The 57,671-nt window shown below is 35.5% G+C and carries 47 protein-coding genes, 7 tRNA genes and 1 pseudogene (2 of these 55 only partly in view); 23 read left to right on the top strand and 32 right to left on the bottom strand.

Features of this window, described 5'->3' with window-relative positions; translation table 11 throughout:
- Both ACP3T3_RS20600 and ACP3T3_RS20595 read right to left on the bottom strand, forming a co-directional pair.
- Positions 1-712, bottom strand: partial view of an energy transducer TonB gene (locus ACP3T3_RS20600; RefSeq protein ID WP_426477583.1) — the 5' portion only. 131 nt of this gene lie to the left of the window's left edge; 712 of the gene's 843 nt are visible here — the first part of the coding sequence; it begins with the start codon at positions 710-712; its stop codon lies beyond the left edge, outside the window.
- Positions 713-1,127: 415 nt separating this feature from the next.
- Positions 1,128-2,414 carry an adenylosuccinate synthase gene (locus ACP3T3_RS20595; protein ID WP_426477582.1) on the bottom strand — a complete coding sequence of 429 codons (1,287 nt, stop codon included), beginning with the start codon at positions 2,412-2,414 and terminating at the stop codon, positions 1,128-1,130.
- 255 nt (positions 2,415-2,669) lie between these two features.
- Between ACP3T3_RS20595 and ACP3T3_RS20590 the strand changes: the two genes are divergently transcribed.
- From ACP3T3_RS20590 to ACP3T3_RS20575, 4 genes are all read left to right on the top strand, one after another.
- Positions 2,670-3,299: a hypothetical protein gene (locus ACP3T3_RS20590; RefSeq protein ID WP_426477581.1), complete on the top strand. Its 630-nt coding sequence runs from the start codon at positions 2,670-2,672 to the stop codon at positions 3,297-3,299.
- Between the two features lie 84 nt (positions 3,300-3,383).
- Positions 3,384-3,635, top strand: coding sequence for a type II toxin-antitoxin system ParD family antitoxin (locus tag ACP3T3_RS20585; RefSeq protein ID WP_426477580.1), 252 nt, complete (start codon positions 3,384-3,386; stop codon positions 3,633-3,635).
- Positions 3,632-3,931, top strand: coding sequence for a type II toxin-antitoxin system RelE/ParE family toxin (locus ACP3T3_RS20580; RefSeq protein ID WP_426477579.1), 300 nt, complete (start codon positions 3,632-3,634; stop codon positions 3,929-3,931). Before ACP3T3_RS20585 ends, ACP3T3_RS20580 begins: the two co-directional genes overlap by 4 nt.
- A 57-nt stretch (positions 3,932-3,988) precedes the next feature.
- Entirely contained in the window at positions 3,989-4,921 is a 933-nt protein-coding gene (locus tag ACP3T3_RS20575) for an alpha/beta fold hydrolase (protein ID WP_426477578.1), read from the top strand.
- A 189-nt stretch (positions 4,922-5,110) separates the two neighbouring features.
- On the opposite strand, the gene ACP3T3_RS20570 is transcribed toward ACP3T3_RS20575, so the two are convergent.
- Positions 5,111-6,700, bottom strand: coding sequence for an ABC-F family ATP-binding cassette domain-containing protein (locus ACP3T3_RS20570; RefSeq protein ID WP_426477577.1), 1,590 nt, complete (start codon positions 6,698-6,700; stop codon positions 5,111-5,113).
- A 395-nt stretch (positions 6,701-7,095) separates the two neighbouring features.
- Between ACP3T3_RS20570 and ACP3T3_RS20565 the strand changes: the two genes are divergently transcribed.
- The 5 genes from ACP3T3_RS20565 to ACP3T3_RS20545 all read left to right on the top strand — a co-directional run bounded on the left by ACP3T3_RS20565 (position 7,096) and on the right by ACP3T3_RS20545 (position 11,608).
- Positions 7,096-7,650: a phosphoribosyltransferase gene (locus ACP3T3_RS20565; RefSeq protein WP_426477576.1), complete on the top strand. Its 555-nt coding sequence runs from the start codon at positions 7,096-7,098 to the stop codon at positions 7,648-7,650.
- 125 nt (positions 7,651-7,775) lie between these two features.
- Positions 7,776-8,354, top strand: a complete 579-nt coding sequence (locus tag ACP3T3_RS20560; protein WP_426477575.1) for an adenylate kinase — start codon at positions 7,776-7,778, stop codon at positions 8,352-8,354.
- Between the two features lie 63 nt (positions 8,355-8,417).
- On the top strand, positions 8,418-9,401 hold the full coding sequence (gene obgE / locus ACP3T3_RS20555) for a GTPase ObgE (protein WP_426477574.1): 984 nt from the start codon (positions 8,418-8,420) through the stop codon (positions 9,399-9,401).
- 209 nt (positions 9,402-9,610) lie between these two features.
- The gene (locus tag ACP3T3_RS20550; protein ID WP_426477573.1) at positions 9,611-10,099 is read left to right on the top strand and encodes a DUF6438 domain-containing protein; all 489 of its coding nucleotides are present in this window, start codon (positions 9,611-9,613) and stop codon (positions 10,097-10,099) included.
- A 204-nt stretch (positions 10,100-10,303) separates the two neighbouring features.
- Positions 10,304-11,608: a DEAD/DEAH box helicase gene (locus ACP3T3_RS20545; protein WP_426477572.1), complete on the top strand. Its 1,305-nt coding sequence runs from the start codon at positions 10,304-10,306 to the stop codon at positions 11,606-11,608.
- 58 nt (positions 11,609-11,666) lie between these two features.
- Here ACP3T3_RS20545 and ACP3T3_RS20540 read toward each other — a convergent pair whose 3' ends face one another.
- The 8 genes from ACP3T3_RS20540 to ACP3T3_RS20505 form a co-directional block, all read right to left on the bottom strand.
- Positions 11,667-12,428 (bottom strand): TatD family hydrolase, encoded by a 762-nt coding sequence (locus tag ACP3T3_RS20540; RefSeq protein WP_426477571.1) that lies wholly within the window; start codon positions 12,426-12,428, stop codon positions 11,667-11,669.
- A 5-nt stretch (positions 12,429-12,433) separates the two neighbouring features.
- Entirely contained in the window at positions 12,434-12,964 is a 531-nt protein-coding gene (locus ACP3T3_RS20535; RefSeq protein WP_426477570.1) for a DUF4269 domain-containing protein, read from the bottom strand.
- 12 nt (positions 12,965-12,976) lie between these two features.
- A complete protein-coding gene (locus ACP3T3_RS20530; protein WP_426477569.1) occupies positions 12,977-13,318 on the bottom strand; it encodes a hypothetical protein in 342 nt (113 codons plus the stop codon).
- Positions 13,319-13,330: 12 nt separating this feature from the next.
- On the bottom strand, positions 13,331-14,281 hold the full coding sequence (locus ACP3T3_RS20525) for a GSCFA domain-containing protein (protein ID WP_426477568.1): 951 nt from the start codon (positions 14,279-14,281) through the stop codon (positions 13,331-13,333).
- Between the two features lie 74 nt (positions 14,282-14,355).
- Positions 14,356-15,327 carry a polyprenyl synthetase family protein gene (locus ACP3T3_RS20520; protein WP_426477567.1) on the bottom strand — a complete coding sequence of 324 codons (972 nt, stop codon included), beginning with the start codon at positions 15,325-15,327 and terminating at the stop codon, positions 14,356-14,358.
- A 101-nt stretch (positions 15,328-15,428) separates the two neighbouring features.
- Positions 15,429-16,571, bottom strand: coding sequence for an anion permease (locus ACP3T3_RS20515; protein ID WP_426477566.1), 1,143 nt, complete (start codon positions 16,569-16,571; stop codon positions 15,429-15,431).
- Positions 16,572-16,583: 12 nt separating this feature from the next.
- Positions 16,584-17,222, bottom strand: a complete 639-nt coding sequence (locus tag ACP3T3_RS20510; RefSeq protein ID WP_027374906.1) for a DUF47 domain-containing protein — start codon at positions 17,220-17,222, stop codon at positions 16,584-16,586.
- Between the two features lie 153 nt (positions 17,223-17,375).
- A complete protein-coding gene (locus tag ACP3T3_RS20505; RefSeq protein WP_426477565.1) occupies positions 17,376-19,061 on the bottom strand; it encodes a DEAD/DEAH box helicase in 1,686 nt (561 codons plus the stop codon).
- Positions 19,062-19,545: 484 nt separating this feature from the next.
- Between ACP3T3_RS20505 and ACP3T3_RS20500 the strand changes: the two genes are divergently transcribed.
- From ACP3T3_RS20500 to ACP3T3_RS20490, 3 genes are all read left to right on the top strand, one after another.
- Entirely contained in the window at positions 19,546-20,211 is a 666-nt protein-coding gene (locus tag ACP3T3_RS20500; protein WP_426477564.1) for a DUF2461 domain-containing protein, read from the top strand.
- A 283-nt stretch (positions 20,212-20,494) separates the two neighbouring features.
- Positions 20,495-21,289 carry an FkbM family methyltransferase gene (locus ACP3T3_RS20495; RefSeq protein WP_426477563.1) on the top strand — a complete coding sequence of 265 codons (795 nt, stop codon included), beginning with the start codon at positions 20,495-20,497 and terminating at the stop codon, positions 21,287-21,289.
- A gap of 9 nt (positions 21,290-21,298) precedes the next feature.
- Positions 21,299-22,777, top strand: a complete 1,479-nt coding sequence (locus tag ACP3T3_RS20490; protein ID WP_426477562.1) for a lipopolysaccharide biosynthesis protein — start codon at positions 21,299-21,301, stop codon at positions 22,775-22,777.
- Between the two features lie 54 nt (positions 22,778-22,831).
- Here ACP3T3_RS20490 and ACP3T3_RS20485 read toward each other — a convergent pair whose 3' ends face one another.
- The 4 genes from ACP3T3_RS20485 to ACP3T3_RS20470 form a co-directional block, all read right to left on the bottom strand.
- A complete protein-coding gene (locus ACP3T3_RS20485; protein WP_426477561.1) occupies positions 22,832-23,872 on the bottom strand; it encodes a hypothetical protein in 1,041 nt (346 codons plus the stop codon).
- A 114-nt stretch (positions 23,873-23,986) separates the two neighbouring features.
- Positions 23,987-24,841 (bottom strand): glycosyltransferase, encoded by an 855-nt coding sequence (locus ACP3T3_RS20480; RefSeq protein WP_426477560.1) that lies wholly within the window; start codon positions 24,839-24,841, stop codon positions 23,987-23,989.
- 86 nt (positions 24,842-24,927) lie between these two features.
- Positions 24,928-26,328: an aspartate ammonia-lyase gene (aspA, locus tag ACP3T3_RS20475; RefSeq protein WP_426477559.1), complete on the bottom strand. Its 1,401-nt coding sequence runs from the start codon at positions 26,326-26,328 to the stop codon at positions 24,928-24,930.
- Between the two features lie 72 nt (positions 26,329-26,400).
- Positions 26,401-27,426, bottom strand: a complete 1,026-nt coding sequence (locus tag ACP3T3_RS20470; RefSeq protein WP_426477558.1) for an N-acetylmuramoyl-L-alanine amidase — start codon at positions 27,424-27,426, stop codon at positions 26,401-26,403.
- Positions 27,427-27,561: 135 nt separating this feature from the next.
- On the opposite strand from ACP3T3_RS20470, the gene ACP3T3_RS20465 reads away from it, so the two are divergent.
- The 3 genes from ACP3T3_RS20465 (at position 27,562) to ACP3T3_RS20455 (ending at position 27,849) form a co-directional block, all read left to right on the top strand.
- Positions 27,562-27,646 (top strand) — tRNA-Ser (locus ACP3T3_RS20465).
- Between the two features lie 14 nt (positions 27,647-27,660).
- A tRNA-Pro gene (locus tag ACP3T3_RS20460) sits at positions 27,661-27,735 on the top strand.
- 40 nt (positions 27,736-27,775) lie between these two features.
- A tRNA-Arg gene (locus ACP3T3_RS20455) sits at positions 27,776-27,849 on the top strand.
- A 334-nt stretch (positions 27,850-28,183) separates the two neighbouring features.
- Here the strand turns inward: ACP3T3_RS20455 and ACP3T3_RS20450 are convergent.
- The 7 genes from ACP3T3_RS20450 to ACP3T3_RS20420 all read right to left on the bottom strand — a co-directional run bounded on the left by ACP3T3_RS20450 (position 28,184) and on the right by ACP3T3_RS20420 (position 32,275).
- A complete protein-coding gene (locus ACP3T3_RS20450; RefSeq protein ID WP_426477557.1) occupies positions 28,184-28,708 on the bottom strand; it encodes a thermonuclease family protein in 525 nt (174 codons plus the stop codon).
- 146 nt (positions 28,709-28,854) lie between these two features.
- Complete coding sequence (locus tag ACP3T3_RS20445; protein ID WP_426477556.1) at positions 28,855-29,256, bottom strand: hypothetical protein; 402 nt, start codon at positions 29,254-29,256, stop codon at positions 28,855-28,857.
- A gap of 213 nt (positions 29,257-29,469) precedes the next feature.
- Positions 29,470-30,177, bottom strand: a complete 708-nt coding sequence (locus tag ACP3T3_RS20440; protein ID WP_426477555.1) for an RHS repeat-associated core domain-containing protein — start codon at positions 30,175-30,177, stop codon at positions 29,470-29,472.
- A 104-nt stretch (positions 30,178-30,281) separates the two neighbouring features.
- Positions 30,282-30,449 (bottom strand): hypothetical protein, encoded by a 168-nt coding sequence (locus ACP3T3_RS20435; protein ID WP_426477554.1) that lies wholly within the window; start codon positions 30,447-30,449, stop codon positions 30,282-30,284.
- 202 nt (positions 30,450-30,651) lie between these two features.
- Positions 30,652-31,023, bottom strand: a complete 372-nt coding sequence (locus tag ACP3T3_RS20430; protein WP_426477553.1) for a hypothetical protein — start codon at positions 31,021-31,023, stop codon at positions 30,652-30,654.
- Positions 31,020-31,919 carry an RHS repeat-associated core domain-containing protein gene (locus tag ACP3T3_RS20425; protein ID WP_426477552.1) on the bottom strand — a complete coding sequence of 300 codons (900 nt, stop codon included), beginning with the start codon at positions 31,917-31,919 and terminating at the stop codon, positions 31,020-31,022. Before ACP3T3_RS20425 ends, ACP3T3_RS20430 begins: the two co-directional genes overlap by 4 nt.
- 104 nt (positions 31,920-32,023) lie before the next feature.
- Positions 32,024-32,275, bottom strand: coding sequence for a thermonuclease family protein (locus tag ACP3T3_RS20420; protein WP_426477551.1), 252 nt, complete (start codon positions 32,273-32,275; stop codon positions 32,024-32,026).
- Positions 32,276-32,394: 119 nt separating this feature from the next.
- Here ACP3T3_RS20420 and ACP3T3_RS20415 point away from each other — a divergent pair, with 119 nt between their 5' ends.
- On the top strand, positions 32,395-32,829 hold the full coding sequence (locus ACP3T3_RS20415; RefSeq protein WP_426476642.1) for a transposase: 435 nt from the start codon (positions 32,395-32,397) through the stop codon (positions 32,827-32,829).
- A gap of 14 nt (positions 32,830-32,843) precedes the next feature.
- A complete protein-coding gene (locus tag ACP3T3_RS20410; RefSeq protein ID WP_426477442.1) occupies positions 32,844-33,695 on the top strand; it encodes an IS3 family transposase in 852 nt (283 codons plus the stop codon).
- Between the two features lie 116 nt (positions 33,696-33,811).
- Here the strand turns inward: ACP3T3_RS20410 and ACP3T3_RS20405 are convergent, their stop codons facing one another.
- The 5 genes from ACP3T3_RS20405 to ACP3T3_RS20385 all read right to left on the bottom strand — a co-directional run bounded on the left by ACP3T3_RS20405 (position 33,812) and on the right by ACP3T3_RS20385 (position 47,053).
- A complete protein-coding gene (locus ACP3T3_RS20405; protein WP_426477550.1) occupies positions 33,812-34,447 on the bottom strand; it encodes a hypothetical protein in 636 nt (211 codons plus the stop codon).
- Between the two features lie 96 nt (positions 34,448-34,543).
- Entirely contained in the window at positions 34,544-34,609 is a 66-nt protein-coding gene (locus ACP3T3_RS20400) for a hypothetical protein (protein ID WP_426479996.1), read from the bottom strand.
- A gap of 246 nt (positions 34,610-34,855) precedes the next feature.
- Entirely contained in the window at positions 34,856-35,320 is a 465-nt protein-coding gene (locus ACP3T3_RS20395) for a hypothetical protein (RefSeq protein ID WP_047374084.1), read from the bottom strand.
- 4 nt (positions 35,321-35,324) lie between these two features.
- On the bottom strand, positions 35,325-45,653 hold the full coding sequence (locus ACP3T3_RS20390) for a SpvB/TcaC N-terminal domain-containing protein (protein ID WP_426477549.1): 10,329 nt from the start codon (positions 45,651-45,653) through the stop codon (positions 35,325-35,327).
- Positions 45,654-45,661: 8 nt separating this feature from the next.
- Positions 45,662-47,053: a T9SS type A sorting domain-containing protein gene (locus ACP3T3_RS20385; protein WP_426477548.1), complete on the bottom strand. Its 1,392-nt coding sequence runs from the start codon at positions 47,051-47,053 to the stop codon at positions 45,662-45,664.
- A gap of 501 nt (positions 47,054-47,554) precedes the next feature.
- On the opposite strand from ACP3T3_RS20385, the gene ACP3T3_RS20380 reads away from it, so the two are divergent.
- The 4 genes from ACP3T3_RS20380 (at position 47,555) to ACP3T3_RS20365 (ending at position 47,970) form a co-directional block, all read left to right on the top strand.
- A tRNA-Pro gene (locus tag ACP3T3_RS20380) sits at positions 47,555-47,629 on the top strand.
- A gap of 14 nt (positions 47,630-47,643) precedes the next feature.
- Positions 47,644-47,717: transfer RNA gene (locus ACP3T3_RS20375), tRNA-Arg, on the top strand.
- 91 nt (positions 47,718-47,808) lie between these two features.
- Positions 47,809-47,883 (top strand) — tRNA-Pro (locus ACP3T3_RS20370).
- Between the two features lie 13 nt (positions 47,884-47,896).
- Positions 47,897-47,970: transfer RNA gene (locus ACP3T3_RS20365), tRNA-Arg, on the top strand.
- A gap of 607 nt (positions 47,971-48,577) precedes the next feature.
- Here the strand turns inward: ACP3T3_RS20365 and ACP3T3_RS20360 are convergent.
- Positions 48,578-49,507 (bottom strand): annotated as a pseudogene (locus tag ACP3T3_RS20360) (recombinase family protein); the annotation flags it as partial.
- A 116-nt stretch (positions 49,508-49,623) separates the two neighbouring features.
- Complete coding sequence (locus tag ACP3T3_RS20355) at positions 49,624-49,854, bottom strand: hypothetical protein (protein ID WP_426477547.1); 231 nt, start codon at positions 49,852-49,854, stop codon at positions 49,624-49,626.
- 188 nt (positions 49,855-50,042) lie between these two features.
- On the opposite strand from ACP3T3_RS20355, the gene ACP3T3_RS20350 reads away from it, so the two are divergent.
- Both ACP3T3_RS20350 and ACP3T3_RS20345 read left to right on the top strand, forming a co-directional pair.
- Positions 50,043-50,285, top strand: a complete 243-nt coding sequence (locus tag ACP3T3_RS20350) for a hypothetical protein (protein WP_426477546.1) — start codon at positions 50,043-50,045, stop codon at positions 50,283-50,285.
- 4 nt (positions 50,286-50,289) lie between these two features.
- The gene (locus tag ACP3T3_RS20345) at positions 50,290-51,117 is read left to right on the top strand and encodes an SOS response-associated peptidase (RefSeq protein WP_426477545.1); all 828 of its coding nucleotides are present in this window, start codon (positions 50,290-50,292) and stop codon (positions 51,115-51,117) included.
- A gap of 107 nt (positions 51,118-51,224) precedes the next feature.
- Here the strand turns inward: ACP3T3_RS20345 and ACP3T3_RS20340 are convergent, their stop codons facing one another.
- The 3 genes from ACP3T3_RS20340 to ACP3T3_RS20330 form a co-directional block, all read right to left on the bottom strand.
- Positions 51,225-55,562, bottom strand: coding sequence for a hypothetical protein (locus tag ACP3T3_RS20340; RefSeq protein ID WP_426477544.1), 4,338 nt, complete (start codon positions 55,560-55,562; stop codon positions 51,225-51,227).
- 348 nt (positions 55,563-55,910) lie between these two features.
- The gene (locus ACP3T3_RS20335; protein ID WP_426477543.1) at positions 55,911-56,867 is read right to left on the bottom strand and encodes a hypothetical protein; all 957 of its coding nucleotides are present in this window, start codon (positions 56,865-56,867) and stop codon (positions 55,911-55,913) included.
- A gap of 340 nt (positions 56,868-57,207) precedes the next feature.
- Positions 57,208-57,671 carry the end of an AAA family ATPase gene (locus ACP3T3_RS20330; protein WP_426477542.1) on the bottom strand. Its footprint extends 1,861 nt past the window's final position, so only the last 464 of its 2,325 coding nucleotides appear in the window; the start codon falls outside the window, past its right edge; the stop codon is at positions 57,208-57,210.

The raw sequence follows: 57,671 nt of genomic DNA, 5'->3' as shown, positions 1-57,671 counted from the left end.
AATCGGCGTTGGTTCCGTTAGCTTTTACCCCTGATATGGTTCCGTCCATTTCTACAATAAAGGTAACTGTCGTTTTTACTACATCTTCTGATTCAAATCCTGAACCGTCGAAGTTGTTCATTACTTTATTTCTGAAGGAGTCTATTCCTCCTGTGAAATTAGCTTCTACGCTAGGATCTTTATCAATTACTGAAGGATCAGTTTTTTCAACAACCGGATCAGTCTTTACAGCAGGCGGACCGTCACCTCCGATAACACGTGGAGCAATCGGAATATAGGTTGTATTTAGAACTTCTTTACCTTCCGAAGTTTGTGTACTCGCCACTGCATTTGTTTTATCCTCAACTTGCTTTTCATTAGTAACAATTGCTTTAGGCTCTGGCAATCTGTCATCGTATGCTTTTACAGCAGGAGCCGGCGGAGTGGGTTTTACAATCTGCGCAGGAGGATCTTTCGGTTTATCTATCTCATGAATTTCAACTACCCTTGGAAGTTCATATATCGGTTTTATGGATATGTCCGCAGGTTTCAATGCAGAAATCACAAATGGTGTAATGGATACTGCGGCCATTAAACTTGCTCCTATAAAAAGTGCTTTGGTTAATATTCTATCTGATTCGTTTCTTAATACATAGGCACCATATTCTTTGTTGCGGTGCTCAAACAGAACTTCGTTAAAACGAAATTCCTGGTTTTGATTATGTTGTTTCATCACTACTACTATTTAAACTGTTAAAAATTGTGATTATTAGTTTGATTAGTTCTTATCGATAAGCAATGTTGTAATATCAAAACATCTGCCAAAATTTTATCAAAACAACATAATATTAGAAAATTTTATGATAATGTTTAAATTTTAACATTTTTAAATAGAAAATTCACACAGAAAAAAGCAGTATTTTTCATAAAAATAAACAAACATAACTCACAGATTATAAGATGATTAAAAAATTATAAAAGCAACAAAATAAGAGTAAGTAAATATATTAAAATTCAAGATTTGGAATTAAGCATCCTTCTCAAGGCTTAAAACCTTCACAAGGATGTGATAAGCTGGTAAAGTAAATTGTAAACAAAAAAAGAGACCATCGAATGATAGTCTCTCTGTTATTTTATTTTTAAGAATATTAGAATAATTCTTTTCTGATGATGTTCTGACTTCTTTCAGGACCTACAGAAACTAAGTACACGTTGATTCCTAAATATTTTTCAATAAACTCGATGTATTTCTGAGCATTGTCAGGAAGCTCGTCATAGCTTCTTGCTTTTGTAATATCTTCGTTCCAACCCGGTAAATCCTGATAAATTGGTTCGTAGTTATACAATTTCTCTGTTGAAGAAGTGAAATAATCAATGATTTTTCCATCTTCAGTTTTGTAATGCGTAACAATTTTAAGGTTTTCAATTCCTGTAAGAACGTCAAGCTTAGTGATCACCAGGTTGTTGATTCCATTGATCATGCAAGCATGCTTTAAGGAAACAAGGTCTAACCAGCCTGTTCTTCTTGGTCTTCCTGTTGTTGCTCCGAATTCACCACCAATCTGTCTGATTTTTTCGCCCAGTTCGTTATCCAGTTCAGAAGGGAAAGGTCCGTTTCCTACTCTTGTGCAGTAAGCTTTCGCCACTCCGATTAAGTTCTGAAGTGAAGTTGGCGGAACACCAGCTCCTGTACAAACTCCTCCTGTAGACGGAGAAGATGAAGTTACGTATGGATAGGTTCCGAAATCGATATCAAGCATTAACGCCTGTGCCCCTTCAAACAATACATTTTTACCGTCTCTGATGGCTTCGTTGAGCTCTAATTCTGTATCAACAATCCTGTCCTGAAGCTGCTTTCCGATCGCTAGATATTCGTTGTAGATTTCTTCAACGTCTAACGTTGGTTTTCCGTAATATTTTTCAAAAAGAGAATTTTTAACTTTTAAGTTTTTCTCAATTTTATCTCTTAAAATCTCAGGATTTAAAAGATCTACCATTCTGATTCCGATTCTTGCAATTTTATCTTCATAACAAGGTCCGATTCCTTTTTTGGTAGTCCCGATCTGAGTTCCCCCGTGTTCCTCTTCACGGTAAGTATCCAAAAGGATGTGGTAAGGCATGATCACATGCGCTCTTCTGCTGATAAAGATATGGTCTGTTCTCAAGCCTTTGCTTTCGATCTGACCAACTTCTTTAATGAAAGACTTAGGGTTTACCACTACTCCATTAGCAATGATACATTTCCCTTTGCATTGAAGAACTCCTGAAGGAAGAAGGTGTAGAACGAATTTTTCATCCCCCACATAAACCGTGTGACCAGCGTTGTCTCCACCCTGGAAACGTACTACATAGTCCGATTTTGCTGATAAAACATCCGTGATTTTTCCTTTGCCTTCATCTCCGTACTGAAGACCTACAACTACATAAGTTGACATATTTTACTTTTGTTTTTAGATTCGTGCAAAATTACTTTTAAAAAATTGGGTGAGCAAATTTGTGGTGGATTTTATTTTTGAATGCAGGAAATTAGGTATGATTAATATTTATATTTGTTTAAAGAGTAAGTTAATTATATAAATATGGGAAAAGCGAAAGACTATTGGCTAAAAACGCAAGAAACGAGACAAGAGACAAGGGTAGCTGAGAAATTAGGCCTAATTTAGGAAGAACTTAACCAAACCAATTGGCACATGGATGAAGTAGCAAGTAGAGATAGTTTACTTGGCTATACTATTTATCTTGACAATGGTCCGCAGGAAATACTTGATAAAATTGTAGGATTAGATAGTAATAACCAGATTTGGTTTAGTACAGCTGACTTTGACTTTGACTTTGACAACGATGATTATTATTTTTATAGTTATGAAGAACAATTCGAAGCAATAATCACAAATAAACATTATTATGATAACTTTCACAAAGAGATTACTAATCTTAAAAAATTAAATAATATTGAATTAGACGGGGAATTAGATTTAATACTAAAAAGACAACTTTATATTTCAGCAATCGGAACTTTAGAGGCTTTTTTATCTGAAACATTTATTAATCTTACAGACGAAAATACAGATTATTTTAGAAATTTTATTGAAACATTTCCAGATTTTTCAAAACAAAAATTCAATCTAAGCGAGATAATTATTCGGTATGAAAAACTTAAAAATACTGCACGTAAAGAAATGCTTAAAATTATATACCATAATCTTGATAAAGTTCAAAACATGTATAATACTACGTTTAAAATTGAATTTCCCAATATTGAAAGTTTATCAAAAGCCGTTGCAACTCGACACGACTTGGTTCATACATTACAATACTAATTAAAGTTGTTCTTGGATTAAATAATTATAAATATATTTTGAATAAATACCAATAATTGGTACATTTGACCTAAACTTAATCTAATGGCTAAAAACACATCCATACTATTGGGAGATTATTTTGATAATTTCATCAGTGAACAAATAAAATCAGGAAAATACTCTTCTGCCAGTGAGGTGATAAGAAATGCTCTAAGATTATTTGAATATGAAGAATCTAAGAAATCAGAACTAATTAATGAATTAAAAAAAGGAGAAAAATCTGGTTTCGCAGAGGATTTTGATCGCAGGGAATTTTTAAAAAATCTTCATCAAAAACACTCTGCTGATTCATGAATTACAGGATAAGCAAAGAAGCATTAAATGACTTAGAAAAAATCTGGCTATACACTTTCGAAACTTGGTCAGTAAAACAGGCAGGTCATTATTTTGATTTGCTCATGAATGAAATTGAGTATTTATCGGAGAATCCAAAATCCGGAAAAGATTACGGTGAAATCAGAAAAGGATATTTCCGTTCAAGGGTGAAATCTCATTTTATATTTTACAAAATCAATCTTAAAAATGAAGAAATTGAAATCATAAGAATTCTTCATCAACAAATGGATATTTCATCAAGATTAAATGAATAGAAAAATCCTTAATTCTGTATCTTTAATTACCCCTCCAAGCCAAAAGAGAATCCCCACATGAGACCACTACAAAAATCAGGATACCTATCTGCAACCACAAACGATCAAACCCAACTCTTTTACACTTTATTTTATCAGGAAGCAACTTCTGTGAAAGCCACGCTACTCATTGTTCACGGTATGCAGGAACACAGCGGAAGATATGTAGAAATTGCTGAATATTTTGCCAGTCATGGAATTGCTGTATTAACGTATGATCATTTGGGACACGGAAAATCTGTAAAAGAGAAAAAAGATATGGGTTTCTTTCAGCTTGAAAAACCGGATGAAAGGCTTGTTGCAGATGCCCAAATGATGGCAGATCATCTGGCAGAACAGTATCCGGATGTTCCTCATTATATTTTGGGACATTCTATGGGATCTTTTATTACGCGATGTCTTCTTCAAACAGCAAGCAGTAAGTTTGAAGGCGCTATCATTACAGGAACCGGCGGACCTTTACCGGGAATCAATTTATTGAGAGGTTATTTATCATTAGCTAATGCCATTGCCCCTCATCATCGCACTTTTTTGAATTCTGTTTTTACAAGTGTCAACAATAAGCATTTTAAGAAAGATAAAGATTTCAGCGATACCAGCTGGCTCAGTATAAATCCTGAAAACCGAAAAGCCTTTGAACAGGACGAGCTTTGCGGAATTCCGTTCACTCATAATGCTTTTTATACTTTATTTACCATTTATAAAAGAGCTACAGCGAGAAACTGGGCTTCTCCTATTTCAAAGTCATTTCCTTTTTTATTTGTAAGCGGGCAGCGTGATCCGATTGGTGATTTTGGAAAAGGCGTAATGCATACAGTGAATCATTTAAAAGCTGATGGCTTCCAACATGTAGAGGTAAAGATGTATCCGGATATGCGTCATGAGATTTTGAATGAGGAAATCCGGGAAGAGGTTTTGAATGGGATCAGTAATTGGATTTTACAACAGTAAGGAAAACAAAAATCATATTTTTCAGATAAAGTAAAGAAGCTGTCTCCTATGTTGCAAAGTCAAATGTAGGAAACAGCTTCTTTATAATAAGTTTTGGCTAAAGCCGATGGAATTTTATTGGTTTTGAAAGACGGGCTAAAGCCCGCCTCTATTGAATATTTCCTACATTATACATCACACAAACAATCCTTAGCCAAGCATCAGTTCCCGATCAACTGCAATCTCTTCCAGAAAAACTTCATCGTGGGAAATCACCATCAATGTTCCATGATAATCTTTAATGGAATTGGTAAGAATTTCCACATTCTGAAGATCGAGGTTATTGGTAGGTTCATCCAGAATAATCATATCCGGTGCTTTATTACTGATGGAAAGACCGCAAAGAAGCAGCCGTAAGCGCTCTCCTCCGCTCAACACCCCACATTTCTTATCCCAGGTATCTTTCCCAAAGAGAAATCTGGATAACAAAGTCTTTATTTCGGATTCCTGTAATGCATTGTCATTGAAAGTCTGTACAAAATCATAAAGAGTGGATTCATTATCAATCAGAGAATATTCCTGATCCATATAGATGTTGTTGAATTCTGCACTGCTTACTTTTCCTTCCGAAGGCTTCAAATCCCCTAACAGAAGCTTTATCAGTGTCGTTTTTCCGGAACCGTTTGAACCTTTCACGGAGATTCTGTCTCCACTTCGCAGCTCAAGACTGATATTTTCTTTCCAGAGCTTCTCTTTTCCGTAAGTGAAATTAATATCTTTGGCAGCAACAAGAACTTTCCCTGAATGCAGATTGGAATCATTAAAATTAACTTTCATCTGATCAGAATTTCTTAAGGAGGAACGCAAATCTCTCAAATCACCCGAAATTCCACTGATTTTCTCAGCGTGCGCACTTTTCAGTTTGGAACTGTTTTTTTCAGCATTATTCCGAAGGGTATTCATCATAATTCTTGCTACTCCGGATTTTTCCTGTTTTCCTTTACCTCTTGTATCAAGCTTCTGCTTTCGTTCCAGTGTTTCCCGTTCTTTTTCTTTCGCTTTTTTCAGCGCCCGCTCTTTGGAATGAATATCATTATGCAATGCTTCCTCTTCCACGCCTTTCTGTTCTGCATAGAAGTCATAATTTCCGCCATACGTGGCAATTCCCTGATTACTTAATTCGAATATGGTATCAACAAGATTGAGCAAAGTACGGTCGTGGCTTACGATAACCACCGTTGCATTTGTCTTGTCAACCAATTCATACAACAGTTTTCTTCCATCAAGATCCAGATGATTGGTAGGCTCATCCAATATGATGATATCAGGTTGATTGATCTGAATTCCGGCAAGAAAGACCTTGGTCTTCTGACCTCCACTCAAGGCTTCCAGCTTTTGGGTTAATTCAAAATGATCAAGTCCCCAATGTTCCAGTGCCTGCTGGCATCGCTCCTCAATGTCCCAGTCGTCATTGAGCGTTTCAAAATAAATTTCATCTACTTCTCCGGTGGTAATTTTTTGGAGGGCATGCAGCTTCTCATCTATTTTGAGGCATTCTGCGATGGTAAGGTGATTAAAGTTTCCAAACATCTGAGGCACATAAAAGATACTGCCCTGAATATTAATAGTGCCATCTGAGGGTTGTATTTCACCCGCGATTATTTTCAGCAGGGTAGATTTTCCCATGCCGTTACTTCCCACCAAAGCAGATTTGGTTTGAGACTGTATTGTTAAATTGGTATTATGGAACAGAAGATTTCCTCCCGGAAACCCAAAGGATATATTTTGCAGTAAAATCATGATTTCTTTCTTAATAATAGTTGAACAGCAGCAACATCTTTGTTACCGTTTTTATTAAATCTAAAAGAAATTATATCCTACATGTCTGGAATTTTGGGTTGAAAGTGCAAAGATAGTCATTTTCCGGAATATCATTTTTTTATCACGATCAGAACATTTATCATCTTCTTTTTCTTGCTTATTTTAAACACTTTGTTTTTTCATTACTTTTTTAATCATTTTTTTTGAGGCTATATCTTTCTATCTCGTTAAAAAACGTAAACTTATTCTTATTTAAACAGAATAACTCATTCCGATCAATTCCAGTGTTCTGAAACCTTCAAACTTTCAAACTGATAAAAACAGGAAAGTATTTTAATCAAAAATCCGTAACTTTGCCTCCTACTAAAAATTTTATGGAAAGCATTAAAGTTCACGACAAAACTTTCGTTCCTTATTTAAAGGATGCCGAAATTCAGGAAATTGTAAAAGAGACAGCGTTAAGAATTTATGAAGATTACAAGGATGAAGTTCCTGTTTTCATTGGTGTATTAAATGGAGTGGTGATGTTCTTCTCTGATCTTTTAAAATATTATCCGGGGGAATGCGAAATTGCCTTCATTCAAATGAGTTCTTATGTAGGAACTGAATCTACAGGGATTGTATATCAGAAAATGGAACTGACTAAAGATGTAAAAGACCGTCACATCATTATTGTAGAAGATATTGTAGATACAGGAAATACGGTTGAAAGTCTTTTCAAATATTTTACGGAAACACAACGTCCCAAATCTGTAAAACTGGCTAGCTTCTTATTGAAACCAGAAATTTACAAGAAAGATTTCAAACTGGATTATATCGGGAAAGAGATTCCAAATAAATTTGTACTTGGATACGGACTTGATTACGATGAATTGGGAAGAAACCTTCCAAATTTATATCAGCTGGAAGACGGACAAATCAACCATTAATTATTGTCATAGCTATCGGCTATTGGCTGTTAGCTTTAAATTTAATCGAAATAAAAGTAAAATATTAACTTAAAAAAGCTAAAAGCCAACAGTGCACTACTAACGGCTGAAAGCGTATCAACATTATGATAAACATTGTTCTGTTCGGCCCTCCAGGAAGTGGAAAAGGAACACAAGCTCAGAATCTGATCGAGAAATTCAATTTAAAACAGGTTTCAACAGGTGATCTTTTCAGATACAACATGAAAAACGACACTGAACTTGGAAAACTGGCTAAGTCATACATCGATAAGGGAGAATTGGTTCCGGATCAGGTAACAACAGATATGCTGATCGATGAGGTCAAAAAACCTACTGATACCAACGGTTTTATTTTTGACGGATATCCAAGAACAACTGCTCAGACAGAAGCTTTGGAAACGATCGTTAAAGAAGTACTGAATGACGAGATCGATATCTGTCTTTCATTGGTAGTAGAGGACAAAATTCTGGTTGAAAGGCTTCTGAAAAGAGGGGAAACCAGCGGAAGATCAGACGACAGCAATGTAGAGATCATCGAAAACAGAATTAAAGAATATTATACCAAAACAGCAGAAGTTGCCGAGCTTTATAAGCAGCAGGGTAAATATGTAGAGGTAAACGGTGTTGGAGAAATTGATGAGATTTCCCAAAAACTTTTCGCTGAGGTAGAGAAAATTAAATAATCGGGATACGGTGCGGGATAGAAAAATTTCCTCCCGTAGCCTGCAACTCGCAACACAAACTATATGTCTAACTTTGTAGATTACGTAAAGATCCATTGTAAAAGCGGACACGGAGGTGCTGGTTCTGCCCACCTTCGCCGTGAAAAGTATATTCCTAAAGGTGGTCCTGACGGCGGCGACGGAGGTCGTGGCGGACACGTCATTATGAGAGGAAATGCTAATGAATGGACTTTGCTTCCGCTCCGATACACCCGTCACATAAAAGCAGAACGAGGTGAAAACGGAGCTAAAAACCAGCTGACAGGAGCTGACGGTTCTGATATTTATATTGATGTTCCTATCGGGACTATCGCTAAAAATGAAGAAGGTGAAATTATCGGGGAAATCCTTGATGACAAACAGGAAATCATTTTGATGCAGGGAGGAAAAGGTGGAAAAGGAAACGAACATTTCAAATCCTCTACCAATCAGACTCCAAGATATGCTCAACCCGGAATGGATGGCGAGGAAGGCTATATTGTCTTCGAACTTAAAATTTTGGCCGATGTAGGACTGGTTGGGTTTCCAAACGCTGGAAAATCTACACTTTTAGCATCTGTATCTGCGGCAAAACCAAAAATTGCCAATTACGCTTTTACCACGTTGACTCCTAACCTTGGAATTGTAGATTACAGAAATTACAAATCATTTGTAATGGCTGATATTCCGGGAATTATTGAAGGGGCAGCAGAAGGAAAAGGTTTAGGACACAGATTCCTGAGACATATCGAAAGAAATTCTATCCTTCTGTTCTTAATTCCGGCTGATTCTGAAAATCATTTCCAGGAGTTTAAAATTCTTGAAAATGAATTAAAGGAATACAATCCTGAATTGCTGGATAAGGATTTCATCATTTCTATTTCAAAATCCGATCTACTGGATGATGAACTGAAAAAAGAAATTGCAGCAGAATTTCCGGAGAACAAGCAGCCTCTGTTCTTCTCAGGTGTTACCGGAGAAGGCCTTATGGAGCTGAAAGATGCTATCTGGAAACAATTGCACGGATAGAAATACATTGATTCATCAGTTTTATTTTACAAAATAAAGCCGCATTATAAAAACAGTTTTGGGGGAACCTGAGACTGTTTTCTTTATAAAATTGACCGTATTTTCGTTCAATACTCAGTTGAGATGAATTATTCTGATTTTTACGCTAAACATTAGAAAATTTTATCTTTGGAACAATTATTGGGAGATCCTCCGAAATTGAAAAAACTATGAAATATTTACTAAGTCTTTATGCATTTATATTATTATTTTCCTGTACTTCCCAGAAAGTAAATTCCAAATATTCTGCAATTGAATATGAAGCTACTCCATGCTTTGGATTTTGTCCGGTTTTTAAAATGACGATCAGTCCGGACAGAACTGCGGTTTTTGAAGCGGAACACTTTAATTTTAATGATAAACCTTCTAAAGATGAATTTTCCAAGCCGCGTGAAGGAACTTTCAAGGGAACCATCAAAGAAGAAGATTACAATAAATTAATCAGTTTGCTGGACGGCTTAAATGTAAAAGGTTTAAATGACAAATACGGTGAGCACAATATTACCGACCTTCCAACCTCTTATTTAAGAATTAAATTCGCTGACGGAACTTCAAAAAATGTGGAAGATTACGGAAAGCGCGGAAGTGAGAAGCTTTCTGAAGTCTATAAGTTTTTTGAGAATTTAAGAAAGAACCAGGAATGGACTAAAGTGAAGTAATTTCATTTCCCATTATCTTTGACTCAAAAGATTAAAAAAAAATAAAAATAAATGGCTGCCCGGATATGAGCGGCCATTTAAGTTTTATAGATTCAGAAGATACAAAATCTTAAAAATAATATCTTAATTTTTTTTAACCTACCTTTGCAGAATGTAATTCTTTCAGGCTGAAGGAATTTTTATATAAATTTTAAAATAATTCATTTGAATTTTACAGACTTAAACTTAATAGAACCTATTGCAAAAGCAATCCAGGAGCAGGGATATACCACTCCTACTCCTATCCAGGAAAGATCTATTCCTGATATCTTAGACGGCAGAGATTTTTTAGGCTGCGCGCAGACAGGAACAGGTAAAACAGCTGCTTTTTCTATTCCTATTCTACAGAATTTATCCAAAAATAAAATTCCCAATAAACATATAAAAGCACTAATCCTTACTCCAACCAGAGAACTGGCTATTCAGATTGAGGAAAACATTAATGCTTACGGTAAATATCTTCCATTGAAGCAACTTGTTATCTTCGGAGGCGTAAAACAAGGAAACCAGGAATCTGCTTTGAGAAAAGGAGTTGATATTCTGGTTGCAACACCGGGAAGACTTCTGGACTTCATCGCTCAGGGAATCATCAGTTTGAAAAATCTTGAGATCTTTGTTCTTGATGAAGCAGACCGAATGCTGGATATGGGTTTTGTACATGATGTAAAAAGAATCATTAAACTTTTACCTCAGAGAAGACAGACTTTATTTTTCTCAGCAACAATGCCGACCGAAATTCAGAAACTGGCTAATTCCATTCTTAATAATCCTGTAAAAGTAGAAGTAACTCCGGTTTCTTCCACAGCAGATACGATCAAACAATCCGTTTATTTTGTTGAAAAGGATAATAAACTGAATTTATTAACTCACATTCTTGAAAATGATATTTCAGATTCTGTATTGGTCTTTTCAAGAACGAAGCATGGTGCGGATAAAATTTCCAGAAAACTTCAGAAAGACAATATTTCTGCTGAAGCCATTCACGGCAACAAGTCTCAGAATGCGAGACAAAATGCTTTGAATAACTTTAAATCCGGAAAAACAAGAGTTCTTGTAGCAACAGATATTGCAGCAAGAGGAATTGATATCGACGAATTAAAATTCGTAATCAATTTTGAACTTTCCGATGTTTCTGAAACGTATGTACACAGGATCGGAAGAACGGGAAGAGCCGGCGCTGAAGGTAATTCCATATCTTTTGTAGACGGGCTTGATCTTTTGAACCTGAAGAATACAGAAAAGCTTATTGGAAAGAAAATTCCGGTCATCAAAGACCATCCGTTCCATACTGATGATCTTATTGCCCAGAAAAGGGATTCTAATAATAAGCCGATGCATGCGGGTGGTGAGAAACCTAAAACAGGCAACAGCAATAATTCAAGGCCGAATAACAACCGTAAAAAGCCTTCTGCAGGAGCTTCAATAGGTTTTAAAAAGCCTAAGAACAAAAATTCCACAAGAAATAAATAAAACAAACCCCTTTTCAACATTGAAAAGGGGTTTGTTTTTATCTCAGATTAAAGTTTCATTACTTAAAAAGATTCTTTGCATTCTCCGTCGTAATGCGGTCGATCTCAGAAAAATCTTTTCCATAGATATTTACCAGTTTTCCGGCTACCAGATCAAGATAGGAACTTTCATTTCTCTTGCCTCTGTGGGGAACGGGTGCCAGATAGGGTGAATCTGTTTCCAGAACAATTTTATCCAAAGGAATTTCGTTCAGAAACTGATCTATTTTCCCGTTTTTAAAGGTCACTACTCCACCAATCCCTAAAATGAAATTGAGATCAATAGCATGTCGCGCCTGTTCCAGATTTCCGGAAAAACAATGAAAAATACCTCTCAGTTTTGGATGTTTTTTTCTTTCTAACACCTCGAAGGTCTCATCAAAACTTTCTCTTGTATGAATCACAATCGGAAGGTCTTTTTCTATCGCCCAGTCGATCTGCTGTTCGAAGGCTTTTACCTGAATATCCAGCGTTGTGTTATCCCAATACAGGTCAATTCCGATCTCTCCTACTGCCGGAAAATGTCTTTGATCAAGATAGTTTTTTACGATTGCAAGTTCTTTTTCCCAAGATTCCGGTTTTACGTAACAAGGATGTAATCCCATCATTGAAAAAATCTGTCCCGGATATTCTGTTTCCAGCTGCAGCATTTTCTCGTGAGATTCTGAGTCGATGGCGGGAAGATAAAATTCTGTAATTCCTTTATCCAAAGCTCTCTGAATAGCTTCTTTTCTATCTTCATCAAATTCTTCTGCGTATAGATGTGTATGTGTATCAATCATTTTATTTAAAATTTCAATAGATCTTCGTAAGGATTTTCAAGTCCCAGCAACATTCCGAAGGCGGGTTCTGTCTTTATTCCCTGTTTTTTAAGTTCTATTATTTTTTGTTTAAACTCTTCTCCTTTATCCTGTAATATCTTGTATTCGGCAATCATATGAAGGTATGCGTTCTGTTGTATCGTGGGCTTATTCTGTCCGAAAATTTCGATGGGAAACCCTTCCAGCACAAAATTCAATGTAATACATTTTTCGCCGTTTACAATGGGATTCTCCACGTCCACATCGTAAGGAATAAACCTGCTGAACATTAAATCATCCAGGAAATCTTCTTCGAATTTTAAGTCGACCTCAAAAATAAGATCCAGATCACTTCCTTCAACATCAATTTCAATAGGAATTGTTCCTGCTAAAATAGGTGAATAAGCTTTTAATTTATCAAAAATACGATGCTTTGCAAGAACTTCATAAGCTCTTCTTTGCCTTTCATTTCCGTTTTTCAAATAGTCAATCTTTGTAAAATCAATCATTTGACTCATTTAAAATTTATTTTAAGCAACAACATCTACTGCCGGCTGCTGTGAATTAAAGTGGTTTAAAACCTCCTGTGTGACGTCTTTTCCACCTGCAAAGTTTCTATATAGTGAAGAGATGCTGTAAATCGGTCCGAAAGGAATTCCCCACCAGCCAAAAAAGAATGTCAGCAAAGAGTACTTCCAGCTATATTTGGCAGATGATTCATCAGCTCGGATAAAATAAATATCACTTCCATTCTTAACAGTTATGATTATTATGGAAACGGCATACCGAAAGACAACAAATTTTGCACCTCTGTTTAATTCATGATTAATCTGGTCAATGGTTAAGCCCCCCATATTTTTAATAGTGGCCATAGTTATAGTTTTTTAAAATATTTTATGTTTTACCTTTTTACGCTGGGCTTCAATCCTTTGATCCAGTTTTTCTCTGAACTCAATAAACTTTGGATCCTTTTTATCATTGGTTTTATGTTCTAAAGCTTGGACAATTTTAAAATTTTCTTTGATAAAATCCTGGGTTTCTTCTGAAAAATAAGACTTCCCGAATTTCTCAAAAATATAATTAACGGCCTGAGTGCTTGGATGAATCATATCTTCTTTATAAAAACGGTAATCCCTGAGATCATCCATTAAAATCTCATAGACCGGCAGATAATGGCAGTCTTCAAAAATGGAAATAGACTCATGGATGGCTGTAATTAATTTGGACTTACTTAGCTGGTTTTCTACCATTCCGTCTTTGGTATGTCTTACCGGTGAAACGGTAAACAGGATCTGTACTCCTTCTTTACAGATATCTTTAAGATCCAGAATCGTCTGGTATATAGAACCCGTCAGTTCCTGGTGGGAAAGCAGCCTTTTTTCAAAAAATTTCTGCGGGATTTTGTGACAGTTGGCCACCAGTTTTTTCTTAGGAAGAAATTCATAGATAAATGAAGATCCGTAGGTGATAATCACCCAGTCAGCTTCCTGCAGAAAGGCATTTCCTGCTTCAATGGCTCCATTAATTTTATCTAAGGTCTGATGAATATAACGGGTATCAAAACCGGTGTGATGATCCAGAGAAATATATTCTTCATTATAGGTAATTAACTCCTCTTCTTGATAAAATGCAGAATCATGCAGTCTGTTTACCGCATAATTGATGGAAAAGGGATTAAAAATCGTCCCAAAAGGGTTATTGAGGGTCTGAAGTTGCCCGTCTTGGAGTAAATCCGTCATCTCGGAGGCAAAGCATGAGCCTATTGAAAATATTTTATCTTCAATTTCAATCTTATTTTCTGATGCGGGAATATCAACTTCTGTTCTGAATTTCATTGTATAGGGGTTAGGTTGCAGGAAACAGGCTGCAGGTAAATTACCACTACCTGCGGCCTACCATCTGCTACCTATTAACTTTCTCTTCTCAACAAATAATTAGCCAGTTCGATAAAAGGTTTTTTCTTTTCTTCAGGAACATCTATTTTCTGAAGGTAGCTTTGTCCGATTTCATTATGTTTTTCAATCAAACGTAAAGCTTTTTCATCCACTTTTGTTCTTCTGAAAATCTTTTCTACGCCATACACCTTATCAACATTTTCTGTTTTTTTAGAGTACCAGTAATCCAGTTCTTTTCTTTCTTCTTCTGTAGCATGTTCTCTTGCCAGCAGATACAGAACTGTTTTCTTGTTTTCGTAAATATCTCCGGCATGCTTTTTCCCAAACTGTGCCTGATCTCCGAATACATCAAGATAATCATCCATAATCTGGAATGCAATACCGATATGCTTTCCAAAGTTGAAAATAGCTTTGGCATCTTTAAAATCAGCTTTTGCAATCAGTGCCCCGATTTCAAATGAAGAAGCACTCAAAACTCCTGTTTTGTAAGTAATCATTCTGATATAGTCATCAAAAGTAACGTCTTTCTGAGTTTCAAAGTTGATATCATACTGCTGCCCTTCACATAGCAGAAGCCCGGTGTGGGTAAATATTCTGATGCACGCTTTGAAGATTTCGGGTTCAAGATCTTCAAAAAATTTGTACGCTTTAAGCATCAGCCCGTCTCCGGAAAGGATTCCTACATTAAGACCATGCAGGGTATGAATGGTAGGTTTATTTCTTCTTAAAGGGGCTTCATCCATAATATCATCATGGATCAGGGTGAAGTTATGGAAAAACTCGATAGCCAATGCAGGTTTGATCGCTTGCTTAAGATCGCCTCCGAACATTTCACACGCCATTAGCACCATAATAGGACGAAGACGTTTTCCACCATGGGAAATAATATAGTTCATCGGATCATAGAGCTCCGAAGGTTTATCTTTAAAAGTATATTTAGTGATGGCATCTGCAACAATCTGCTGGTATCTGTCTAAAAATTCCATAAAATCTTATAATTTGAACAAAAATACGATTTTTCAGGGCTTTATAAAACAAAAAACTTTGCCCAAACGGACAAAGTTTATATAAATATATGATTTGTTTTTTAGAAAAGGAAGGTTACCATAAGATAGGTAACTGCTGCCACTATTGCAGAGATTGGAATGGTTAGAACCCAAGCCCAAAGTAGGCTCACTGTGATCCCCCATCTTACGGCTGAAATTCTTTTCGTTAATCCCACCCCGATAATAGAACCTGTAATGGTATGTGTAGTTGATACAGGAATACCAAAGTGGTCTGTGATGAATAGGGTAATAGCACCTGCAGTTTCTGCACTTACTCCTTCTAATGAAGTTACTTTGGTAATCTTCGTTCCCATTGTTTTGATGATTTTCCAACCACCACTCATTGTACCTAAAGCAATGGCAATAAAGGATACTAAAGGAACCCAGATATAATGCTGTGCAAAATAATCAAAACGTCCTGCAGAAGGAATATTCAGATACTGTGCATCCTGAAGCATATTAACGTGATAATAAATTACCGCCGCTCCAATGATACCCATTACTTTCTGGGCATCATTCAAACCGTGTCCTAAGCTGAATAGGGCTGATGAAGCCAGTTGCAATCTTTTGAAAGATTTGTCTGCTTTGTGTGGATTTGATTTTTTATAAAGATGTACAATAATCAATGTAATAATGATGGATATAATCATCCCTATAATCGGTGCCATGAAAATAAACAGGAAAATAGGAATCACTTTATCAAACTTTACCACACCCTGATGAGTTACCTGGCTGAAAGCTTCTTTAGTGGTTTCCCACATCCCAAGCTCTGGCTGAGCTGCAGCCACAGCATGATAATCCATCATGAAAGCATGCATAAGAGCCGCTCCTAAGAAACCTCCAATCAGCGTATGTGATGATGATGAAGGAATCCCGAACCACCATGTCAAAAGGTTCCATGCAATGGCAGCTATAAGGCCGGAAAATATAACTTCGAGAGTGATAAAATTCTCATTAACTGTTTTGGCAATTGTATTACCAATTTTGAATTCTCCAATGATGTAAGCAGCAATAAAGAACGCTGCAAAGTTCCAAAGTGCTGCCCAAAGTACAGCCTGGAATGGAGTTAAAACTTTTGTAGAAACAATAGTTGCAATTGAGTTGGCCGCATCATGGAAACCATTGATATAATCGAAGATCAGGGCCAGCGCAATAATAACTACAAGTAAAATCGGAAATTCCATTTTTGCTATGTATTAGGCGTATTTAATCATGATGTTCTCAATTGTATTGGCAACATCCTCTGCTTTGTCCGTTACAATTTCAAGGTAGTTCAATACTGATGAAACTTTAATGATGTTGATGGCATCATTGGTTTCAAATAATTCTACCATTGAATTGGAAAGCAAATCGTCAGCAATATTCTCAATAGAGTTCACCTTAATACAAGCTTCTTTCACCTGTTCCATGTTTTTGAACCCTTTAAGGTTTTTCATTGCATTCTGAATTTCAAGACATGCTTTGTGGATCAGTAAAGAGAAGTCTGAATAAGCCTTCATCTCAGGTGATTTGTAAAGGAAAATATATTTTGTAGATGCGTAGATATAATCAGCGATATCATCAAGCCCTGTTGCCAATGTGTGGATATCCTCACGGTCAAAAGGTGTGATGAAGTTTTTCCCTAATTCTACGAAAATTTCGTGAGTAAGTTCATCATTCTTATGTTCGAAATCGCTCATTTTTTTCAACATTGAATCGTCATTAAGATCGAAATCCTTGATTCCTGTGTTGAATTCTTCTGACATTGCAACTAGATTTTCAGTTACTTTTTCGAAAAGTACAAAGAAGATTTTATCTTTTGGTTGAAAAGCGTGGAAAATATTACCAATTCCCATTTTTTAGTATTTATAATTCGAGTGCAAATTTCTTAAAAAAGGATTGTACGTGAAACTATATAACATTAAGTTTTGTTAACATTCGCTTACCTGCTGATTATCAAATAAAAAAACCGGCCTCCAGGCCGGTTCTGTATGATAATTTGATGAGAATTAATTTGCTACTTCAGCTCTCATATCTTTTCCTTTGAATTTCATAGACTGAATATTGCTCAGGACATTATCTTTAAAGGATTTTTCAACTTCAAAGAAAGAGAATTTCTCTAAGATTTCGATATCTCCGATTTCAGCTCTTTTCTTGCTTTTTCCATCACCAGTAGCTTTATTGATAATATCTAAAACATCAAGCTTCTTCAAATGGTCTTTTTTTCCAAGATTAAAGAAGAATCTTACCATGCTTTCATCTTTTCTTCTTGGTTTTCCACCACGATCTCTGTCTCTTCCTCTGTCTCTGTCGCGACCTCTGTCTCTGTCACGTCCACGGTCTCTTCTTGAGTAATCGTCATCTCTGCTGCTGAATTTCTGCTCAACAAGGTCATGCTTGTCTTTGTAGTACAGCGCAAGGTCTTTCAACTGGAACTGCAGCAATTGGTGCACCAGTTCTTCTTTTGTAAAGTTGCTCAGATCCGGGATCAAACTATCATCAAATTCGAAAATATTTTCGTGCTCCGTCAATAATTTTTCGAATACACCTCCTACCTGAGCTTTGATAATATCTTCACCTGTAGGAATAAATTTCTCGTTGATTTCAATTTTTGTTGAAGATTTGATCTGTTTCAGTTTTCTGCTTTCTTCAGGCTTGATTAAAGCCATAGAAATACCGTCTTTTCCAGCTCTACCTGTTCTTCCGCTTCTGTGAACGAATACTTCAGGATCATCTGGTAAAGAGAAGTGAATAACGTGAGTTAAAGAGTTTACATCCAATCCTCTTGCCGCAACGTCTGTTGCTACAAGAATATCAATGTTCTTCAATCTGAATTTCTTCATTACCGTATCTCTCTGCGCCTGAGAAAGATCACCATGAAGAGCATCAGCTGCATATCCGTTCTGCATCAGGAAATCAGCTACCTCCTGAGTTTCCATTCTTGTTCTGCAGAAGATGATGGAATACTGGTTAGGATTGGCATCAATTAACCTTTTTAATGCTTCTTTTTTCTGACGGTACCCTACTACATAGTATTCGTGAGTAATGTTCTTCTTCACTTCGTTGATAGAACCTACTGAAATACGGTGTGGTTTTGTAAGGTAATTTTTGGAAATTCTTTCCACTTCCTTATTCATCGTTGCAGAGAATAAGAACGTTTGTTTCGTTTCCGGAGTTTCGCTTAGAATGGTTTCCAATTCGTCTTTGAATCCCATAGAAAGCATTTCATCGGCTTCGTCTAAAACCAGCCAATGAATAGCAGAAAAGTCAAGTGCTTTTCTGTTGATAAGATCAATTACTCTTCCCGGAGTTCCCACAATAATCTGTGGTTTATCCTTCAGAGATCTCATCTGGTCTACAATACTACTTCCACCATAAACTGCAGTAGTTTTGATGTCTTTCATGTACTTAGAGTAATTCTTTATGTCTTTAGAAATCTGAAGACATAATTCCCGTGTCGGACAAAGCACCAATAATTGGATTTTGCGACTCGTATCGTCAATCATATCCAAAATCGGAAGCGAAAACGCTGCTGTTTTGCCTGTCCCTGTCTGCGCAAGTGCGATCAAGTCGCGAATATCTGAAAGAATAAAAGGGATAGTCTGTTTTTGGATTTCTGTTGGGCTTTCGTAGCCCAGTTCGCCAATTGCCTTAAGGATATCAGGACTTAAATTGGTTTCCGTAAATAAATTCATTAACTATTTTAAAATTTTTGCAAAGATACAATAAATATTTGATTTGTTTTTGAATAAATTTTTAAATATCTAAACTTAAATTCATAATCCTTTACTATTTCTTTAATTTTTGGAAAATTAAATCCAAAAAAACAAGCCTTACATTAGAGAGTTGTTAAACATTATTTTTTTTTATTAAATTGGATTGATTTTTTCTGTGTTATTTATGAATTTTCAAAAATAAAGCCATAAAAAGTAATTTTCTTTTTGATATTCCCAGAAATAATCATTTAATTTTACACAACCATATAATTTCCCAGGCACTCGACTCTGAAAAACGACACTGAATAAGGAAGAGAATCTTTTCATGTATGGACATCCAACCTGATCCTATTGAAGCATTGCAATTTGAATAGTTTTTGTAAATTTGAATTGCGGATGCAGGATTTAATTAAGAATCTTTTTGAATCCAACCTAGCAACAACAATAAAAAACACATAGCATAATGTCAGCAAGTATTTCTTCCAAAACATTTGATTTTTTAAAGAAGTTGAATAAGAATAATAACCGGGATTGGTTTAATGAAAATAAGAACCTGTACACAGAATCTCAGCAAAATGTTGTTTCATTTCTGGATGAACTGATTAAGGAGATGTCCGGTTTTGATGAAGAGCTTGCAAAAATTGACAGTAAAAAAGCGTTGTTCAGAATTTACAGAGATACCCGGTTTTCAAAAGATAAATCTCCTTATAAAACCAATTTCGGAGCTTCTCTGGGAATGGGAAAAGGAAATCAGAAAGGAGGCTATTATCTTCATCTGGAACCTGGAAAATCTTTTTTGGCAGGAGGAATCTATATGCCTGAATCTTCTGTTCTGAAAGAAGTACGTAAGGAAATTTCCTTGTACGGAGAAGATTTTCTTACAATTCTCAATAATAAAGATTTCAAGAAGCATTTTCCCGAGCTTGACCAGGATGATAAATTGAAAAAAATTCCTCAAGGCTTCGAAAAAGAAGATCCTATGGGAGAATATCTGAAGCTTAAAAACTTTATTGTGGTATATTCCCTGAAAGATGAAGAGGTACTGGATAAAAATGCAGTAAAAAACATGACCAAAGTTTTCAAACTGATGAAACCTTTCAATGATTTTCTGAATACACCTTTTCTTTAATCCCTTTATTTTTTAGTGTCTATTAATTTTTTAACCACAGATGACACTGATTTTCACAGATGATTAGAGTTATTTGGATAAAATTATACTTTATTGACTTTTTTAATAGAGACACTTGTGGCACATGAGTGTCTTTGTAATAAATTCAAAATATACTAGAATTCAGTGGGTTATAAAAACAAATTTTCAATATTCCTGCTGAAAATCAAGTTATTATAATTAACATTTTTTAAGAAAAGTTTTACATTTTTACGTATCTTTGCTGTTCGCCAAAAAGCCTACAATGTCTTTATACCAAAAAATTGCAGAGAAACTACAATATATAAGTCCGAATTTCTACAAAAAAAGATATTTCAAAACTTTACATAATCTTACTAAAAATAATTTTTCGGAACGCAATGTAGAACCGGAATTGGTATGGATCAAAGAATACCTTCCTAAAAACGCTGTGATACTTGACATTGGTGCGAATGTGGGAACGTTCCTTTATCAGCTGGAAAACTCATTGAATCATGATCATATCTATGGTTTTGAGCCTAATAAAAAGCTTTACCGCCGGTTGAAAAGGCTGTTTCCGGCAATGCACATATTCCCGCTCGCTCTTTCTGACGAAAACAGAATTGCTGAGTTCAAAGTGCCTGTTATTAACGGAAGAACTGTTGCTTCCCGCGGTACTTTAAACACTTCTTACAAAGAAAAAGGAGAAGAAAAAAATTATACAGAAAAAGTAAAAGTGATCAAACTGGATGAATGGGCCGGACTGGAACATTTCAAGAGGCTTGATTTTATCAAAATAGACGTTGAAGGAAATGAAATAAAAACACTTTCCGGAGCGAGAGAAACCATCAGACAGTTCAAGCCTGCTTTAATGGTCGAAATGGAACAGAGACACCACCAGACACCTATATGGAATGAAATATCCGAAGTGATGAGCTGGGGATATGACGCCAAATACCTGAACAGAAACAGCTTTACGCTGGAGATTCTTACAGAAGATATCTTAACACAAAATACAAACGACGAAAAAAATAAGACTCAGTACATCAACAATATTATTTTTATACCTAAAAACATTTAAAACAACTTTATGAGTGTAGTAGCGAGACAAGGCTTCAAATATTCCATTATCGGCTATATTGGTTTTTTGCTGGGCACGGTTTCCGCAATATTCATATTTCCGAATGATTTTGAATTTTACGGAAAGCTGCGCTACAGTATGCAAACTGCTGAGATGCTTGTTCCTTTTGTTGTTTTTGGAATTTCTTATGCCAATGTAAAGTTTTTTAATTCTCTGCAGAAAGAGGGTAAAAATCAGAACATGCTTTCACTTTCGCTTGTTACTGTTTTAATAAACTTTCTCATATTTGTCACGGTATTTTTTCTTCTTCCCTATTTTTATCCAAAGTTCATCCATTCGGAAGCCTGGAAAATTAAAAAAATTATTTTACCCTTAATTTTAATATTATCCCTCTGCGCTATTTTTAATAAATACACCTCTAATTATAAAAGGATTGTTGTCTCTAATATTTTTGACAATCTTTTTCCTAAAATAGCCAACCTGGGAGCTTTTTGCCTCTTTTTTTATTTTTCACTGTCTCAAAATACAGCATTGGCATTCTTCTTCGGAATATTTACATTGATGCTTTTTGGGTATATCTATTATACCAACAAGCTTGAGAAAATAAATTTTGACATCAGTACAGATTATTTCAAAAAAAATAATTTCTGGAAAGAGTTTCTGAATTACAGTTTCTTCGGCTTTTTAGGGACATTTGGAAACTACCTGGCAATCAACAGCTTTATGATAGGTGAATTTATGGGAATGGAAGAAAACGGTATCTATTCTGTTTTGTATGCTTTAATTTCTCTGATTTCTATACCACAGTTGGGACTATTCAATATTTCAGCTCCTATCATCAGTAAAAATCTTGCTGACGGCGATATGGAAGGTCTTGATAAGTTTCACAAGAAAACATCTTTAACGCTGTATTTCCTTGGTGCCGTTTTGTTCTCCTGCATTATGGTTGGATTTCCTTACCTGACACAGTTTATGCCAAAGAACGGGACTATGCTCAGAGAGTATGAACCGGTAGTCTGGATCTGGGGTTCTGCCGTATTGATCGACCTTGCAACGGGATTTAATGGGAATATTATTTCGCTTTCAAAATATTACAGATTCAATATTCTGGTCATGCTTTTATTGGCCGGACTGACTATAGGGCTCAACTATTATTTCATTAAAAACACAGACCTGAAACTGATTGGAATAGCATTATCTACCGCAATTTCCCTTACTATTTACAATGTTGTGAAAATTGTATTCAATTATATTGTATTTAAGGTTTCGCCTTTAAGTATTGAAATGATTTTTGTATCTATCATCTGTACGCTGGCGATTACCGTGGCGATTGTTCTTCCGAATTTCAGCAGCAATCTGCTTAATCTCGTTTATAAACCAGCAGTTGTCCTGATACTGATCTATATCGGGAATTACTTTACCAGGATTTTTCCGGTTGAAGAATATCTGAATATGAGATTTATTAAGAGTGTGTTTAAAATTAAGTAACACTTTTAAGAGAAGCGAATTATACAGAAATAGATATTAGAAAATTTCTGATTTTTAAATTAAACCCATTAGAAATTGCTCCAGTTTTTTCTGAATCTCTTTCTTACTGTATGTTTTATAAAAATCAAATGAGGTTTCTGAAACTGCCTTTAACTGTTCAAAGGCATTTTCTTTTTCAGGGATAATAAAATCAAGTTTTGAAGGGTAATTGCCCGGAAAAACAGCCAGCTTTCCGTAAGCTACAGCATCGCCAAGGTTCCCGGTCATTTTGGTTACTCCATAGATTTCTTTCATGCTGAAAAACTCTGTATCCTGCTGAATCGGACACCATAAAACATCTGCTTTCCGCATCCATTGTTCAAAGTCTTCGGAAGAAACTCTTTCAGAAAAATAAGTAATATCAATGTTTTCGGGTAGTTTTTCAGACAGATGTTTGAGTTGTTTTAACTCATGTCCGCTTGCTTTTCCAAGGAATACAAACTTGCAGAGCTTATCTGTACTGAGCTTCTGAATGGTTTCAAAAATATAATTATAATCTCTCCTTTTCTGCGAAACGCCCCCAGGAATTACCACTACAAGATCATCATTTTTTATTTTGTCAAATGCCCTTGTATAAAACAGGGGCAAAAACTGATATCTTCCGGAAACCAATGCTTCATCAAGTACAAAAAGAGATCTGGAGGTCTGGTAAACTTTAGTTTTGTAAAACAATCCTTCTTTCAGCCATAATTTTAACCTGAAAATAAGATCTCCTCTGAATACACTTTTCATCAGATCCAGCTTGGAAGCTTTTATGAAATTAAGATTATGGGTAATGACTGCTGTATTATACTTTTTCGTTAGTGCTAAAAATGTATTAAAATAACGATGTACAGTCCCTATTACAACAAGATCATATCCTTTTCCCTTCAACTGATCCAGAATCATAGAACTGTCTGATAAAAACACAGCCTCATCGCTATGATTTACCTGATCTTTGATTCTTTTTGAAAAATAATAATCTACCGAAAAAGCCTGAGAACCTTTCATAATATCCATGAAAGCCTGCGCAATTTCTGCGTGGGTGTCTATCTCTATGTAAGCTATTTTTTTCACGGGTTGGGAGTTAACTCTTAAGTTTTGGCTAAAGCCAATGGATTTTTATTTTTTTATTAAACGGGTTAAAACCCGTTTCTATTGATAAACATTAAACGTATAAAAAATTACCTCCTACATCTTCAGCCATTTTTTCTTCAACATTTTCCAACGCTGATCATTAACGGCTTTTTGCTCTTCTTTCGAAATTTTCAGTTCTAATTTCTTTGATCTGCAATCTTCGTAAGATTTAATAATATCAAAGAAAAATGAAGCGGACTTGCTTTTCACCGCTTCTTTTGAAGAGGCTATATAAGCCAGAAACCTGTTCAGTCCTAAGAAGTAAAAATATCTTCCGTAATAATCTGCAGGGCGTATGGTATAATCAGCTCCTTTTACTTTAATCAGTTTCACATGAAGTTCGGGAAGAACAGCTTCTTTCCATCCCAGATTTTCCAGTAATATGGAATCAATATTATCCCAGCCCAATGTTTCCCTTAAACCACCGATCTGAACAAAACATTCTTTACGGTAAGCCTTCATGGGACCTCTTACATGATGTTTATTTGAATTGCCCTCATACACCCAGTTTCCGTCTTTTTCTATGTACAGAAGCCCTCCTGCAAGCCCATATTCAGGATGGGTGACAAAAGCTCTTTCTACTGTGGTCAGATAGTTTTCCGGAAGGATAATATCAGCATCAAATTTACAGATGATATCAAATTCATCCATAGATTGGACCTGAAGTCCACTTTTAAAAGCATGAACCACTTTAGATCCCGGCTGATGTTCTGATTTCTGAAGGTTGACTGTTTCGAAACGCGAATCGGTTTCCGTATATTTTCTGATCACCTCAGCGGTTCTGTCTGTAGAACCGTCATTCACGACCACTACTTTAAAATCTTTGCTGCTTTGCTGCTGCAAAGAATCAAGAGTAAATGGGAGGTTGCCTTCTTCGTTGTGGGCAGGAATTATGATTAAAAACCTCACGAATTATCAATGATTAATAATAAATGATCAATGATAATAGGATTTTAGGATATCAATTATCATTGATCATTTATCGTTTATAGAATTTATTTATTATGCGGTTTCAGCATGTTTTTCGGATCCAGGATTTCGTCCAATTTTTCCTGGGAAAGAATTCCTTTTTCAAGAACAAGGTTGTAAACGCTTTTTCCGGTCTCCAATGCTTCTTTTGCAATCTGGGTAGACTGTTTGTACCCGATATAAGGGTTTAATGCTGTTACAATACCGATGCTGTGTTTCACCATATTCAGGCAGACTTCTTTATTGGCAGTAATTCCAACCACACATTTGTCACGAAGGGTATCCAAAGCATTGCAAAGGAAGTTGATATTTTCCATGATCGCATGGGAAAGTACCGGTTCCATTACATTCAGCTGTAATTGTCCTGCTTCTGCGGCAAAAGTTACGGTAAGGTCATTTCCGAACACTTTAAAGCAAACCTGGTTGACCACTTCCGGAATTACCGGATTTACTTTACCCGGCATGATGGAAGATCCCGGCTGCATGGGTGGAAGATTGATCTCAAAAAGACCAGCTCTTGGCCCTGAAGAAAGTAATCTTAAGTCGTTACAGATTTTAGATAATTTCACTGCAAGACGTTTCGTTGCTGAAGAGTAGATTACATAAGATCCTGTATCAGGAGTAGCTTCTACCAAATCCGGTGCTGAAACAATCGGGAATCCTGTAATCTGAGCTAAATTTTTGGCACAAAGAGTGGCATAACCTACCGGAGCGTTTAACCCTGTTCCGATAGCTGTTGCCCCCATATTCACTTCTACAAAAAGGTTGGCATTATTATTCAGTTTAGAGATATCCTCTTCTAAAGTGGCTGCATAGGCTTCAAATTCCTGACCCAAAGTCATCGGAACGGCATCCTGAAGCTGCGTACGCCCCATTTTGATCACATCATGAAATTCCTGGCCTTTTGCACGGAATGCAGCAATAATTTTTTCAAGCTTTTCTACCAGCCCGATGTTCATCTGAAGCAATCCCATTTTGATGGCTGTAGGATAAGCATCGTTAGTAGACTGGGAAAGGTTGATATGGTCATTAGGTGAACAGAATTCGTATTCACCTTTATTTTTTCCTAATTTTTCCAACACGATATTGGCAATCACTTCGTTGGCATTCATGTTGATGGAAGTTCCTGCCCCACCCTGAATCATATCTACCGGAAACTGGTCATGATATTTCCCGTCTACAATTTCATCACACGCTTCTGCTATCTTGAAATACAGGTTTTCGTCTAAAAGTCCTAATTCATAATTGGTTTTAGCGGCTGCTTTTTTTACAAAAGCCAATCCTTTTATGAATTCCGGATATGAAGACAAAAGCTGTCCTGAGATTTTAAAATTGTTGATAGCTCTTTGTGTCTGAACCCCATAATAAGCATCTAAAGGCACATTCAGTTCACCTAATAGATCACTTTCTTTTCTGAAATTTTCCATTACAGATATTTTACTGTTTTTGATCGTTTAAAGATAGCAAAAACGCACCTAACCGATGCGTTTTAATTTGAATTATTTTACCGGATATTTTTGATTTAAAGCCTGCAGTATTGCCCATGTTTCGGCATCCATGATTCCGTCATAATTCTGCGGACGGAAATGGTACTGGAATGCTTCAATTGTTTTTTTGGTGGCATCATCCCATTTTCCGCTAAGATCCAGTCCATATCCGAATCTCTGTAAGGAAGTCTGGATAAGGAAGATAAAGGTAGAATCATTATATTTTGCCATAATATCTGCCTGCGCCGGCTCAAGATAGGTCTGCTTGGCAGCTTCATCATACCACATTCCGATCTGATATTCATCGTACAGTTTTTTCCAGGGGAACATAGGTCCCGGGTCCTGTTTTCTTGTAGGAGCAATATCTGCATGCGCCAGTACATTGGTAGGCTGAATCTGATATCTCGTCACAATATCTTTAACCAGTGCTGCGACTTTTTTCACCTGATCATCGCTAAAAGGAGCAAATGTTCTTTTACCCGAAGCATCTGTAGTATAGCCCGTATTTACAATTTCAATACCGATGGAGGTATCATTAAGGTTTTTGTCATTTCTCCAGGAGCTTACGCCTGCATGGTATGCACGTTTGTTTTCATCTACCAGCTGATAAATCTCGTTATCGCCCATATTATTTACCAGATAATGGGCACTCACCGTCTGCTGGGTAAGAACAGTAATCGATTTATCATCTGGTAGTGCCGTATAATGTAATATTAAATAACGTTGTCTGAAGTTTTGGCCAACAGCTGGAAAATAAGTTTTCACTACTTTATATCCGCCTGGTTTTGCAGATACAATAGAACCATAACTTGCCGTATTATCATTTTTTGTTGGATCTGCTATATTGGTAGTAAAAAAGTCTACTCCATGATCAGATACTACTTTAGGTTTTTGAACAACCGGAGGTGTTGGCCGAACAGCCGGTTTCGCCTGTGTTATCGGGGTTTTCGGTTTGTATGTATTTTTTTTTACATTTTGCTGAGAAGTACACGAAAAAACGAATGTGCTTAATCCGATGATATATAATGTTTTACGCATCAGTTTGGTTTTTGGATGATTTATTACCTCAAAAATACACAAAATTTTCTTGAATTTTATTTGGTAAATAAAGAAATCTATTCTATATTTGCACTCGCAATAACGGAACAACGATCATTAAAAAATAAACAAAAAGGAGGGTTGCCGGAGTGGTTAACGGAGCAGTTTGCTAAACTGTCGACGCGAAAGTGTCGCAAGGGTTCGAATCCCTTACCCTCCGCTCTCTTATATATTCGGGGCGTAGCGTAGTCCGGTCATCGCGCCTGGTTTGGGACCAGGAGGTCGCAGGTTCGAATCCTGCCGCCCCGACTTTTAATGTGCTTATTACTAAGCGGGAATCAACTTTTAAGGGTGCGTAGCTCAGCTGGATAGAGCATCTGCCTTCTAAGCAGACGGTCAAAGGTTCGAATCCTTTCGCGCTCACAAAAACCTCACAATTTTTATTGTGAGGTTTTTTGTTTATTTACTTCCAAAAAGAATATGCATGCAGAGGAAATAGAACATCCCGATTGTAATCGGGGCGGTCAAAGATTCGAATCCTCGATGATGAATTGATGAATGAAAGAGTGCTTTGAAAAGACGAATGATTGTAATGCGGCAGCCATTTTATCTTTATGACTATCAGCTTTTATCTTTTTGTGCGGAAGAATGGCAATAGGATGAAACATTCAAACATGAGGATAGAGGCCACTACTAGACTTATCAATGATACCTATTAAACCCAGCATCTTTCCTTTTCCAAGCTTCTTTGCCAAGTTTACACCTCTTCTTTTACTTTTGTTCCGTTCCTAGCAGCTTCGATTTTCTTATTATTCCTAAGCTCACGTTTCATTTTACGGTATTCCCAGGGAGCAACCGCATTAATATCCTGCCAAAGGCCTATCTTTTTATTCTTAGCACTTTCCTGAATCTTACCCAGAGAGGCATCTTTTGAATAGGAAAAATACCACCATCCCATTCCGGCTTTGATAAGCTCTTTGGAAAGGTATTTTCCATCGTCATAGTATACTTTCGCAATGGATCTTCCATAACGGTCCGTAGTGGTTTCTACAAAGCTAACTGTTTTTCCAAATACCTGAGCAGAAGTAAACTGCTTGGCATTTTTTCCGAATGCCTGTCCACTTTCCGGACAATCGACTTCAGCCAGCCTTAGCTTTCTTTGCTGATTGCCTTTTAACAATAAAGTAACGGTATCCCCGTCTGAAATTTTGATCACTTTTCCGGTCGTCTGTGAGAATAGAAGTACAGGGAAAAGTACGTACAGCAACATTAATCGTTTCATGGAGCAAATATAGGGAATAGTGGGACTTGTTTAATGAAAAAACCTCGCGTTTTGCGAGGTTTTTGTAATATTGAACTAAGTTATTTGTTTTTTTTTCACCTCAAAGTTGGGGGACTTTGCGGAGCGGTATTTTTAATGTTAATTATTTATTCTAATTGCCATATCAAACTATACATTTTTTTTTGTTTTAAAAATTGTTCCTCACTAACCTCTTGTATCTTGTATTGTTTTATATGATAATAATAAGTATTATCATGAGTTAAATATTGATTTTTATAATTATTATTTATGAATTTATTTCCTTCTAAACTTGATATCGCAATAATTTCATCTTGTTTTATATATACATCTAGAACACTTGGAACTGTTAAACTATATCCATGTTCCTCTTTATGCATTAAATTATATTCTCCGTTAATCTCTACTACAAAATATTTATCAATAATATGAACCTCATGCTTATTTGCAAAGAAATCTGACAGAAAAATTCTTATGACAAAGAAAGCTCCTAATAATATGATTATGACTAAAAATATTTTAAATTTCATTTTACAATTATTTAATTTTTGAATCTTTATAGGATTGAATAAAAAAATCTTTTGTTGGTACTGTCCACATATATAAATGAAACTTACTGCTACTGTTACTCTTATCCCTTTTTAATAAGCCATCTGTTGCCGACCCTAATGTTTTACTGTCAAAAACACTCATAATGACATTTTTCCCATCATCACTTACTTTTGCTGTTGACCAAAAACTTCCTAATACATTCTTTTCTTTAAAGAAGTGTTATCCTCATAAAATTTACCCGAAATAAAATCTCCTAAAGAATTCATAGCTATTTTCCAAAATTCTTGACCTCCAATTTTCCCAATATCATAAAAGTAGCCTTGGGTTTCTCCATTCTCAATTTTTCCATCTTTACCTAATAATTTTGCTAATTCAACTTGAGCTTGTTTTACAGAACTTGTATTTTTTACTAAATCAAGAACAGGTCCTGCCATTACAGTATTTTGTGGATCTGCTTGAATCCCAAATATTCCTCCAATAAATTTAGCCGTCTTATTTCTAGTATTAGCAGTATGATCAAAATACCAAGTTTGTGTATTTGGATTAACCCTAAAGCCATTTGTTTCAAAAGATTTAAAATTATGAGCTCTTCCCTCATACTTTTTAACAATATCCACCTGCTTCCCATCAGGATCAATATACTTAATCGGATTCTGATATGTATAAATATAAGGATTTAGATTACCCCAATAAAATACTCCTCCATTATGTTCTCCATCACCATAAAACTGAGTCTCCATCGCCGGATTGTAAACAGCCAATGGATCCACGCCATACCAGATACTCGCTCTCGGGTTATAATATCTTGCTCCATAATAATACAGCCCTGTTTCTCTATCTAGCTCTTTCGCATTGAACTTGTATGGGTTATCATATACTCCTGTTTGTTGCTCCAGCATCGTTTCTCCGAATGGTAAATTTAGGAAAAACTGAGTACTCTGAGCACTGGAATTGGTAACAAATGTTGCTGTTCCTAAATGATCAGTACGCAGATAGTATAATCCTAACAGACATTGTTATTTTCTACAAAACATAGATTTTCATCACTTGAGAAGAATTTCTCCAAACCCTGTCCGTTTTCCGGACAATCGACTTCAGCCAGCCTCAGCTTTTTTTGCTGATTGCCTTTTAACAGTAAAGTAAGGGTATCCCCGTCTGAAATTTTGATCACTTTTCCGGTCGTCTGTCAGAATAGAAATACAGGGAAAAGTACGTACAGCAGCATTAATCGTTTCATAGAGCAAATATAGGGATTAGTGGGGCTTGTTAATTAAAAACCTCGCAAAATGCGAGGTTTTTGTAATATTGAACTAAGTTATTTGATTTTTTTTCACCTCAAAGTTGGGAGACTTTGCGTAGCGGGAGTATTTAACTTAATATAAATTTGAAATATCAAAAGGGAACTTTATATCTATGATATCTGAACTCCTTGCTTTGCTAAAAATAATGTCTAGTCCAACAAATAATGAGTCAATATTAAATAAAAAAACATTATTAGTTTTATTGTTTTTTTTAAAAATCATATTTATAAAATTCCAATCAATTTTAGTAAGACTTTTTTTCTCTATTATATTTCCAATTTGTTTAGAAGAGTCGTCATCTATTTTTACACAATAATATGTTTTCAATCCATTAATAAAATTTTTATGAATACAATTGAATATGTATATATTATTGTCAAATGAAACAATTGATGTTATAATGTCATCATACCAATCAATTACATGCAATTTAGTAATTATCATTTTTTATTTTGTTTAAATATTTGTTCCAATGGAACAGGTTTAAATATTTCATTAATTTGTTCTGTCACTTTAGAAGTGACAGGTTTTGGTAATACCACTGTATGATGTTTAGGATTTTTTCCTGTTTGAACAACCTTAAAAAGTGATTCAACAGTAGATTTAGGTGCACTTTTATGTTGTAAATCAGACCCCTTAATTTTATCCTTCAACATTGTTGAAATTCCATGAGGAAAACCAGCTTCCTCAGCTGCTTTTGCTTGTTTAGCTAGTGATTCTGTAGTTTCTGCTTCCTGACCAAATCTCACCAAACTTTTACCTGTAGAAGCTGAGCTACCTGCTGTTTCTTGAGCCAGCCCTCCTTTTACTCCAAATTTAGATGCAGCAAGACCTATTGTAACATCTACCAGATCTCCAGCTATTGTTTTAGATTGAGCTTTTGGTATTTCATAATACCCAAAAAAAACATCTCCCTGATACCTTTGATCTTTCCCAGCTATACGACTTGCTAAATTTAAAACTCCTGCCCTTACATCTCCAATAAAACTCCAAGTATAACTCTGGATAGCAAATCCCATTTCCAATTCATCAAATCCATTTTGCTGATAGCCTGTCGTTTGCTTACCATCTGGATCAATATATTTAATTGGATTTTGATAAGTATAAATATATGGATTTAGATTTCCCCAGAAATAGACTCCTCCGTTATGCTGTCCATCGCCGTAAAATTGAGTTTCTGCTACTGGATTGTAAACAGCCAATGGATCCACCCCATACCAAATACTCGCTCTCGGGTTATAATATCTCGCTCCATAATAATACAGCCCTGTTTCTCTATCCAATTCTTTTGCTTTGAACTTGTATGGGTTATCATATGCACCTGTTCGCTGCTCCAGCATCGTTTCTCCGAATGGTAAATTTAGGAAAAACTGAGTACTCTGAGCACTGGAATTGGTAACAAATGTTGCCGTTCCTAAATGATCATTATGCAAATAGTATAACCCTAACAGACATTATATTTTCTACAAAACATAGAATTTTTCATCACTTGAGCAGAAGTAAACTGCTTGGCATTTTTCCCAAATACCCGTCCACTTTCCGGACAATCGACTTCGGCCAGCCTCAGCTTTTTTTGCTGATTACCTTTTAACAGTAAAGTAAGGGTATCCCCGTCTGAAATTTTGATCACTTTTCCGGTCATCTGTGAGAGTAGAAATACAGGGAAAAGTACGTACAGCAGCATTAATCGTTTCATGGGGCAAATATAGGAATTAGTGGGTCACTTGTTTAATTAAAAAACCTCGCATTTTGCGAGGTTTTTTTTAATATTGAATGTCCCGTCCTGAAATAGCGATACACAAAAAAACAATCGTTATGGAAGAAAACTTAGAAACGCGCTATGTCAAGCGTACCCAGAAAGATTACAGTTTGAATTTGAAACTTCAAATTGTAAGAGAAATAGAAACGGGAAAATCAGGAATTACAGACAGTCGGAAAAAATATGGTATACAAGCACGCTCAACAATTGTTAGTTGGTTGAGAAAATATGGTACCTTTGATTGGGAATACCAAACACCATTTACCATGAAAAAGACTCCTGAACAGCGTATCATGGAATTAGAGGCAGAAGTTAAAGTGCTTGAAAAACAGAAAGCATTTTTAGAGAAACAGGCTTACATTGCTGATAAAAAAGCTATATTTTTTGATATGATGATAAATCTTGCTGAGAAAGAATATGATATTGATATCAGAAAAAACTCATCACCCGAACAATCACCAACTTCCGCAGTGAAGAAAAAGAAACCATAGTTTTTACCTGCGAATTGTTCGGGTTGGATAGACAAGTCTATTACAGAAGTATCCGAGGATATAAACGCTCACAAAGCAAAGCATTAAAAGTAATAACCCTCGTAGAAGATATCCGCATAAAAATGCCAAAATTAGGAGGTCGAAAGCTATATTTTATTTTGAGGGAACCTTTAAGATCTTTGAAAATAGGAAGGGATAAGTTCTTTGATATTTTGAGAGCTAATCATTTATTGATCACATCAAAGAGAAGCTATCATATCACAACCAATTCTCATCATAGATTCAGAAAACATAAAAATCTGATTTTGGAGTACTGTATCAACAAACCCAACCAGGTGTGGGTAGCAGATATTACCTATATTGGAAACAGGAAAAAACCGAGTTACTTAAGTCTGATAACTGATGCTTATTCTAAGAAAATTGTAGGTCACTATGTTGCAGATAATCTCAATACGGAAAGTAGCCTGATGGCATTGAAAAAGGCATTAAAGAACAATAAAACTGATAAAGAATCATTGATTCATCACTCTGACAGGGGATTGCAATATTGCTCAAATGAGTATCAGAAAATATTGATAAAGCATAAGATAAAATGCAGTATGACACAGAACTCTGATCCTTATGAAAATGCTATTGCAGAGAGAGTAAATGGTATTTTAAAACAGGAATTCGATATTGATAAATATGATATTGAGACTTCAATGAGAAGAAAAATTGTGGAGCAATCCATTAGCATCTATAATGAGTTCAGACCACATTTTTCAAATCATTATTTAACACCAAATCAAATGCATGAACAGTCCAAATTAAAAATGAAAACTTATAAAACAAAAAACCAAAGCAAAAGTAAATTTACTCTGGTTTAATTATTTATTTTTATCCTTTAATTTGTATCATTATTTCAGGACTAGTCAGAATTAAGTTATTTGATTTTTTTTACTTCAAAGTTGGGAGACTTTGTGGAGCGGGCATTTCAATCCTATCAGTGAAATGGTATAGGTACAAATGTATTTTCAAAAATATCTAGTGGTAAAGTTATATCTACATTTAACTGTTTATGACCTTTCTTACAAATACAAAGCTTTATTAGTTCCCCATTATGATTATATCCGTTTAAAATTAATGCCTGGACACCATCTGTATCTAAGATTCTAACAAATTCTTTAAATTTTTCAACTCTATCTGAAAGTTTCAGAAAGCTTAGATTGATATCAACAAACGATGTATGTATTTCAGTTACTATTTGAAAAAAATGTTGCCCAATGTTATAAGTTGTAAAATCTTTAAATTGCTCATCAGATATTATAAAGTCTGTTTCCAAGCAATCCAAATAAACTATCCTGTCAGCTGATAAATAGTTTTGGGTGTATAATTTGGCCCCTAGCGAGATATTTATATTATTTCTTCTAAAAGCTCTTTTCCATTCATCTATTTTTACTAGAATATTTTCATCTGAATATTCCCATAAAAAAGAATAAACCTTCTGATTGGGAAAAAAGTCAGCCATTTGAATACCATCTCTTTGACCGTAAAATAACCAAAAACTATCGTAATTGAGTAATTCATAATTAAAAAATTTCGACAGATAATAATTATTGGAATCTATATAGGATGTCATAAAAATTAATGTTGTTTTCCTGTTTTATTTGTAGAGCGAGGCATTTGTCCTTTAAAAGTATAATGGGCTCCTTTCTTATTATGATAATGAGGAGGTTCATATACTCGCTCTCGGATTATAATATCTCGCTCCGTAATAATACAGCCCTGTTTCTCTATCCAGTTCTTTTGCATTAAACTTATATGGATTATCATATACACCTGTTCGCTACTCCAGCATTGTTTCTCCGAATAGTAAATTTAAGAAAAACTGAGTACTCTGAGAACTGGAATAAATAACATTACAAATGATAAGGACGATTCTTAAAGTACAAAACCTCGCAAAATGCGAGGTTTTTTAATACTATCAAATTAAGTTATTTGATTTTTTTGCTTCAAAGTCGGGAGACTTTGTGGAGCGAAGTAGCTTTTATAAAAAAAATTCGTTAAAGGCTTTATTACCAATTAATGTTGGATATAAAATACCTAACTCACGCAATGTTCTTTTCCTAAATTTTAAATATGCTTTTTTAAAGTCGTCATAATCACAAGATATTGTATATAGATTAGCATTTCCTTCATTTATAGTCAAATTATTATTAACATTTGAATATTCATACAAAAAATTGTTGCTATAATAATCACAAGAGATTGTAAAAGTTTTGTAAATCCCTTTTTCAATAGATAGTATCAAATCATCAAATTGTAAAAGATAGTCTACAATACCTGTTTCAAGTATCATAAAATTTCTTTTATTTTTATATTGAAAAAATACATATATTTTTCCATTGAAAAAACTCTTTAAATCATGAATTTCAAAAGCTTTAAAATCTAATTTATTCTCCTCATTAGTTGATACTAAATCTATCTTATAATCAAAAAAAATATTTTCCATAATTTTATTTATACTTACCTAATTGATTTTTGGAAACTGGGTATGCATTCAAAACATTTCCATTACTATCCATAAATACCTGTAAAATCTTAGTTGATTTTCCATCTGAAGATGTTCCAATAGTTTCATCAAATTTATGGATAACACTATAGTCTCCTCTATTACTAGTAATATGCTCGCCATTTGTAACTGCTTCAGACACCAATTTTTTAACACTTTCAATATTACTAAATTTCTGGGAAAATCTACTTGTTGCTCTTCCTACTCTAGAATTAAAAAAATGGCCATCTGCAATATGTTTTATTGCTGTAGTAACGTCATTTCCATAACGTATTCCGGCTCCCCATAACGGTTTGGTGATTTTCCGTAATTTACTTGTTTCATTTAAAGCTCTTGATCCTCTACTTACATCTCTCAGCTCTGATAACATCGCTACAGAAATCAACCTTTCAAAACCTGACAATTTATTTCCCTGGAAATCAGTCCCCCAAATTCCTTCAGCGATACCTTTTGCATCTCCATACACCGGGACAAAATCTGCTTGATAACCTCCTCCCTGTCTTAATGATTCTGTCCAGCCACTGATTACATTATCTTTTTCTTTATTCGGAACTCCAATAAGGGCACCAGCCATACCCTGTTTACCATTAGGATCTATATACTTAATCGGATTCTGATATGTATAAATATAAGGATTTAGGTTACCCCAATAAAATACTCCTCCATTATGCTGCCCTTCACCATAAAACTGAGTCTCCATCGTCGGATTGTAAACAGCCAATGGATCCACCCCATACCAAATACTCGCTCTTGGGTTATAATACCTCGCTCCGTAATAATACAACCCTGTTTCTCTATCCAGTTCTTTTGCATTGAACTTATATGGGTTATCATATACTCCTGTTCTCTGCTCCAGCATCGTTTCTCCGAATGGTAAATTTAAGAAAAACTGTGTACTCTGAGCACTGGAATTGGTAACAAATGTTGCCGTTCCCAAATGATCATTATGCAAATAGTATAATCCTAGCTGGCTGGTTGGTCCGTTTAAAGTATTCAGCTCTGCTAAGGAAATATCACCTACGCCTGCTTTCTCAAGGTACGTTTTGAAGTCAACAGAAGGGTCAGGTTCTCTCATTGTTGTTCCCTGATCCGATGTTCTGAGATTCAATGGAACAAAAATATTGCTTCCATCCATCACCCTGCTGGCAAATCGTGTTGATCCTTCAAAATAATGTTTGGTATACTGCCCGTTTAAGGATACTGTTACATATGGATTAGGATACAAAGTATAATCAGTTAAGCTTAAGCTACCCGGATCTACCAACTCACCGTTCTGATACAGCTGAGAACTTCCATGAAGGTTGTACTTTATCGTTCTTTCTCCTTTATCATCATACGCATAATATTGGTATACACCCGAATCGTCACTGTAAAAAGCTTTCAAACGATCCTGCTCATCCCAGAACATCTGCTTGGCTCCAAATTCATCGATATGTTTGATGGTATTCCCATTATCATCATATTCGAAAATTTGCTGCGTACCACTGATATTACCGTCAATAATCGTCTTCACTTTATGAGTTTCGGGAATATACTTATAGTTATTAGAATAAGTATTCAATGGGTTCGGCTGCTGGTCGATCTGATGCACCTGCTCCTTCAATACAATTCCTCCACTTTCGTTATATGTTACCTTTCTAAGCTCAAAATGTGAGTTACTTTGCGCATATGGAGAAGTATTGGGTGTTGTAGGAGTTCCTCCTTTATCATTAAGACCCATGTCACTTTCCGTACCAATCAATCTGTTTAAGGTATCGTATCCATATTTGAAAGCATAGGTTCCTCCCATTTGGTTCGGAGTTACCCCTACATCATTGGCAAGACGGATAATATTTCCTCTCTTATCATACTCATAGCTGTTGGATAAGAATGCATTGGAATTACTCCATAACCCAAAGTGATTTAACCTTCTGTTGGTAGCAATATAAGAATAATCTGTTCTTGTTCCATTTCCATAGTTGGCTGCTGTTCTCTGCTCATAAAGGTCATATTTGATATTCTGAATATAATTATAACTTCCGTTGGTTACTGTTTTAAGGTTTCCTCCCAGGTCATAACTGTAAGTAAGCTGCTCGCCATCCGGATAGGTCAGTTTTTTAAGGCGGTTCCAGCTGTCATAGACATAATCCGTTTTGAATTCCATAGTCGGAATATTGTAACCGAATATTCTGCGGGTTTCCGATATTACTTCACCCAGCTTACCATAATTGTAAGTAGTATATCCTGTACCGTCTGTTTTTGTCGTAATCCTTCCTGAATTATTTCCTGAATTGGCAGGCATATAATCGTAATGAACGTTATTAGGATTTACTGAACCACTCGGCAGGTTAGGAAGTTCAATATCAGTAAGTCTGTTCTTATCATATTTATAATGGATCTGATGCGTCTGTATAGAAGGATCATTCATAAGGTTCGGAGTTCCAAACCAAGTCAGATGTCCTGCAGGATCATATACATAGGTGGTAAGTCCTTTATCAGGATGCAACATTTCTGTTCTTCTTCCGGCAAGATTATATTTATAAGTAGTATTAATACCTTGTGGATCAGTTACGTTAAGCAGTTCACCTATTGTATTATATTCAAACTTTGTAGACAGAGGATCATTATCCAGATAATTTATTTTCTCAACAATCTGTCCCTCCGCATTGGTGAAAGTCTCTATTTTGGTATGATCCAGTTCTTCAATACTTTTAAACAGATTTCCTTCTATTTCATAACGAATTGATTTTTCAACACTGTCTTCATATTTAACATTCGTAATTCTATCAGAGTGATCGTACGTGTTGGACAACATATATTGGCTGAGATTCAGATTCAGATTGTTGTCCTGAAGATCTCCTTCCTGAGGCTGGTATTGATAGATCTGTCTTCCCATTACGTCAAATACCGGTCTTCCTGAAACAGATCTTTTTTCCACACCACTTACATCAATATCTTTCTTCACCTGTATTACTCTACCCATAAAATCTGAGTAAGAATCTGTATTAATCAGGTTATTTGGATGGTCTGCATCATAATGTGAAGTTCTGGCACGGAATATTTTAATATTCTGATTCGAACTTGGCATACCATAATGATCAAAATAATAGGAATGAGTTATCGTAGAAACTCCTGTAGGGCTATAAGGCTCAATAATGGATACCGGTCTTCCATAGTCATCATATCCATATTGTATTGCATTTCCTGTAATATCTGTACTTTTTATTAAAACATCCAAATAAGGATTATATAGTCCGAAAGAAATATATCCGAAGGCATCCGTTGTCCTTATTACATACTTACCAGTTTCATCATCATATTCGTAGGATATGGAATATCTGTTCTGTGATTCATCAGGCGGATAAGTTACAGTTTTAACATTACCGGAAGGTTCATAAGTATAATCTGTTATGATATCCTGAGAACCATCAAATACGATGTATTTTCCGATATCTCCTGTATTAACATTTACATCCTGGGTTTTTCTCTTTCTCAAAAGGGTAGATCCCGTTCCGTCATATACATTAATCTCTTTAGGTATTTCAATCATATTTTTATTCAGTCCGGCCCAATAAGTGATCACAGATTTATAGGAATTGGTAGGGCTGGTATAGGTATAATTTGAAACCAATCCGGTATTATAATCATACTCCATTTTTTCCGTAGTCTCTATTTCACCTCCACTTTCAAATCTCGTATTGATCTTTGTATTCAACAAAACGGTAGCCATTCTTCTTCCTTCTGTTCCTCCGGTATCAAAACTTTCCGCTAAGTAATTAGGGTCTATTTTGGTTACATTATCTTTAAATCTATATAAACGATAGTTATAGATAACCTTAGAAATTAATTCATCATTACCCGTAAGGATTTTACTTTCCTTAATTAATCCATTTAAGAAATAACTTGTATTATAATACGTATCTACTGTTTTACGGTATGTACTTCCTGCAGCACTCAATTGCTCGCTGGTTACTTTTTCAAATCCAAAGTTGTCTCTTTCTCTTCTGTCGTATTTAGATTTTTCAAAGGTATATTTCGTTACAATATCTTTCGCTGCATCCGACTGGGTATAGTTGGTACTGAATACATCAGGGTTCAAAATTCTTACTTCATCTACCACCAGTTTAGCATGAGGATCCTGATAATTCGGCTGTGTAAATTTATAATTTACTGCATACTGTCCTTTTGTTACAGCATGAGTAACTGTTTTAAGTTTATTTGTTTTTCCGATTAATGAATAATTAACAATGAAACCATCGTTTGTATCTACTACCAGATCCGGGAAACCATCTCCGTTCATATCTCTGAAAGTCTTCTTGGTTTCAGAAACATTGATTCCTAAATTCGCTGTCGCTCCCGCACCTGCTTTTATGTAAATAACCAGAATTGCAGGCGGAATAATTGGAATGGGTCCAAAATTCAGCATCAGATTTCCTCCAAAAGATACATAACCATTGTAAGAACCTGTTTCTTCAGTAAAATCAACTTTTCCTGTTGACTTAAGCAATGGAACTGCAGTATCAAATTTATTCCCCAAATTGTAACGCACTTTGGCAGACTGATTACTATTATCTACATCAATGATATCAACCAATCCGTCACCATTAATATCCTCATATACTATCTCCGCTGTACCTTTAGATCCGGATCCTCCTGCACTCGCACTGATCCCGAAACCGAAGCTGCTTAAAGCACTTAAATCAGCAAAAGATCCAAGGCCTCCTCCTATTGAAAAGTTAAGACCTCCTATTGGACGGGAACGATAAGAAGCCATATTCTGATAGAACATTGGTTCTGATAAACTCTTTCCGAGATTTAACATTACCGTACTAAAATCAATAATTCTATCTGGTAATCCATCTCCATTAACATCTGTCCAAAATGCTCTTCCGGTATCATATGAATTAAAGTAGTCACTAGCTCCTGCTCCTGCCGTTACTCCAACTGACCAAGGCATTGAATTGTTAGCATGAGAGTCATTTCCATTTGAACCATTTACTTTAATTCTTCCGCTGGCAGAAAAGACGTTAAAAGAAAACCCTAAAGAATTTACTTTTAAATAGCTGTAAGAATTGGTTGGAAAATCACCAGTCGCTACAAGCTTGATGTCGTCTAAGCCTCCTACAGAGTTTGTATACTGGATAGATTCTGGATATACCATATCAGGATAGCCGTCTCCGTTCAGATCTGCAAACGTCTGTGTTTCAATACTACCATTTTTAAGGGGTAATGTTTCTGAATTCCCGGCACTTACTGTTCCTACACTTAGACCACTTGTTGTATTATTTGATCGGCTGCTCTGTTTCTTACTGATTGCTTTCATTGTAGAATCTAATGAAAGAGCTCCGTTCACTAAAGTCGTTGGCGATATTGTCGGAGGATTTGGAATAGGATTTGAAAAATAACTTACTTCTTCATGATCCCTGAAAGAGGTTGCCGTTGAAAACTGTTCTTTACTTGTTCCTATCCACCTATCAATTTTAACCATTGGTAGAGGGCGGGGCTTGATAACCCATTCAGAAAATGGTTTCATAGGAGAAACATACTGAGATACAGTATTATTTCCTGTATTCGGATTACCATTAAGTGCCACACAATCTGTCAAAGCCTGTCCGGTTAATCCCTGACATGTTGAATTACCATTTGTTGCAACACAATCTGTCAAGGCCTGTCCTGTCAACCCCTGACAAGCTGAATAGGTATTTTGTAAAGCGACATCACCAGTGAATGCTTCAGCTTCAATAGGTATTCCATAACTATAATCTACGAAATTGTTCGGTTTGTATAAAAATTGCCCCCAGTTATTATAAATAGCCGATTTTGTATTATACATTGCTGTATTTACTGAAGTAGGCCACACTGTGGTTAATAAGCTGCTGGTATCATAATAGATATTGAAAGGCTTTCCTTGAAAATATTCTAAGTATTTACTAAATAAAGCATATTCTGCACCTGTCTGACAATAAACCTGCACATTAAATCCTAAATCGAATGATGATGATACTAAGCTTCCTGAATAAATAATAACAGGATCTATTCCCTGAATAGACTGTCCGGTAAGCATATTTACTTCCTGGATCGTTGGAGGAGTCCCTTGTGTAGCTGTAACAGTTACTTTTCTTTTAGCAAGTACCTGATTCAACTTTTTGATCACATAATAAAAGCTCCCTGTTCCCAGAGTAGTTGCATTCGCAATATTTTTATTTATCTGAACTCCAAATTCATGAGGTCCAATAACAGGCGGATTAGTTTGAGTACCTCTTATATCAAGTCTTTCCTTAAGCTGAGTCACAGCAAATGATGGATATTGGGCAGCTGGAAAAAGTTTCAAATTAAGAGCCGGAGAAGCTGCATTATAATTAACAGTAATAGCATTATTCCAGTTGCTTGCTAAGAATCCTGTATAAGAGTCTGACTCTACAATAAATTTCAAATAAATAGGCTCACTTCCATTTACTGATATCGTATCTGTATAAGCCTGTGTATCAAAAGTTATAATACTTTGATCATAACTTTGGGAGTGAAGTACAGTAACAGCACCAGTAACAGCATTTTCCTTGATTACTTTAAAAGTAAAACTATCTGCGGAAGAAGGAAATGTAATACTATTAACTTTAATCTCTGCTGTTCCCGAAGCATCAAGATATATAGGTGCTATAAGATTATTCAGGAAAAAGTTGTTTCCATAACTTCCATTATTCAATCGAAACTGATCCTGCTCCATATTTCTTCCTTTCAATGCCAGCCCGGTGGCAGGATCAATATAAGTAACCGTTGGATTAGAGTCTATTTGCAGATTGTCCTCTGAATTCTTGTGAAGCCTTATATATACCTTATCTCCACTTTTCACAAATAATCTGTTTGGATTATTAATGGCACCATGTACATTATACTGAGTATTTCCTGCAGGTACATTAATAATCTGAGAATAATAATCATTATATTTCGAAATAGTGAAAGACTGTGACAGATTATTAGGATTAAGCTGCGTTAAAAAGACTCTTGCATGATAGAAATTATTAGGCTGCGTACCTCCAACTACATAATCAGGGTTTGCTATCTCTACAGAATAGTATGCCTTATCAGTTGGTTTTAGCACAGTGACAGGGTTTAAAGGATCTGTACCACTTATACTCACATTATCCTTAATAGTAATGTATCCGTCCTGAGAAGCAATCCATACTTTTACTACATCAGCAATAGGAGTTGGAGGGTATTCAGGCTCCACAATAGGAGGAACTTTAGGTCCCGGAGGTGGAATAAGAGGTGGTGCTATAGGCTTGACCTTAACCACCATATTTTCTGTATACTCGGAATGCTGGGTCATCTCAGGACTTCCTCCCTGATTATACTTATTAAACCAAACCTTTCCGTCATTTACAATATCTACCAACCCATCAGAATTGGCATCAATCAGAAAGGTGGAAGTAATTCCTTTTGAAGTTGACGTGATGGAAGACTTGCTATATACAATTGCTCCCATATCCCACCCTGAACTATTGGTTTTGGTCTCTGTAAAAGAAAAATTACTGTTATAATTCAGAATTGGCTTGGCCGGCAAGAAAGATAATTTGCCATATATATCTAATTTACCTTCACTATAAGTAAGACCGGAAGATGTCCTATAGATCATATCCTGTATACCATCTCCATTAAAATCAATAAGCTGCTGCACATTCTTTGCTTCGGCTGTTGAATATCCAAAAGGAAAACCAAACATAAGGTGCCCATAAGCATCATTGGAAGAATAGAAAAAGTTTAATCCTGCCGCTGCCCTGAAATTCAGACCACTCTCCGTTGAAACATTTCCGTTAATTTTTGATGGCTTAAGAAGTGTTCCAATAATACTTCCATACGGGCTGCTCACTCCATTATTGACCTGAACGGTATTATCAGGGCCAAAAATCTGATTATTTTCAATTTCATTATAATATTCAAAAACATAATCATCAACAATTGGAAGTGAGGCTGGGTCTTTAATAGTATACCCTTGAATATATAGTCTTCTTAATCTTGTTTTTGAGAACTGTCCGTCTTCATATTCCGATTTATAACTACGGATTTTTTGGGTCTTATAACTAATATCAATACTATTCAAAAGATAAGGTTCTACTCTTTTTACTCCTTGTTTGGCATTAATATTAATATCCTTCCTGCTTACGGTATTTTCAGTAATAAAATTGACACTATAATCCTGATTTTTACCATAAGTTATTTTTTGAATATGAAAATAAGTTCCTCCGTTAGCATTATTTCCGGCACCAATATTAACATTCGTATTATTCTGATAGGTAAAAAGCATTCTATTGCCGTGGGTATCTTCTATCATTCTCAATGCCCAATGAACAATCTGGCCTTCACTATTTTTTATAACAGAATTATCATTTCCGCCATAATAGCTTTTAGTACCATTGGTAGAAGTAACCGTCCATGAATAAGTACCTGTACTATTTCCCTCTCTTTCTATAAGGGTAAAGTCATGATTCTTTCTAAGATAAAACTGTTTTTTTCCTGTTGCATTTCTTGATTGCCTTGCAGTTGTAATATCCGTAGATGTTTCACTTACATTATTATGTCTGTGAGGCAGGTAGCCCCCAGGATAAACAAGCATTTCGCCATCCAAGGTATATAGTTCTGTTTCCTGGCTACCAAACATAGGCGTTCCCCATCTGGTATCTACTGTAATCGCAGATAATCCCTGAAGATCCCATCCTTCACCCATCCATCCGTTACCGGCGCCACTATTGTATCCTATTGCTAAAGACGGCTGTAATCCTCCCAATCCTGCAGGAACTTTAATAGGGTAATTCATATTGGCATCACCTTTCTGATTTGCTGTAGGTGCATTCATCAGCTGCATGCCTGCCATTGGATCAGCTGCTTTCAATCCGCTGATACTCGTAGGCGAAAAGGCTGTCGTTTGGGGAGATTCCGGAGCGGAAATAATTCCGTTGATATAATCATGGTCTCCATCTCCTTCTACCATTACTGTTTTATTTTTCTCGTCAACAACTGATTTGTCTGCTACCCATTGTTTCTTGGCATAATCAAAATGGAAGATTTTAATGTCTTTAGGAGAAAACAATCCCAGCCTTTTCGTATCGTAAGGAATGGTGATCTTTGCTTTTTTCTCCAGTTTCCCGGACACTACTGAAAATCTGTAAGCGGCATTATTCAACGTTACATTTTTAAGCCCCTGAGATACCGCAGGAATATCTTTTTCTCTTAATTTCAGAACTTCAATGTAAGCCGATTCTGATGTTCCTTTTTCTATAGAAACATTCATATTTTCATAGCTTATCCTGAATTCTTTATCTTTTGAAATTTCAACACCTTTTGGTTTTGCATAGTAATGGTCTACTACTTTAAAGGCTTTTGTTGAAGCCGGAATTTTGTAAACATTAGTTATACCTCCTGCAATAACAGAGAATGAACCCTCTGCCTTATTTTTTTCTGAAAGTTTGACAACTTTTTCAAACTCACCATTTTTTACAGCAACAACTTGATTGTTAACTACCACATCTGATAACGATGTTGTCTTTCCTTTTACATACAACTGATCTCCTGACAGTGCAGAACTTATGATTAGATTATTATCAGTCTTTTTATCTTTTTCAAAAACAATACGTAAGTTTTTTATTTTGTATTTTACCCCGGCTGAAGGTGAAGTAAATAATATGGAATTAGAACCTGTTTTAATAAGTTCCGAATTGATTTCCTCTTTTTGATGGTTCCATTTTGCGCTTGGAACAATAATTCCTCCTCCTATCGCAATATTATGATTGATAGATCTGGATACAGATTCGTGAGAAGCCAATCCAAATAAATCGTATTCAAGATAAGCTACTGTATTTTCCTTCACAGCAGGAATATCGACTGTGAAAAAGTTATCAAAAACTTCATCTTCTTCCTGATCCGTGAAAGCTCCAATAGTTCCTTCTTTTTCCTTTGATGGATAAAAATTCTTATTGTCGACAGCAACATCATTTTTAAACTCAGAGAATTCTAAATTTTCCTTTGCTGAATTTAAAAATACAGAATGATTTTCATCTAAAATATTCTTTTCAGGTAATTTTTCAGATTGTGTTAATTGATTAGAAGGATTTTCTTTTACATCCTGATCAGGTAAATCAACTGTTTTATGAGTCCATTCACCGAGGAGCCCTTTTTTGAATTCCCGTACCCTCTGTCTGTCTTCTTTAGTGAAGCTTGCAAAAACAAACATACACGCAAAAAAGCTTATTAGCAAAAACGATTTCTTGGTAACAGGAAATTGGTCCGTATTTATTTTCATGGTATAGTTTAATCAACGATTAATTTGAACGTCTTTATTACTTTTTTGTCCTGGATAAGATTAATGATATAAACACCCTGAACATCCAGTTGTCCAGTATAGTGAGTTGATTTGCGATCTATATTATCAAGTTTAACGAGCCTTCCTCCGCCATCATAAATGGAAATTCCAAGATCCTCCATAGGAGGGAAAGTTACAGTAAAGGTTTGTCCTTTTTTAACCGGATTCGGATAAAGGTTAATTTTGGTAAGGTTCAATGATAGGTCATTATTATTTGATGATAATCTGGTCCCTGAATTTTGATTTTGACCTGCTCCTTCTGTTTTAGAGTCTTTTAAAGGACTTACCGCAAAGGTAAAATGAGCAGTATTGCCACTATCAAACTCATTCAGAAAATCAACTTTATTAAAAACAATATACTTTTCAGCTTCGGCACCTTGAATTTTTTGAATACTTCCATCAGGTTTTTTCAAAAATATCCAGTAAGCAATAGGTAAAGAATCCGGATTTACTGTTTCCTTCAAAATTCTTATCATATAATCTGTTGTAGGAACCTTATTTCCTATAAAGTTTATTTCCCAGTTTTTCTGAAGGATATCGAAATTTCCATCATTTTTCAACGATAATTCTTTATTATCATCAGACCAGATCACAAACTGGTTATTATCAAAAACTGCCTGATTTTCAACATTCGTTCTTTCGATAGTGGTTTTACCAATTGTTAAAAATAAATCTGCCTGGTTTGAAGACTGTTTTTGATACAGTTCATTACCGTTGTCCCTCCCTAAACCGGTAGGTTTATATTTAAATTCTTTATGTTTTTCCGGATCCCAAATGATCTTTCCATCGCTGCTGTAATATTTTCCTTTTTCCAGTGAAATTCCATATTTGAGAGAAAGATAAGAGTGAATTTTATTAAGATCTAAAGACTTTGCTTTTCTTGGCAGAAATATCATCTCGTAAAGATTCTGATCTTCAAATTTAATTTTCAGGCTATCTGATTTTTTATGGTCAGGCTCTGCCGTTCCTAAAAAAGAAAAAATACTGGGGCTCTTTCTGATTTCGATACTTTTTTCTTTCCCTGTTTTATAGCTGCTATTACCTAAGGAAATCCTTTTTTCTGTATCTTCCCAGATTAGTTCATCTTCTTTCGACCGATGGACAGCTGTAAGAGTATGGCTCTTGCTTTTACTGTATTTAATATATTTCTTGAATAATTTATCTTTGATACCACAATGAAAATTGAGAAGATTTTCATCTTTACATTTCATCACCTCACGGAGTGTTGGATCACTTTTTTCCCATAGCTGAGCATCAGAGCCTACTAATTGGGAATAAACAGAAACAGAACACGACAAGCAAATTATCGCGAATGCTCTGGAATATAAAAATTTATGCATGTTAATAGTTTTTCTAAATTGACAGTTAACAGAGCCAACTCAAATTTTATTTTGAGTAAAATTAACTGGGAAGACCCTCTTACTATCCAAGAAACGGATAAGAAGAAAAGATGGATAAGGTCTATTTTTCATAGTGTTATGGTATTAGTTTTTGCAAATTTAAAAAAGAAACAGACACCACAATTTTTTTTTAACAAATTTTTAACAATTTATAAAAAATTATATCAGATTTAAGGAATTAAGCTAACCAAGTTTTATTTTACTTACAATTTCATTTAAACTAAACAGCATTTTAAAATTCCAATAATAAAAAAGAAGCAAAATTTCTCATCATTTAAAAAAAATAAGTAACCCAATGGTTATTAGCAACGTAAAGTTAACTAAAGCGTCAGCTGAAAAATTAATTAAAAATTATTCTTCATTTTATTTTTTTAATTAAAAAAGTATTGTACCTTTGCAACCGCAAAAACGAAGTAAAATTCGTTAATGATGACAGCCAATCGGGGCGTAGCGTAGTCCGGTCATCGCGCCTGGTTTGGGACCAGGAGGTCGCAGGTTCGAATCCTGCCGCCCCGACTTTAAAAATTCAAGGGTGCGTAGCTCAGCTGGATAGAGCATCTGCCTTCTAAGCAGACGGTCAAAGGTTCGAATCCTTTCGCGCTCACAAAAGGCTCACAATATTTGTGAGTTTTTTTAATTTCAAAAGGCTTTGTACTATTGCGATTGCAAAACAGAGTTATTGATGATGACCTCCTCGGGGCGTAGCGTAGTCCGGTCATCGCGCCTGGTTTGGGACCAGGAGGTCGCAGGTTCGAATCCTGCCGCCCCGACTTTAAAATTCAAGGGTGCGTAGCTCAGCTGGATAGAGCATCTGCCTTCTAAGCAGACGGTCAAAGGTTCGAATCCTTTCGCGCTCACAAGACGGGGGTTTAAATTTTTTGAATTTAAATCCCCGTATTTTTGTTGAGATAATTCCCTTCTAATCAAGAAGATAGTATCAACAAAAGAGTTAATTTTGGCAGTTTGAAAATAGCTTCCATTAAAAATTATCTTTTCAGGGTATATCAAACTCACGATCGCTCGTTTATCTATAGTGCTAGCTTTTTTATATCTCTCTGAAATATTTCCGACAATTTTTAGTGCTTTGCTAATCTTTTCTTCTACCCCATCTTTTTTTTCTGACTTTACCAATACGCTAAGATTGTATTCAAGATCATCCAGTTCTCCTTTATATCTATTTTTAATATCCCTAAAATCATCTTCATCAATTTTGTCAGATAGGTACATATCCCGCGCTTTACTAATTCTATCATTTAATTCAGCAATTCTATTCTTAAGAGTACTTCGTTCACCATCAAAGTTCGCAGAGGTAGATTTAGTATTCTTTACGATAATCTTCTTTAATATATCAAGAATACCCTTGGGAAAATCATATTTGGAAAGCTCCTCTTCAAAAAGTTGATTAATTTTATCAGAATGGTGCCTAAATCCACAGGCTGTGCTACAATGGTAATAGTAATAGTGCTTTGTGTGACCCTTTGAACTACTTGCCGTCAGATTCTTTCCGCACTTAGGACAAATCAGTAGACCACGTAGCGGATACCTTTCTTCATTGATGATTCTCCCACCTGGCAACCTAAGATCTTTTGTTCCTTTCTTTTTCAAGACATGCTGAACCTTTAAAAACAACTCATCTGAAATCAGCGCTTCATGTTTTCCCTGAACAATATTTTCCTCTTCATTTTTGTACGCACGCACTAATATTTTACCACAATAGGTAACATTCCTCAGTGCAACCATAAAGGCATTACTAGATATATTTCTACCCTCTCTCCTATTCATTTCCACTCTCACCTTTTCAGTAGGGAGATGACCTTTTGCCACTTGCTTAAACGCCCAAATTATGTTCGAAGCTTCTGGTTCTTTAACGGCAACATACTTTCTACCATCTTCAGTACACTTGTTGACATATCCATAAGGAGCAATTCCCATCAACCTGCCCTCCTTTATAGCACGTCGCATTCCGTTGGTCACGTTTATTGCCCTTCTATCATTTTCAACCTCAGGAGTTGACAAGTATATAGCCAATAATACTTTATTTTCAGGTATACTTAGATCCAATGGCTGCTCAATAGCTTGAGGCAGAATATTATTTTTTTTAAGAAGTCCAATCATCTGGTAAGCTTCCGAGGTATTCCTACTGAATCTGTCCCACTTAGTGAACAACACTAAGCGTTCCTCTCGATACCCTCGACTCCTTTTGAAACTTTGCAGATAATTTTTCCACTCAGGTCGCTCAAAACTCTTGGCAGAATGGTCTTCTAAAATGACTCGGTCAATTGTGATACCTGCCCTATCACAATGAAGGCGTAAACGCTCCTCTTGGTCCCTCTGCGAGTACCCCTTATCTGCCTGTTCATCTGTAGATACTCGGATATATAAATCTGCGATCATAGTTTAGTTATTTAATTTGGTAATGAAATTGGTAAAGTGCTAACAAGAGAATTAGCAACCATCTGACTTTTAAAAATTTACTTGAAAATCTAATTATACAAAATTACAAAAAAGTTTTAATCGGGAGAGAATATTTCCTTGATGGTGATCCCCGCCAACAGATATAAAAACTCCATGATTTTAATAGCTTCCCCTTCGTCAACATCTATACCTGCCTCTTTGAGCATTAATATAGATTCTTCAATGGGAAACTCATCCAATTTCATAAGATGTTCCAGCCCAAGGTCTTTAAAATTTGAACAATTACCAATATTACTATTTCCTCTCTTTCTTTTTTTTGTAGCCATTCCGCATAGTATTTTCGAAATCGAAAATTACCTACATTACGGTTGCTACATTTATATTCCGGTGCAGCGTACCATAAATGACCTAAATTTTCCTAATCACTTCTGTATCTTGTAAATGCTTCTGTTTTATGTATTATTATCACCAAGAATTGCTAAATTTATATAGGCGAATAGTAATGTTTTATAAAATGGGAAATCTGTTCGAGAACAATAAGTTTGAAATCGAGTTCAATGGCTTAAAAGTTGTTGTAATTGAACACACAGTACGAGATCAGCAGATTTTTCGTCTCGTTTTTGACGATAATAGAGCTCCCTTGGTAATAACTTCAGCCAAAACGTGGGCAGGCGAAGTCTGGACAAGTATTCCACAAGGAAGACAAGAAGAAGCAGAGTTTTTCGGCAAAGAAATTAGTAAACTTTTAAAAACTTAATCATATGTGTTATTACAACGGACAAAGAGTTTCTAGAGACGAATTTATCCGTCTCATGGATTTGGAAAAAGCTGTTATGAACTATGATTTTCTAGACCAAGAAATTCACGAGGGATTTAATTATGGAAATATAGCCGTTTTACGCCCTACAGAAGATAAATGCAACTTCGATATTGTCCAGATGGAATGGGGCTTTATTCCTGCGTATGTAATAAATAGAGAAAATGTAAAAAAGATGCGTTTTGGTTACAAGGACGACAAGGGAAAATGGCATCAGCCCTATACGACGTTGAACGCAAAAGGTGAAGAACTTTTACTGAAGGATGAAAGTACTGGTCGAGAAAAAATGTTTCGGAAAGCAGCGCTGGAAAGAAGATGCTTAATACTTTCAAGTGAATTTTACGAGTGGAGGTCTCTGTACCGTCTTAACAAGAAAACCAATCAACCCCTAAAGACAGCGGATAAATATCCTTACCATATCGGGCTTAAGGGAAAAGAATACTTTTTCATTGCAGCGATCTGGCAAAATTGGACGGACAAGGACACAGGAGAAACAGTGGATACAGTTGCGCTTGTTACTACAGAGGCAAATCCTCTAATGAGACAAATTCATAATTCTAAAAATCGTATGCCTACAATGCTCCCAGATGAATTAGCTTGGGAATGGATGATGGAGGACCTTAGTGAGGAACGAATTACCGAGCTTGCTACTCATCAAATCAGTGCCTCTGAAATGGAAGCTTATACAATAGAAAAAGATTTTAGAAAAACGGGAACTCCTACTAAGGCATTTGTCTATGCAGAGGTGCCAGAGCTAACCTATGAGGTTTAAAATTGAACTTGTCGATTTTGGGCATATTTTATGTTGTAACGTTAATTACATTATGGTTCCAATAAGCATATTGAATTACAAAGCTATATGTCAAAATATTCCGTCCTCTACTTATATTCAATAATCTGATTAAATTTTTGATCGTTTTTATAAGGATGAGATCTAAAAAACTCGTCCCTTCTTTCATTCGTTTTAAAACGAACTTCGCGTTCCCCCCAAATAGTATAAACAAGCTTAGATTTTGTTTCAGTTAGAAACTGCTCCAGCAAGTCTTTTCTAATGTACACTAAACTATCATTATTATTATTATAATCCTCAACATTCTGCAAGTGAATAGCAGCTAATTTCCCGTCTTGATCAAATAAATCAAATGTTTGAGGCTCACTAATAAGTCGCAGGTGATTAACAATCTCCTTTCCTAAAACCGTTGTTTGTCCTGCATCATTAACAGGAGAATGGTAACTTTCCCAATTATATTCCATTACCGGAAATAATATTTCGAATTCTTTAGTTACATCAACTTCAATTTCAATCTCTTCTGGCAAATTTGATTCGGTGTACTCTTGCGACCAAGACAAGTAACTAAAATAATCAGGATCATATTTCTTGATCGTGCGTTTCTGTTTTTCAACATCGAATCGTAGATCAACGTAATTGCTATACGTGGCCTCATCAATAGTATACAGTTCACCAGCGAAGGCGTAATGATTTTCACGTTTTGCAGGGATATGAATCTGCGAAAAGTCTTGATCCTTTAATAGCTTATTTACCTCATCAAATTTCGAGTTTTCAATAACCAACCCGCGTATGAAAATGTAACTACTTCTTTCCGTTGATACCTCCTCTTGCGCAATAAAGGAATCCAAGCAAATCCAAGGCCCTGGGGTGCCGTTAATCTCGTCAACCTCCAAATAAGCCTGTAAATTCGGCATGTCACCGTTTTCATACCATTCATTTAAAGATATTGATCGATCACCCAATATGTCATCTTTAAAAAAGGGATCATTTACTAACTTCTCTGGAAAACTCGGGTCGATATTTGCATCTGATAGCCGAAAACTATCCCAATCTTTCTCCAGCAAACCAAGATCGGCACGTAATCCAGCATTTTCAAAGTAAGCGATCCACGAATATTTTTTCCCATACCGCTCCACCTTGGCCTGCTTAGTTCTACCGCTATTATAATAATTATCATTTCCTAACGCCCTTTCAGACTCAGCAAACAGCTCTTTGCTCCACCCCAAGTCATAGATCCTCCCATATATTTGCTTACGGACCTTAATTTTTTCCTCAGGATTGGAATAGGCATGACCTCCCTTGACAATGCGTCCCAATGTGTAATTGCTAAAATCCATCTGAATTGGCCCATCATAACCGTAATCTTTTTCTCCATAATCGAATTCTTTTAGTTCTCTGATCCCACCAAAAGAATATGGCGGTCTAATATTTTCTTGCTGTTTTGTATCCAATAATGCAGGGTGATGTTTTAATCCAAGTTCGATAAGACGTCTGGCGTAATCTCTTGCTAATATATGAGTAGTTCCAAATGGTGCATTTTCGGCAAAAATCAGCTCATAAATTGATTGGCAAAATCTAGGTAGCAAGTTATTACGAAAGTCCTCTCCAGATTTACAATAATATTGAACCATGGCAATACCATAAGAAGCCGCCAACGTACGCTCCCAAATATACGGGTCATTATACCCCAGTGATTCCTCCACTAAAGCGATGAATTCCTCTGGAAACTTTCTGCCATAAAAATAAAGAGCCCTTGTTACTTTATCACGTAAAGTTCTATCAGTGCTTGTTAAAAACCAGACTACAATTTTGGAAACTAATTTTTGCTTACTTAATATTATGTCCGATTCAGGGCTGTTGTTACGGCATTGATTTTCAAATTCAGAAATAAACTGTTCCAATTGATGGTTGTTCTTCCTCACGTATTCCGACCAGGTGACATCACGTTCATTCATTTTCAATTTGGCTAAAAGCCTGCTCAGGAAATTCGCATTGAGCGGGTGATTTACATCTCCCATCGTCTTAAAAGAAAGATCAAAAAGGATTTCTCTATTATCATTATTTATCATGAAAACTTTAGCAACTAAGTCGATGTCACTTGTCTTTACCAATCGACCTGGTAACACAAAAAGTGATTGGAAAGATTTATCAAATACAAAATCTGAAAAATCAACCAAATTTATTACTCTGGTTTTTATGAATCCTGGCAAATACTTATAAATCTTAGAATCTGCAAGCTTAACTAGCCAGTCACTTCGCAGTAATTGATGAAATGTGGTATTTTTCAGCTGTGGCAGTAGCAAACATAATGCAGCTATAACGTCCTCAAACAGGGGATGTTGTCCTTCTGCAAGAAACACCTGCCCAATAAACTTTTTGCTTTTAAAAAATGAAAGTTCTGTATTATTAGAAATTAAATTTTCAGCAATCATATAACCTGCAAGTACATCGTATGTAAAGCTTATATATTCAGTTTCACTCCTAATATCCCGATTTATTACAAGCCCTTCATCAAGAAGTATATCTGCCTTTGATTTGTCTTTCTCATAATTATCATTTTCGTCGATTAATGCATAAAAATCTCCTACAGGCAGCTCCCGGAGATTATTTACCCAAAGATAATTTGACAATTTTTTTAGGGATACGGAAATGAAATTTTCATTGCTTCTAAGGATAGGATTATCCCTAGTCACTTTCTTGTTGATCTGAGACAAATACTCTTTAAAAATATCGTATGATGATTCCTCTTCAATATTTACCGCAATTTCACCAGAATGCTTCCAATTAGGATTCTTTATTTCACAAAATATTTTAAGAAAGATGGGGTCGCCAAATTTATCAATAGAAGCAAAAAATAAGTCCGACTTAAGTTTATATTTCGTGAAATATTTATGAACCGCTTCTTGAATAGTTTCGAAATCGCCAAATCCATCTACTTGATGAAATTCCGGTTTATAAATGTCATCCCATATCCTTTGCGCATATGAACCTCGACAAGTTGTTATTATAGAAACGTTTTTTGTCTGTAGTATTTTTGCAATAAATCCTTGTAAGTGGTTCCTCCAGATAGGTGAAAAAAGTCTGTTTGACACCGTTTCATTCAGACCATCTATAATAATAGGAATCCTTACATTATGGATTGATCCATAAACTTCCAAAGCATTTAAAAAATCATCAAACGAATACTCTTGCGGTATATCCAAAATTTTCCGTACTGTATCGCTGATACTAGTCTCATCAGTAAATTTATCACCTGTCAAAAATATAACTGGTTTCGACTCTTTAATTCTGTTAAACGCAATATCAGTGGATATATGTGTTTTACCTTTAGCTGCATCGCCAATAAAATTCAGCTGCCTCTGATTTACATGAAAATAATTTCTAAAAAATCGGCCGAAGGTTTGTGAAAAATTTAACATTAAGGATGTTATATTCTGCGATTCCCTATAAGCCCTTGATTTTTCATCAAAATCAAACTCATCAAGTTTACTATGGAAAGCGATCCACTTCGATCGTAAATCCTCGGAACTAAACAGCGCAAGTTCTTCAGGTTCACAATTTTTAAAGCATTCATCAACAAAGTCAATTTTACTTATAGTCTGTTTTACAAGGTCTTCAAATTCATGACAAGCAGAAAAAAAATCTCTTCTTAGAGCATCCTCCGCGGGGCTGATCATGGTTGTGTTATAAAAGTCGTGTAGCTCCCGATCGACCTGACTGGCTACCTGTAGGAGATCACTTTTAAGCTTTCCAGTTAAGTTAGTATAGTTCGGATCAAGCACCACGCAATCAATTATGGATTTTGTAAACTGATCAATAGCATGCAAATCCGGATCGTATTTATCCTTTACCTTCTCAAAATTTTCATTAAACTTTGCAGTAAACCACTCCTCCTTTAGCTCTAGTTCCCCAAAGAAGAAACTACGTACGCCTACGTTTTTAGGTTCTTTTAAAAATGCGACAAATTGTGATTCTCCCCAAAATTGTAGCTCGATTGCCCGGCCAACAGGAACCTTTTTTATTAGCTCTGTGTCGAACCAAGTCTTCTCTCCTTTACTAAATTTATCTTTCTTCGACGTACTTTCCGTCGTCAGGTCAGTTTTTAGACAAACAAAATACTTAGTCAAATTTCCATGATTCCGAATTGCAGTCTCAAAGGAATTTGCAATAGCCGAGTCTCTATTAGCAATACTTAATCTCCCTGTATCACCAAAAAATTTACATTGCCATCCCCATCTTTCGCCCGACTGAAGATCCAGATAGAATTCTACCCCACCATCTCCCCCGCTACCGTCAATAGCAGTAAATTTACCTAAATGTCCATATTCTTTGATTGCCAGCTGGTAACATAGATGTTCGAAACACTGTGTGGACTTCCCATTATAGGGCTTAAGCCTGTTGAAGTCAATTTTATCAATTGTAATCATAAATTTAATAATATTGTTTTGCCAGCAACCCAAGAAAAGCTCTACTTTTTTCTATAACCTTTATTATTAAGAACTGTTATCAACCAACAATGAAATTCAGCATTTTATTTGGCAAACATTTGCTATAATTCAATATTATGCTTTGTTGAAGTCAAAATATAAAATCGGTATGCATTTACTCTTAATTAGGTTAAAATTGCGTGATGCAGAAATTTACATCTATTTTGTTAATATTCCAATAATCAATTCCTATTTAAGATCACAGATCAGATCTTAAGGAAATATGCTCCATGCTTAAAATCTTATGGCTCTAATATTGACTTAGATATTCGTTTAGCGAAAGCTATTTCACAGCAATTCAGCATAAAAATTATTATCAACCCTATATGTGTGATTGATCTTATCCTTTTCACACCTTCCTATCAGCGATCCGTCCTCCTGTGTGTTCAAAAATACTTTTCCGTTACACCCCCTTTTTATACAGTTGATAGATCTCTGATTAACCGTAAAGTTCCAGGCTGAGTTTCGTCTGATCGTTAAGTGTGTAACTTCGTCCAACAAAACTTCATTTTGCACCTGAAGCCTACCTGTAACCAATAGGTACAAAATTTTATGGGCATATTTATACTTTCGTAGGCTATTCATATTTAAAAGCATATATACGCACATCAGACCCATAAGTACAAAAATGGAGATGGTCTTCGCCCAGTCTGATCTAAAGTACAAAAATGTTACACAAAATAGTGTGAGAAAAACTACTCCCGTCAAGTAAACATGCATAGAATCTTTGATGGATTCCCAAAGGGTAAAGGTTCTCTGTTTCTCAGAACATTCTTCAAAATAAACAGTTTTATCGTCTAAGTAAGGTACAGGCTTTCCAAGTATCGCCAAAACCTCTCTTTTGGGATATTTAACCAAACCCTGCGCAATATCTCTATGGTTGAGTGTTTCAATTCTGATGTTAGGGTTGCGCAATTTTAATTGGTCAATGGCATCACATTCTTTAGGGCCTATTTTACGATTGGTAACAAAGATGAACTTTTTGAGTTCTATGTTTTTATCCATGCAATTTTTAAAGTCATTCCTTATCTTGGTTGCTATATTATCAGACCATGTTGACATGGCAAAATATTCTCCAGTTTCTAAAACATAACCATCTTTACCCCCATCTCCAAGTGGGCCCATAGTAGCTGCTTCTTCAAATGCTCCGCCATATTTTTTTCTCAGATAATTCACGCAACATTTTTGAAACTCTAATCCTTCCTTTCCCTTTAGGAGATTTTCAATGTATTCTGTATCCAACATATTTTTTTCTGTTAAAAATAAAAATATCAAATAAACTAAGAAAGCTGTTGAGCGTAATTTAATGCCTATAAATACAAACTAACTGTGTCGGCCGATATAGTCGATATAGTTGCATAATTAAAACACCCGAAGATTGGGGTCAGCGGGTGTTCTAGCCATATTATTAACCTATTTTATGAAAAGTTTGCTCGAATGAGCAAATATTTATTAGTCTAATTTATAAACATTTTTAGAAAATGTCAAATCGTCTAAATCTTTACGGTAAAAATTAGATGATAGTACGCCAATATGGACTTTTAATAATCCCGCTTAACTTTTTGAAGAAATGCTGAGGGAAAAATTACTGCCAATCCCTCATATTGATATTTTTATTACTTAAGCCAAACTTATCAAATTTATATCTTAAAAATCGGGAATATTTATCCTCATGCGTAGAAAGGACAATCTGTTGGTCAGCAAAATTGTATTTTAATAATTCAACAAGTGAATGTGCATTGATTTCATCTAAGGTTTGCAAGGGATCATCAATAAAAATCATTCCCAATTGTGACTGATTAAAAACTTTGTTTAAGACCAGCATGAGAGAAATTACAGTTGCAGAGAGTTGTCCTGAACTTAACGTAAATGCTACCTCCTGATCTTTATAACAAGGCGTAATATATAATTGTTTATCTTTCTTTTCCATTTCAAAATCTATGTTTAATCCAGAACCAAGGCTATGATTCTGCAAGATCTTACCGGTATAAATATGAAATGGAATTTTGATCTTCTCAACAATGCTATTTGTATATATATTGATTTGAG

The organism is Chryseobacterium sp. CBSDS_008, from assembly GCF_049959325.1.
In the GTDB taxonomy this organism is placed as follows: domain Bacteria; phylum Bacteroidota; class Bacteroidia; order Flavobacteriales; family Weeksellaceae; genus Chryseobacterium.
Note: the sequence above shows the minus strand (reverse complement) of the source record. Positions and strands in the feature narration are given on the sequence as shown.

Coding starts and splice junctions, on each gene's coding strand:
- ACP3T3_RS20595 (WP_426477582.1), bottom strand. CDS start 2,414: ATGTCAACTTATGTAGTTGTAGGTCTTCAGTACGGAGATGAAGGCAAA.
- ACP3T3_RS20590 (WP_426477581.1), top strand. CDS start 2,670: ATGGATGAAGTAGCAAGTAGAGATAGTTTACTTGGCTATACTATTTAT.
- ACP3T3_RS20585 (WP_426477580.1), top strand. CDS start 3,384: ATGGCTAAAAACACATCCATACTATTGGGAGATTATTTTGATAATTTC.
- ACP3T3_RS20580 (WP_426477579.1), top strand. CDS start 3,632: ATGAATTACAGGATAAGCAAAGAAGCATTAAATGACTTAGAAAAAATC.
- ACP3T3_RS20575 (WP_426477578.1), top strand. CDS start 3,989: ATGAGACCACTACAAAAATCAGGATACCTATCTGCAACCACAAACGAT.
- ACP3T3_RS20570 (WP_426477577.1), bottom strand. CDS start 6,700: ATGATTTTACTGCAAAATATATCCTTTGGGTTTCCGGGAGGAAATCTT.
- ACP3T3_RS20565 (WP_426477576.1), top strand. CDS start 7,096: ATGGAAAGCATTAAAGTTCACGACAAAACTTTCGTTCCTTATTTAAAG.
- ACP3T3_RS20560 (WP_426477575.1), top strand. CDS start 7,776: ATGATAAACATTGTTCTGTTCGGCCCTCCAGGAAGTGGAAAAGGAACA.
- obgE (WP_426477574.1), top strand. CDS start 8,418: ATGTCTAACTTTGTAGATTACGTAAAGATCCATTGTAAAAGCGGACAC.
- ACP3T3_RS20550 (WP_426477573.1), top strand. CDS start 9,611: ATGAAATATTTACTAAGTCTTTATGCATTTATATTATTATTTTCCTGT.
- ACP3T3_RS20540 (WP_426477571.1), bottom strand. CDS start 12,428: ATGATTGATACACATACACATCTATACGCAGAAGAATTTGATGAAGAT.
- ACP3T3_RS20535 (WP_426477570.1), bottom strand. CDS start 12,964: ATGAGTCAAATGATTGATTTTACAAAGATTGACTATTTGAAAAACGGA.
- ACP3T3_RS20530 (WP_426477569.1), bottom strand. CDS start 13,318: ATGGCCACTATTAAAAATATGGGGGGCTTAACCATTGACCAGATTAAT.
- ACP3T3_RS20525 (WP_426477568.1), bottom strand. CDS start 14,281: ATGAAATTCAGAACAGAAGTTGATATTCCCGCATCAGAAAATAAGATT.
- ACP3T3_RS20520 (WP_426477567.1), bottom strand. CDS start 15,327: ATGGAATTTTTAGACAGATACCAGCAGATTGTTGCAGATGCCATCACT.
- ACP3T3_RS20515 (WP_426477566.1), bottom strand. CDS start 16,571: ATGGAATTTCCGATTTTACTTGTAGTTATTATTGCGCTGGCCCTGATC.
- ACP3T3_RS20510 (WP_027374906.1), bottom strand. CDS start 17,222: ATGGGAATTGGTAATATTTTCCACGCTTTTCAACCAAAAGATAAAATC.
- ACP3T3_RS20505 (WP_426477565.1), bottom strand. CDS start 19,061: ATGAATTTATTTACGGAAACCAATTTAAGTCCTGATATCCTTAAGGCA.
- ACP3T3_RS20500 (WP_426477564.1), top strand. CDS start 19,546: ATGTCAGCAAGTATTTCTTCCAAAACATTTGATTTTTTAAAGAAGTTG.
- ACP3T3_RS20495 (WP_426477563.1), top strand. CDS start 20,495: ATGTCTTTATACCAAAAAATTGCAGAGAAACTACAATATATAAGTCCG.
- ACP3T3_RS20490 (WP_426477562.1), top strand. CDS start 21,299: ATGAGTGTAGTAGCGAGACAAGGCTTCAAATATTCCATTATCGGCTAT.
- aspA (WP_426477559.1), bottom strand. CDS start 26,328: ATGGAAAATTTCAGAAAAGAAAGTGATCTATTAGGTGAACTGAATGTG.
- ACP3T3_RS20470 (WP_426477558.1), bottom strand. CDS start 27,426: ATGCGTAAAACATTATATATCATCGGATTAAGCACATTCGTTTTTTCG.
- ACP3T3_RS20450 (WP_426477557.1), bottom strand. CDS start 28,708: ATGAAACGATTAATGTTGCTGTACGTACTTTTCCCTGTACTTCTATTC.
- ACP3T3_RS20445 (WP_426477556.1), bottom strand. CDS start 29,256: ATGAAATTTAAAATATTTTTAGTCATAATCATATTATTAGGAGCTTTC.
- ACP3T3_RS20440 (WP_426477555.1), bottom strand. CDS start 30,177: ATGCTGGAGCAACAAACAGGAGTATATGATAACCCATACAAGTTCAAT.
- ACP3T3_RS20430 (WP_426477553.1), bottom strand. CDS start 31,023: ATGATAATTACTAAATTGCATGTAATTGATTGGTATGATGACATTATA.
- ACP3T3_RS20425 (WP_426477552.1), bottom strand. CDS start 31,919: ATGCTGGAGCAGCGAACAGGTGCATATGATAACCCATACAAGTTCAAA.
- ACP3T3_RS20420 (WP_426477551.1), bottom strand. CDS start 32,275: ATGAAACGATTAATGCTGCTGTACGTACTTTTCCCTGTATTTCTACTC.
- ACP3T3_RS20415 (WP_426476642.1), top strand. CDS start 32,395: ATGGAAGAAAACTTAGAAACGCGCTATGTCAAGCGTACCCAGAAAGAT.
- ACP3T3_RS20405 (WP_426477550.1), bottom strand. CDS start 34,447: ATGACATCCTATATAGATTCCAATAATTATTATCTGTCGAAATTTTTT.
- ACP3T3_RS20395 (WP_047374084.1), bottom strand. CDS start 35,320: ATGGAAAATATTTTTTTTGATTATAAGATAGATTTAGTATCAACTAAT.
- ACP3T3_RS20390 (WP_426477549.1), bottom strand. CDS start 45,653: ATGAAAATAAATACGGACCAATTTCCTGTTACCAAGAAATCGTTTTTG.
- ACP3T3_RS20385 (WP_426477548.1), bottom strand. CDS start 47,053: ATGCATAAATTTTTATATTCCAGAGCATTCGCGATAATTTGCTTGTCG.
- ACP3T3_RS20355 (WP_426477547.1), bottom strand. CDS start 49,854: ATGGCTACAAAAAAAAGAAAGAGAGGAAATAGTAATATTGGTAATTGT.
- ACP3T3_RS20350 (WP_426477546.1), top strand. CDS start 50,043: ATGGGAAATCTGTTCGAGAACAATAAGTTTGAAATCGAGTTCAATGGC.
- ACP3T3_RS20345 (WP_426477545.1), top strand. CDS start 50,290: ATGTGTTATTACAACGGACAAAGAGTTTCTAGAGACGAATTTATCCGT.
- ACP3T3_RS20340 (WP_426477544.1), bottom strand. CDS start 55,562: ATGATTACAATTGATAAAATTGACTTCAACAGGCTTAAGCCCTATAAT.
- ACP3T3_RS20335 (WP_426477543.1), bottom strand. CDS start 56,867: ATGTTGGATACAGAATACATTGAAAATCTCCTAAAGGGAAAGGAAGGA.